At 61.8% G+C, this 44525-nt stretch carries 36 protein-coding genes and 3 pseudogenes (1 of these 39 only partly in view); 15 read left to right on the top strand and 24 right to left on the bottom strand.

Translation table 11 applies throughout. The annotated features are described in order from the left end of the window. From D2V04_RS02570 to D2V04_RS02550, 5 genes and pseudogenes are all read left to right on the top strand, one after another. Positions 1–222, top strand: a pseudogene (locus D2V04_RS02570) (toprim domain-containing protein); the annotation flags it as partial. 75 nt (positions 223–297) lie between these two features. Further along, complete coding sequence (locus tag D2V04_RS02565) at positions 298–4551, top strand: strawberry notch family protein (RefSeq protein ID WP_119511792.1); 4254 nt, start codon at positions 298–300, stop codon at positions 4549–4551. Between the two features lie 59 nt (positions 4552–4610). Next, on the top strand, positions 4611–4880 hold the full coding sequence (locus D2V04_RS02560; protein WP_010240558.1) for a type II toxin-antitoxin system Phd/YefM family antitoxin: 270 nt from the start codon (positions 4611–4613) through the stop codon (positions 4878–4880). 3 nt (positions 4881–4883) lie between these two features. After that, positions 4884–5246, top strand: a complete 363-nt coding sequence (locus D2V04_RS02555) for a type II toxin-antitoxin system RelE/ParE family toxin (protein ID WP_040379303.1) — start codon at positions 4884–4886, stop codon at positions 5244–5246. A 373-nt stretch (positions 5247–5619) separates the two neighbouring features. Then, positions 5620–7611 (top strand): ParB/RepB/Spo0J family partition protein, encoded by a 1992-nt coding sequence (locus tag D2V04_RS02550; protein ID WP_119511791.1) that lies wholly within the window; start codon positions 5620–5622, stop codon positions 7609–7611. 69 nt (positions 7612–7680) lie between these two features. Here the strand turns inward: D2V04_RS02550 and D2V04_RS02545 are convergent, their stop codons facing one another. The 7 genes from D2V04_RS02545 to D2V04_RS02515 form a co-directional block, all read right to left on the bottom strand. After that, positions 7681–9015: an MFS transporter gene (locus tag D2V04_RS02545; protein ID WP_119511790.1), complete on the bottom strand. Its 1335-nt coding sequence runs from the start codon at positions 9013–9015 to the stop codon at positions 7681–7683. Positions 9016–9045: 30 nt separating this feature from the next. Continuing rightward, complete coding sequence (locus tag D2V04_RS02540; protein WP_119511789.1) at positions 9046–9648, bottom strand: transmembrane anchor protein; 603 nt, start codon at positions 9646–9648, stop codon at positions 9046–9048. A gap of 25 nt (positions 9649–9673) precedes the next feature. Continuing rightward, positions 9674–10387, bottom strand: coding sequence for a HupE/UreJ family protein (locus D2V04_RS02535; RefSeq protein ID WP_228766213.1), 714 nt, complete (start codon positions 10385–10387; stop codon positions 9674–9676). Positions 10388–10461: 74 nt separating this feature from the next. Next, the gene (locus D2V04_RS02530) at positions 10462–13623 is read right to left on the bottom strand and encodes an efflux RND transporter permease subunit (protein WP_119511787.1); all 3162 of its coding nucleotides are present in this window, start codon (positions 13621–13623) and stop codon (positions 10462–10464) included. A gap of 13 nt (positions 13624–13636) precedes the next feature. Next, entirely contained in the window at positions 13637–14878 is a 1242-nt protein-coding gene (locus tag D2V04_RS02525; RefSeq protein WP_119511786.1) for an efflux RND transporter periplasmic adaptor subunit, read from the bottom strand. Between the two features lie 2 nt (positions 14879–14880). Then, the gene (locus tag D2V04_RS02520; protein WP_119511785.1) at positions 14881–16104 is read right to left on the bottom strand and encodes a TolC family protein; all 1224 of its coding nucleotides are present in this window, start codon (positions 16102–16104) and stop codon (positions 14881–14883) included. 62 nt (positions 16105–16166) lie between these two features. Next, positions 16167–16520, bottom strand: a complete 354-nt coding sequence (locus D2V04_RS02515) for a hypothetical protein (protein WP_119511784.1) — start codon at positions 16518–16520, stop codon at positions 16167–16169. A gap of 194 nt (positions 16521–16714) precedes the next feature. On the opposite strand from D2V04_RS02515, the gene D2V04_RS02510 reads away from it, so the two are divergent. Continuing rightward, positions 16715–17644 (top strand): ArdC family protein, encoded by a 930-nt coding sequence (locus D2V04_RS02510; RefSeq protein WP_119511783.1) that lies wholly within the window; start codon positions 16715–16717, stop codon positions 17642–17644. Between the two features lie 11 nt (positions 17645–17655). Beyond that, positions 17656–18096 carry a hypothetical protein gene (locus tag D2V04_RS02505; protein ID WP_119511782.1) on the top strand — a complete coding sequence of 147 codons (441 nt, stop codon included), beginning with the start codon at positions 17656–17658 and terminating at the stop codon, positions 18094–18096. Positions 18097–18116: 20 nt separating this feature from the next. Here the strand turns inward: D2V04_RS02505 and D2V04_RS18100 are convergent, their stop codons facing one another. From D2V04_RS18100 to D2V04_RS02470, 8 genes and pseudogenes are all read right to left on the bottom strand, one after another. Next, entirely contained in the window at positions 18117–18293 is a 177-nt protein-coding gene (locus tag D2V04_RS18100) for a hypothetical protein (protein WP_228766214.1), read from the bottom strand. 67 nt (positions 18294–18360) lie between these two features. Beyond that, a pseudogene (locus D2V04_RS18095) lies at positions 18361–18612 on the bottom strand (class I SAM-dependent methyltransferase); the annotation flags it as partial. A 117-nt stretch (positions 18613–18729) separates the two neighbouring features. Beyond that, on the bottom strand, positions 18730–20082 hold the full coding sequence (locus D2V04_RS02495) for an MBL fold metallo-hydrolase (RefSeq protein WP_119511781.1): 1353 nt from the start codon (positions 20080–20082) through the stop codon (positions 18730–18732). Positions 20083–20324: 242 nt separating this feature from the next. After that, a complete protein-coding gene (locus tag D2V04_RS02490; protein ID WP_228766212.1) occupies positions 20325–22145 on the bottom strand; it encodes a SulP family inorganic anion transporter in 1821 nt (606 codons plus the stop codon). Positions 22146–22267: 122 nt separating this feature from the next. After that, complete coding sequence (locus D2V04_RS02485; RefSeq protein ID WP_119511780.1) at positions 22268–22681, bottom strand: TIGR01244 family sulfur transferase; 414 nt, start codon at positions 22679–22681, stop codon at positions 22268–22270. Then, positions 22678–23097 (bottom strand): DUF6691 family protein, encoded by a 420-nt coding sequence (locus tag D2V04_RS02480; protein WP_119511779.1) that lies wholly within the window; start codon positions 23095–23097, stop codon positions 22678–22680. Before D2V04_RS02480 ends, D2V04_RS02485 begins: the two co-directional genes overlap by 4 nt. Beyond that, positions 23097–23543 carry a YeeE/YedE family protein gene (locus tag D2V04_RS02475; RefSeq protein WP_119511778.1) on the bottom strand — a complete coding sequence of 149 codons (447 nt, stop codon included), beginning with the start codon at positions 23541–23543 and terminating at the stop codon, positions 23097–23099. The genes D2V04_RS02480 and D2V04_RS02475 overlap by 1 nt, the downstream gene beginning before the upstream one ends. Beyond that, complete coding sequence (locus tag D2V04_RS02470; protein WP_119511777.1) at positions 23540–24469, bottom strand: MBL fold metallo-hydrolase; 930 nt, start codon at positions 24467–24469, stop codon at positions 23540–23542. Before D2V04_RS02470 ends, D2V04_RS02475 begins: the two co-directional genes overlap by 4 nt. Before the next feature lie 83 nt (positions 24470–24552). On the opposite strand from D2V04_RS02470, the gene D2V04_RS02465 reads away from it, so the two are divergent. Together D2V04_RS02465 and D2V04_RS02460 are read left to right on the top strand one after the other, a co-directional pair. After that, positions 24553–25212: a peroxiredoxin gene (locus D2V04_RS02465; protein WP_119511796.1), complete on the top strand. Its 660-nt coding sequence runs from the start codon at positions 24553–24555 to the stop codon at positions 25210–25212. Further along, positions 25209–25547: an ArsR/SmtB family transcription factor gene (locus D2V04_RS02460; protein ID WP_119511776.1), complete on the top strand. Its 339-nt coding sequence runs from the start codon at positions 25209–25211 to the stop codon at positions 25545–25547. Before D2V04_RS02465 ends, D2V04_RS02460 begins: the two co-directional genes overlap by 4 nt. 269 nt (positions 25548–25816) lie before the next feature. Here the strand turns inward: D2V04_RS02460 and D2V04_RS02455 are convergent, their stop codons facing one another. From D2V04_RS02455 to D2V04_RS18395, 4 genes and pseudogenes are all read right to left on the bottom strand, one after another. Continuing rightward, entirely contained in the window at positions 25817–27064 is a 1248-nt protein-coding gene (locus D2V04_RS02455; protein ID WP_119511775.1) for a DUF3422 domain-containing protein, read from the bottom strand. 252 nt (positions 27065–27316) lie between these two features. Further along, positions 27317–28810, bottom strand: a complete 1494-nt coding sequence (locus D2V04_RS02450; RefSeq protein WP_182849634.1) for an alginate export family protein — start codon at positions 28808–28810, stop codon at positions 27317–27319. A 144-nt stretch (positions 28811–28954) separates the two neighbouring features. After that, positions 28955–29506 (bottom strand): DsrE family protein, encoded by a 552-nt coding sequence (locus D2V04_RS02445; protein ID WP_119511773.1) that lies wholly within the window; start codon positions 29504–29506, stop codon positions 28955–28957. 42 nt (positions 29507–29548) lie between these two features. Next, positions 29549–30778 (bottom strand): annotated as a pseudogene (locus tag D2V04_RS18395) (bifunctional metallophosphatase/5'-nucleotidase). 879 nt (positions 30779–31657) lie between these two features. Between D2V04_RS18395 and D2V04_RS02430 the strand changes: the two are divergent. Further along, positions 31658–32587 (top strand): DUF2493 domain-containing protein, encoded by a 930-nt coding sequence (locus D2V04_RS02430; protein ID WP_119511770.1) that lies wholly within the window; start codon positions 31658–31660, stop codon positions 32585–32587. 92 nt (positions 32588–32679) lie between these two features. On the opposite strand, the gene D2V04_RS02425 is transcribed toward D2V04_RS02430, so the two are convergent. Next, positions 32680–33486: a substrate-binding domain-containing protein gene (locus D2V04_RS02425; protein ID WP_196847453.1), complete on the bottom strand. Its 807-nt coding sequence runs from the start codon at positions 33484–33486 to the stop codon at positions 32680–32682. 714 nt (positions 33487–34200) lie between these two features. Between D2V04_RS02425 and D2V04_RS02420 the strand changes: the two genes are divergently transcribed. Genes D2V04_RS02420 through D2V04_RS02410 form a run of 3 tightly spaced genes read left to right on the top strand, consistent with a single transcriptional unit; the run spans position 34201 to position 37636 of the window. Further along, positions 34201–35796 (top strand): cbb3-type cytochrome c oxidase subunit I, encoded by a 1596-nt coding sequence (locus D2V04_RS02420; protein ID WP_119511769.1) that lies wholly within the window; start codon positions 34201–34203, stop codon positions 35794–35796. Next, positions 35793–36413: a cbb3-type cytochrome c oxidase subunit II gene (locus D2V04_RS02415; protein ID WP_119511768.1), complete on the top strand. Its 621-nt coding sequence runs from the start codon at positions 35793–35795 to the stop codon at positions 36411–36413. Before D2V04_RS02420 ends, D2V04_RS02415 begins: the two co-directional genes overlap by 4 nt. Further along, positions 36410–37636: a c-type cytochrome gene (locus D2V04_RS02410; RefSeq protein WP_119511767.1), complete on the top strand. Its 1227-nt coding sequence runs from the start codon at positions 36410–36412 to the stop codon at positions 37634–37636. Before D2V04_RS02415 ends, D2V04_RS02410 begins: the two co-directional genes overlap by 4 nt. On the opposite strand, the gene D2V04_RS18085 is transcribed toward D2V04_RS02410, so the two are convergent. Beyond that, positions 37573–37800 carry a hypothetical protein gene (locus tag D2V04_RS18085; protein ID WP_228766210.1) on the bottom strand — a complete coding sequence of 76 codons (228 nt, stop codon included), beginning with the start codon at positions 37798–37800 and terminating at the stop codon, positions 37573–37575. The genes D2V04_RS02410 and D2V04_RS18085 overlap by 64 nt on opposite strands. A gap of 30 nt (positions 37801–37830) precedes the next feature. Between D2V04_RS18085 and D2V04_RS02405 the strand changes: the two genes are divergently transcribed. Next, positions 37831–38655 (top strand): c-type cytochrome, encoded by an 825-nt coding sequence (locus D2V04_RS02405; protein WP_228766209.1) that lies wholly within the window; start codon positions 37831–37833, stop codon positions 38653–38655. Continuing rightward, on the top strand, positions 38606–40804 hold the full coding sequence (locus D2V04_RS02400; RefSeq protein WP_182849632.1) for a heavy metal translocating P-type ATPase: 2199 nt from the start codon (positions 38606–38608) through the stop codon (positions 40802–40804). Before D2V04_RS02405 ends, D2V04_RS02400 begins: the two co-directional genes overlap by 50 nt. Positions 40805–40859: 55 nt before the next feature. Here D2V04_RS02400 and D2V04_RS02395 read toward each other — a convergent pair whose 3' ends face one another. From D2V04_RS02395 to D2V04_RS02385, 3 genes are all read right to left on the bottom strand, one after another. Further along, on the bottom strand, positions 40860–42419 hold the full coding sequence (locus tag D2V04_RS02395; RefSeq protein WP_182849631.1) for a bifunctional metallophosphatase/5'-nucleotidase: 1560 nt from the start codon (positions 42417–42419) through the stop codon (positions 40860–40862). A gap of 150 nt (positions 42420–42569) precedes the next feature. Further along, positions 42570–43883: a sensor histidine kinase gene (locus D2V04_RS02390; protein WP_182849630.1), complete on the bottom strand. Its 1314-nt coding sequence runs from the start codon at positions 43881–43883 to the stop codon at positions 42570–42572. 50 nt (positions 43884–43933) lie between these two features. Then, positions 43934–44525, bottom strand: partial view of a response regulator gene (locus D2V04_RS02385; RefSeq protein WP_119511762.1) — the 3' portion only. 68 nt of this gene lie beyond the right edge of the window; 592 of the gene's 660 nt are visible here — the last part of the coding sequence; its start codon lies beyond the right edge, outside the window — the gene reads right to left on this strand; it ends in the stop codon at positions 43934–43936.

The following is a 44525-nucleotide window of genomic DNA, read 5'->3' as shown; positions in this document are numbered from 1 at the left end:
ACCCTGGGCAATGAGCGCTTCGGTCTCGTCAGCGTGCCTGAGAGCGTGACCGAGCTTCACCTCTTCGTCGATCACGATGCTGGTGGCGAGCTGGCAGCGTCGCGTGGCCTGGCCGCTTATGCCCGCGATGGGCGGACGATCCACGTTCGGAAACCATCCTCACGCGACACCGACTGGAACGATGAACTTACAGCATGGCTGCGCCGCAAAGCGGCGCGGTAGAGGAGAGAGAGCTTCTCGAATTCCTGATCCGGCAGAGGGCGTGTCCCGATGCCTTCATCAGGAGGACGAATTGCCATGTTTCAATCAGACCTGTTTCCCGCTGGCGAGCAGTTGCCGTCCATGCCCTTGGCCTATGCCATCGGCACCCGAGTTGCCGCGCTTCTTGCTTCGGGACGTCATCTTACCCGTACCGACATTTCCGGGCTGTTCGCCGAAGAGACCGGTGTTCTGGACTGGGGAGGTGCCTGGACGATCGACGATTACAACAGCGCGGTCGAGATCGGCGCGCTGCTCTGGCTTCGAGACTCCTCACGCATCGATCTGGCGACGAATGTACACGAAGCCGAAGCGCGGTTCGACTGGCTCGAAGCAGCCTTGCCGCCGCGGCATGTTCGCAGCGAAGCGCAGGTTGATCTCCAGCAGTTCTCGACCCCGCCGATGCTGGCCTGGCTTATGGCGAAGGCCGCAGCTGTCTCTTCGCGAGATACGCTCCTCGAACCGTCCGCAGGCAATGGTGCCCTTGCTCTCTGGGGTTCCCTCCAGAACGCTTCGCTACTTCTCAACGAGATCGATCCGGCAAGACGAGACGGTCTGGCCCACGTCTTCCCCACGGCCACCATCACTGCGCATGACGGGGAACTCATCGCCGACTTGCTTCGCGGCCCTGTTCCGTCTGCCGTGCTGATGAACCCGCCGTTCGCTCACAGCCTGGAACGCGGCAAGGACGGTGAGACCGCTATGCGTCACCTACGCGGTGCAATTCGGGCCGCTGCTAATCGGGCGAGGATCGTCGCTATTATGCCTGAAGGCTTCGACGCCTCCACCTTCGCCAAGGAACAGGACGAAGTGTCGCTGCTCCTCGATGTCCGGCTACAGAAGATGTTTCGCCGGACAGGGACGGGGATCGCTGTTCGCCTGGTTGTGTTCGACAAGACGCCGACTGCGTCCTCGCCTGCGATCACCGGAGATACTGCCGACCTCATCTCGCTCCACGAGCTTATCACTGCGCTTCCGCCACGCGTACAGACCTCCGCCAACATCCATCGCCTGCCTCTCGGCAAGCCAGTGCGCCTCGTTGGCAAGACTTCGGCCCAAAGCGGGCCGGTGCGGCCGGTGGCGCCGTTCGCCGCGACACCAGCAGCGACGGCGAATGCGATCGACCTTGCCTATTCGGTCCTCGCCGACCCCGCGCCTGTGCCCGAACAGGCAGGCATCTACCTGCCTTACCGGCCCAGCCGCATCGCCTTCGAAGATGCTCCGGTCCATCCCACCCCGCTCGTGGAATCGGTCGCCATGGGTTCGGTCGCGGCACCGCAGCCCGATGTTTGCCCGCGCCTTCCCGCAGGTTGGCAGGCCGATGGCCTGCTGTCCGAAGCGCAATGCGAGACACTGGTCTACGCTGCCCAGGCATTTGCGCGCGATCTTCCGGGTCAGTTCAAGGTGAGCCAGGAAGGCACCTCGCTGGAACTCTCCGAGGACGGACACTCCTACCGCCAAGGCTTCTTCCTCGGCGACGGAACCGGAGCGGGCAAAGGACGGCAGATCGCCGCGGTCATCATGGATCGCTGGCTCGCAATCGAGCGCCGACATGTCTGGATCACCAAGAACGAGGCGCTGCTCGAAGATGCACGCCGCGACTGGGAAGCGCTTGGCGGGCTGCCGCTCGATCTCCAGCCGCTCTCGCGCTGGAAACTCGGCCAGCCCGTAACGATGTCCGAAGGCATTCTCTTCGTCACCTATCCGACGCTGCGCTCGGGCCGCGCCGAGGATACGCGGCTCGACCAGATCCTTGCCTGGGCGGGCGAGGATTTCGACGGCGTGATAGCTTTCGACGAAGCCCACGCCATGGCCAATGCGCTTGGGGGCTCTTCAACCCGCGGTAAGGTCAAGGGCTCCGAACAGGGCATGGCTGGCCTAAGGCTGCAGAACCATCTCCCGCGCGCCCGCGTGCTCTACGCGTCCGCCACTGGCGCCTCGGATATAGCCAACCTCGGTTACACCTCACGGCTTGGCCTCTGGGGACCGGAGACCGCCTTTCCGACCCACGAAGCGTTCATGACCGAAATTCGCGCCGGCGGCGTCGCGGCGATGGAGCTTGTCGCCCGCGACCTCAAGGCCCAGGGCCTCTATCTCGCCCGTGCGTTGTCCTTCGCCGGGGTCGAGCACGAAATCCTCGAACACAGCCTGACCGAAGCACAGGTGCGGATCTACGATGCCTATGCCGATGCTTGGGCAATCATTCACCGCAACCTCGAAGCTGCGCTCGAAGCAACCCGCGTGGTCGACGAGGACAGCGGCGATACGCTCAATCGGAACGCCAAGGCTGCGGCGCTGTCGATTTTCGAAGGCACCAAGCAGCGCTTCTTTGCCCAGCTCCTGCTCTCGATGAAACTGCCGAGCCTCATCCCCGCGATGGACGCGGCGCTTGGCGAAGATCATTCGGTTGTCGTGCAGCTGGTCTCGACCGCCGAGGCCATGCTCGACCGGCGCCTTGCCGACCTTAGCGTGGAAGAACGCGAAGCGCTCGATATCGATCTGTCCCCGCGCGAGTATGTCATCGACTACCTCGCCAAGAGCTTTCCGGTGCGATTGATGCAGGTCTTCGCCGACGACGATGGCAATCTTCGCTCCGAGGCGATGAGTGACGAGGAGGGCAATCCCGTTTTCTGCCCGCGCGCCATCGCCGCGCGCGACGCGCTGATCGAGCAGCTCTGTGCGCTGCCGCCCATCGCCACTGCGCTAGACGCGATCATCGAGCATTTCGGGACCGAGGCCGTCGCCGAGGTTACGGGCCGGACCCGCAGGCTGGTATCGGGCCGCGATGGTCAACAACGTCTCGAACGGCGTAGTCCCAGTGCCAATGTCGCCGAAGCGCAGAGCTTCATGGAAGGGACCAAACGTATCCTGGTCTTCTCGGATGCGGGCGGCACGGGGCGATCCTACCATGCCGACCTTGGCTGCCGGAACCAGCAGCGCCGGGTCCATTTTCTGCTCGAGCCGGGCTGGCGCGCCGACAACGCCATCCAGGGTCTCGGCCGTACCAACCGCACCAACCAGGCCTCGGCCCCGCTGTTCCGGCCGGTAACCACCGACGTGAAGGGCGAGCGCCGGTTCATCTCGACCATTGCGCGAAGGCTCGACGCATTGGGCGCGCTGACGCGCGGCCAGCGCCAGACCGGCGGACAGAACCTGTTCGACCCGGCCGACAATCTCGAAAGCGACTACGCGCGCGAAGCGCTCAGCCGCTGGTTCCAGCTGCTCTATGACGGCAAGCTCGAGGCCACGAGCTTCGGCAATTTCGTCGAGCGGACCGGCCTCCGACTTGAAAGCCCCGATGGCGGATTGACCGATAATCTCCCCACGATCCAACGCTGGCTCAACCGCATTCTCGCGCTGCCGATCGCGCTCCAGAACGCCATATTCGACGAATACCTTGGTCTCGTCGAAGCGCGGATCGAAGCTGCGCGTGAAGCCGGAACGCTTGATCAGGGACTGGAAACCGTGAGGGTCGATCGCTTCACGGTGCTCGCCGATGAACTCCTGCGCACAGACCCTGTGATCGGTGCCGAGACCCGTCTCGTCTCGCTCGAAGTGACGAGGCACCTTCGGCCTCTGCGATTGAAGCGCCTAGTGCGGATGCACGAGATTGGCAGTTCGCACGCGATCCCGATGCGCAATGCGCGCTCGGGCAAGGTCGCGCTGTCGGTTCCGACCCGCCGTCTCATCACCGACGACGGGGCCGTGATCGAACGCCGACGCCTTCTGCGCCCGCTCAACTCCGCGAACTGGACAATCGAGGCACTCGCTGAAAGCCACTGGGAAGAAATTGGCGTCACCGCATTCACGAGGGCCTGGCGTGCCGAGGAAGAGCGAGCGGCCAAGTCACCGGTGACCGAGCGCGTGCATCTCGCCACCGGGCTGCTGCTCCCGGTGTGGAAACGTCTGCCGGGCGATCATGTCCGCGTCACCCGGCTCGTTGCCGAGGACGGTCAGTCGATCATCGGCCGCGAAGTGCTCGATATCGATCTCGCTGCGATCGCTGAGACCTTTGGCCTCTCCGGAGTTACCGGTCCGGCGCCGGACCAGATCGGCGATCTCGTCCTCGCCAGCGGCAAACCGTTGGGCCTCGCAAGCCACGATCCACTCACAGTGAAGCGTTCGCTGGTTGGCGGCGAACAGCGCCTTGAACTGACCGGATTCTCGCCGGATCGCCTCGACTGGTACAAGAACAAGGGCTGCTTCACCGAGATCATTCGCTACCGCACGCGGCTGTTTGTCCCGACGCCGAGAGCAAGCGAGACCCTCCAAAGCATCGCAATCAAGTCTTGAACTTCTCATTTGCCCAAATCGGGTCTATATGGAGACCAAATTCAGTCCTAAGGTGTTCTATGAAACTGGACCAGCGCATCAAACCGATCAGCTATCTGAAGGCCCACAGTGCAGAAATTATCCGGGAGATTGGAGATGGCGCCGGGCCAATGGTCATCACGCAGAATGGCGAAGCCAAGGCAGTTCTGCAGGATGTCGCCAGCTACGAGCGCGCACAAGAAACGCTCGCTCTGCTTAAACTTCTGGCGCTCGGACAGGCCGATGTTGCCGCCGGTCGGACCCGCCCGGTGGCAGGCCTCGCGGATCGCGTACGAGGTAAGTCAAACTGAATGATGGCGGCCGCTGTAGCGATCGAGATCACCTCCGGTGCGGAGCGCGATCTGGTGGGTATCTGGCAGCGCCGCCTGACGCAGCGCGGGCCGGATGGCGACGATGGTGCGGACGCACTGCTCGATGACCTTGTCGCGTCTATCGGCTCCCTTGTGAACAATCCTGAGAAAGGACCGGTTCCACCGGAACTTGAGGCTCTCGGGATCACCGACTTTCGGCAATTGTCGCGCTTTCCGTTCCGCATCATCTACGGGTATCAGCCTGAGCCAGCACCCGGTCAGGTGACCGTGTTCGTAATTGCTGATGCGCGTCGGGATTTTCGGACGCTTCTCGAAGAGCGCTTGCTCAGCAGCGGACAGGCATAGGCTCCGCCAAAGAGGTCAGGGTCCGAATGAATCTGAGCGCTGCCTCCGATTGCGCCCTAGTTTCCCTTCCTCTCCTCCCCTCCGTGTGACTGAATGAATCGACAAGTTCCCGTGTCGCGTAGCGTCAGAGCCTGATCACGTCCTTCCTTAAGTCCGGGCGACTAATCTGCCTGTGCCCGGTGCTGACTGGCCTGCGGATGAGTTCGCGCATCGAGAACAACTGCTCTCATGGACGGATCTCAGCCGATCCCTGATCGCCCCATCCCGGTCGTATAGATGGTCGCCACAGCCATTGAAGAGAGTGGAGGGAGCCCTTTGGGCTTGTGGGCCTCGTGATCCTCACCTGCGCCTTCATTCCATCAGGAGAACACCCATGATCCAGTCGATTCCCTTGAAGAAGCTCGTCCCGAGCCCGCGCAACGTTCGCAAGTCGAGCGATGTGCTGGCTGACCTCCAGCTGCGGGCAGACATTGGTGCGCGCGGTCTGCTGCAGAACCTCGTCGTGCGCAAAGGAAAGCGCGGCAAGTTCGAGGTCGAGGCCGGCGGCCGGCGTCTCGCCGCGCTGCAGGCACTGGCCGAAGAGGGCCCCTTGTCCGAAAGCCATGAGGTCACCTGCCTCGTCATCGAAGGCGAGGAAAGCGAAGTTCGCGAGGCCAGCCTTGCCGAGAACTTCCAGCGTCTCGCGATGAACCCGGCCGACGAAGCGCAGGCTTTCGCGGCGATCATCGAGGCAGGCGCTACCACCGAAGACGTGGCGCGCCGCTTCGGCCTCACCGTCCGATTCGTCGAAGGGCGTCTGCGCTTAGCAAGTCTCGCACCCTGCGTCTTCGAAGCGCTCGCCGAAGGCACGATTACGCTCGACATGGCCAAAGCCTACGGCGCGATCTCCGACGTGGAGCGCCAAGCGCATGTCTATGCCGAGCTGCAGGACGCCTGGTACCAGATCACGCCTGACACGATCCGCCGCATGGTGCTCGACGCAACTGTTCGTGGCTCCGATCCGCGAGCGGTTCTCGTCGGACGCGATGCCTACCTCACTGCGGGTGGCCGGATCGAACGCGAACTGTTCGACGACGATGCCAGCGAAAGCTGGATCGATGTCGCGCTGCTCGAGGACCTCGCACACAAGGCCATGGAAGAAGCCGCAGAAAAGGTCGCGATCGAATATGGCCTTGCCTGGGTTCGGCCGACGCTTGGCACCTATGTCAGTCATGACCTTGTCGACGGCCTCAATCGCTTGCCCTGCGAGCCTGCGCCAATGACCGACCGGGAAGTGCAGGAGCTCGGCGAGCTCGAGGCCGACTACGACCGCGTCGCCGCCGTGCTCGAAGACGAGGACAGCGATGAGGACCAGGTCGCCAAGGCAGAACAGGAACTCGTCGTCATCGACCGCGCCATGCGCGCGATCAATGATCGTCCCCCTGTGCTTGCCGACGAACTGAAACAGGAGGCCGGTGCCTTCCTCGTCCTCTCGCGCAATGGCGAGCCGACACTGGTCCCGCAGTTTTACACCGAGACCGAAGTCGTCGCCGACGAAGGTGTGGTCGAGGCCATCGAGGAAAGCGGAGCGGTGAAGACCAAGGGGAGCGCGCTGTCGCAGCGTCTTCTCGACGAGCTCGCAATGCAGCGCCGCGACATCCTGGCAATCCATCTCGCGAACGATCCCGCACTGGCGCTTGACTTCATGGTCTTCACGCTCGCCGATGCTGATGGGCATGATTGGCGCGCCAAGAAAGCGTCGACGCTGGTCGGCTCGGTTGCTTCCGGCCCGGTTGCCGGGTTCGAAGCCAAGGATGCGCCGGCGAGCGCTGCTCTGGCGGAGTTTACCGGGTCCCTCGATGAAAGCTGGCGTGCTGGCGAAAACGACGTCGAGCGGTTTGCGAGGTTCCGGGCACTGTCTGACGAGGCGCGCTCGGCTTGGCTTGGCCATGTGGTCTCTCGCACGCTTGTCGCGAGCCTTGCCTGCGAAGGCGAACGCTCGGTGCCACTGCACGAGGCGCTCGGCTCGCTCCTCGAAATCGAGACCGCGCATTGGTGGCGTCCCACGGCGGCGAATTACTTCGACAGGGTGGCCAAGGCCCGCACGCTCGAAGCGCTCGATGCCGCCGGTGGTCCCGAACTGGTCAGTCGCTACGCTGCCTCGAAGAAAGCAGAGCTGGCGAGCGCTGCCGAACGTATCTTCTCCGGCAACTTCATCGGCGAAGCTGAGGTCAAGGAACGGGCACAGGCCTGGGTTCCTTCGATAATGCGGTTCACCGATGCTGACGTTCCAGCCGATCTCGAGGAAGATGTGTTGATTGATGACGAAGCCGACGAAACGGTCAGGGACGACGCAACTGACGAGATTGCCGAGCAGGCTGCCTGACCCCTCCTGACAGGTCCAGGTCACTCGGCGGGCGGCCCGTCCCAATCGGGACGGGCCGCCTTTCTTGCTTCACACCTTGCCCGGCCACCCAGTGTGCAGATCGTCGATGACAAAATGATGCTGGTGACTGCTGCCTCCGTGCTCTTCCAAATGCGGATGATCGGATGGCAGGTCGGGATGCGAATGAAACAGCATCGAGGGGTCGTTGCGGGGCCAAAGCCACAGGGCAAGTCCAACACCCGTGGCGGCCAGGCCAGCGAGAACCAGAAAGGCTGGCATCATGCCAAGCTGTGCGCCGATTTGTCCGGCCATCGGATATGCCACGAGCCAGCAAACATGGCTGAGCGCGAATTGGGCAGCGAACAGTGCCGGGCGGTCCTCTTCCGCCGACGAGCGTTTGAGTAACCTTCCGCTCGGCGTGACGCAAAGCGAATACCCGATACCCATCGCCAGCCAGCCGACGAGCAGAAACGGCCAGAGCGTTTGGGTGCCCAGCTGTCCGAACCCTAGCCCTATCGTTTCCAGCGTGACCAGCAAGAGGCCGCCGCCAGCGATCATGACCGTGCGATCATCAGTTCGCGCCAAAATGCGCGGGAGGGCGAGCGCGGCCAGCATCGAGCCCGCTCCGTAAGCCGCCAGCGCCAGCGCAACGTCGCCTTCCGTCCGCCCCATGTTTTTCACGATAACTACCGTATTGACGATGACCATGGCGCTGCCGGCTGCCGCTGCCAGGGTTACCGCCAGCAAGCCGACAAGCCTGGGTGTTTTGAGATATACCCGCATGCCCCGCGTGGTCTTGCGCCATACGCTCTCGACACGCTTTACGACCGACTTCCTGTACGGCAAAGCCGCGCTCATTACCAGCAAGGCAGAGACCACAAAACCGATCGTCGTCCCCGCGAACAGCCAATGGAAATTTATGACAACCAGTAGCGCGGCGGCCAGGACCGGGCTGATGAGGCTTTCGAGATCATAGGCCAGTCGGGACAGGGAAAGAGCCTTCGTGTACTCCTCTTCGTCCGGGAGGATGTCGGGAATGGTGGCCTGGAAGGTAGGCGTGAAGACAGCCGATGCCGACTGCAGCACGAAAATGAGCAGATAGATTTGCCAGATCGCATCGACGAAGGGGAGTAGAAGCGCCACGCAGGCACGGATGATGTCCATTCCTACAAGCAGGCGCTTGCGGGGTAATCTGTCGGCATAAGCGCCCGCCAGGGGAGCGATGCCGACATAAGCGACCATCTTGATAGCCAGTGCCGTACCCAGGACCGCGCCGGCGTCAGCACCGGCGAGATCATATGCCAGCAAGCCAAGAGCAACCGTCGCCAGCCCCGTCCCGACAAGCGCGATGACCTGCGCAAGAAACAGGTGACGATATGTGCGATTGGTCAGAACTGAGAGCATAGCGATGTCTTCCTTCAGCCAGCGCGTGATCTAAACTACGCGCTTGATTTCGGAGTAGCTGCCGTCGGTCGTGAGGGTCACGGTGACGGTTGCGCTTGAACGATTGCGCCAGAACCACCCATGGCTGCCATCGAAGGCGGCGACGAGCGTGCCCGCTTCTCCCGTTGATGCGCGGCCCTTGCCGTACCCGTGATAAGAGATGCCCGGCGCATCGGCATGCGTATCGAAGTTGACGTGGCCGTCCTGCACCGACCATTCGTATTGGAGGCTGGCGCCTTCGACCATGACCGCCTTGACTTCCGCACCCTCGCCAGGCGCGAGCGTCAATTCGGTCACATCGGTGCGCGTTGCCGCTTCGGAACCGCTGCCGCTGTTATCGGCGAGCGAGCGAACCTCCTCGACGTCCGCATTCTGTTCGTCGGCGGCTGCTTCCGCGGCAAGCTGCTCCTTGATCTCGCCCATCTCGGAATATCCCAGAAGACGGCCCGCTCCGGTCGGATCGATCGCATATTCTGCGGGTAGAACCACGGTGACCAGAAGGACAGTCGCGGTCACCAAGGCGAACGCGGTCGCCTTGACGAGCTGGCGGTTGGTAGGAAGGTCGCTGATGGACGGGCGCTGTGAATTGAACATGTCTATTGCTCCTGGAAAAATGTGCTCAGGCTACGGCGAAGCCGACGAGTTGGTAGCCAACGAGCATGAAGCCCGCGGTCATGAGAAGAGTGTTGGCGGCGAAGGCGTGACGCATGAAGCTCTCGGTTCTGCGCCAGAAGCCCATGACGATCAGAATTGCGCCAAGCGCGAGCAATTGTCCGATTTCCACCCCAACATTGAAGGCGAGAAGGTTCGGCACGAGGCCATCGTCGGCGATCTCGAATTCAATGATCTTCGTGGCAAGGCCGAAGCCGTGAAAGAAGCCGAAAATGAGGGTTGCTGCCTTGGTGCTGGGCTGGAATCCGAACCACCGCTGGAAGGCACCGAGATTGTCCAAGGCCTTGTAAACCACCGACAGACCGATGATCGCATCGATGAGATAGGCGTTGGCGGTGATACCGGTCAGGACTCCGAAAAGCAGCGTGGTCGAATGGCCGATCGCGAACAGCGTCACGTAGATTCCGACGTCCTTCAACCGGTAGAGGAAGAAGATGACGCCGAAGAGGAAGAGCAGGTGATCGTATCCCGTCACCATGTGTTTCGCGCCGAGATAGATGAAGGGCAGGATCAGCATTCCGCTGCTCTCCTGGATGTAGCCCTTGTCCCCCTCGGCGACGTTGTGCGCCCAGGCTTCCGCACCCGAGGCGAGGAAGATCAGCAAAACTGCAATGAGCGCGAAGATGCGCACGAATGCTGTTTTGGATCGAGATTGCGTCATGGATATCATTTCGTTCTCCGGTCCCGGATGTCGACCACCTGCGGGATTACATCCTGCGGACGGCCGCTCCGGCTTCAGCTTGCGAGTTGAGGGTTGGGATTTTCGTCGGATGCCCCTGTCTGTCGAACTTCCGTGCGTTCGCCGCGAACCACCCGGTAGAGCGCTGGCAACACCAGCAGCGTCAGCGCAGTAGCCGAGACGATCCCGCCGATGACGACCGTTGCGAGCGGGCGCTGCACCTCGGAACCGAGCCCGACGTTCAGAGCCATCGGGACGAAGCCGAGGCTTGCAACGAGTGCGGTCATGAGGACGGGCCGCAGACGAGCCATGGCTCCTTCCTTGATGGCGTCCTCAAGTGGTTTGCCTTCATCCATCAGCTGCCGGATGAACGTCAGCATGACGACGCCGTTCAGCACTGCGATGCCCGACAGGGCGATGAAGCCAACCCCCGCCGAGATCGAGAAGGGAATGCCGCGCAGCATGAGCGCCGCCACGCCTCCGGTAAGCGCCAAAGGCACACCGGAAAACACGACCAGCGCATCCTTCACCGAGCGAAACAGCGCCACCAGCAGGCCGAAGATCAGCAGCAAGGCAAGGGGAACGACGATCTGAAGCCGCGCACTCGCGGATTCGAGCTGCTCGAATGTGCCGCCATAGTCGACCCAGTAACCCTCGGGCAGTTCGACCTCTGTGGCGATCCTCTCTTGCGCCTCGGAGATGAAGGAACCCAGGTCCCGTCCGCGCACATTGCTGGTGACCACTGCACGCCGCTTGCCGTCCTCGCGGCTGATCTGGTTCGGCCCCTGAACGTTCTCGATCGTCGCGACCTCCGACAGCGGGACAGACCCTCCACCTGGCAGCGCGATAGGAAGACGCTCAAGTACCTGGCGATCCTCGCGCATCTCTTCGGGCAGCCGAACAACGATATCGAAGCGGCGATCACCTTCGAAGATCTGGCCGGCCTCGGTCCCGCCGATTGCCGTCGACACCACCGTCTGAACATCGTCCACGTTCAACCCGAGCTGGGTCAGGCGGATGCGATCAGGGATGACCTGAATGAACGGCAAGCCGGTCACCTGTTCGGTCTGCGCGTCCTGCGATCCCTCGATTGAAGAGACGACGCCCTCGACCTCGGCTGCAACGGCAGCGAGCTGGTCGAGATCGTCCCCGAAGATCTTGATTGCGACGTCGGAGCGCACACCCGCGATGAGCTCGTTGAAGCGCATCTGGATCGGCTGGAGAAACTCGTAGCGCGAACCCGGCACCTGCTGGACTGCCTCGTTCATCTCGGCGACGAGTTGCTCCTTTGGTTTGCGGGGGTCCGGCCAATCCTCTCTCGGCTTCATGATCACGAAGGTGTCGGCGACCGAAGGCGGCACTGGGTCAGTGGCTACATCGGCGGTACCGATCTTCGCGAACACCTGGTCAACTTCGGGAAAGGTCCGGATCCGGTCTTCCAGGGCAGTCTGCATGGCGACCGCCTGGCTAAGGCTGGTACCCGGAATGCGCAGTGCGTGGAGCGCGATATCGCCTTCATCGAGATTGGGAATGAATTCCGATCCCATCCGGCTTGCGCCTAATCCGCTCAGGACCACCAGAGCGACAGCGCCGGCCAGCACCGCCTTTCGCGAACGCAAGGCGAAGTCGAGCATCGGACGATAACCCGATTTGGCTGCGCGCATGACGCGCGTCTCCTTCTCCTCGACCTTGCCCGTCACGAATGTCGCGACCGCTGCCGGAACGAACGTGAGGGCGAGCACCATGGCGGCGGTTAGCGCCATGACGACCGTGATCGCCATGGGATGGAACGTCTTGCCCTCCACGCCTTCGAGAGCGAAGATCGGCACGTAGACGATGGTGATGATCAGAATGCCGAAGAGGCTCGGCTTGATTACCTCGGCAGATGCGCGGGCCGCCAGCTTGAAGCGTTCCTCGCGATCAAGCAGTCTTCCGAGCGAATGCTGCGCCTCGCCGAACCGACGTAGGCAGTTTTCGACGATGATGACCGCACCGTCGACGATCAGGCCGAAGTCCAATGCCCCTAGGCTCATCAGGTTGCCGGACACGTTGTTCTCGACCATCCCCGTGATCATCAGGAGGAAAGAAAGCGGGATCACGGCAGCGGTAATGAGTGCAGCCCTGAAGTTGCCGAGCAGGACGAACAGGACAACGATCACCAGCAGCGCCCCTTCGGCGAGGTTTTTCTCGACTGTGGAGACCGTTGCCTCGACCAATTCGGAGCGATCGTAGACCGTATTGGCGACAACGCCGCCGGGCAGCGAGCGGTTCACCTCCTCCAGCCTTTCGGCCACCGCGACACTGACATCGCGGGCATTCTCGCCAACGAGCATGTAGATCGTGCCGAGCACAACTTCGCGGCCATCCTTGGTCGCCGCGCCATTGCGGATCTCCGATCCGATCTCGACATCCGCCACATCGGCGATGCGAATGGGAACCCCATCGCGGTAATCGACGATAATCCCGGACAGATCGCGTTCGTCCTCGGCCTGTCCGGGTACGCGGATAAGATATTGCGAACCCGACCTCTCGACGTAGCCGGCACCGACATTGGCATTGTTGTTTTCAAGCGCCTCGATCACGTCCTCGACCGTCAGACCGAAACCGGCAAGACGTTCGGGAAGCGGCGCTACGACATACTCCTTACGGTAGCCGCCGATTGAGTTGACCTCGGTGACCCCTGGAACCGTGCGAAGCTGTGGTCGAACGACCCAGTCATGCAACGTCCGCAGATCCTGCGCGGTATAGCGCGACCCATCGGGTTTGATCGCTCCCTGCTCGGCCTCGACCGTGTACATGAAGATCTCGCCAAGGCCCGTGGCGATAGGCCCAAGCTCGGGTTCGACCGTCTCCGGCAGGTTCGAACGTACCGCCTGCAGGCGCTCGTTGACGAGTTGCCTGGCGAAGTAGATGTCGGTGCCGTCCTCGAAAACGACGGTGACCTGGCTCAGACCGTAGCGCGATACCGAGCGCGTATAGGACAGCCCCGGCAACCCCGCGATGGCGGTTTCGACCGGATAGGTAATGCGCTGCTCCGCCTCGAGAGGAGAAAAGCCCGGCGCCGAAGTGTTGATCTGCACCTGCACATTGGTGATGTCCGGCACGGCATCGATCTTGAGCCGGCCGAAACTGTAAATGCCCACGGCGGCGAAAATGAACACCGCTGCCAGCACTGCGAAACGCTGCCTGATCGACAGCTCGACTATTTTCGTTAACATGGAATCGCGCTCCTCAGTGATCGTGGCTCGCGCCCGACTTCTCGATGTCGGCCTTGATCACGTAGCTGTTCTCGGATGCGTAGACGGTGCCTGCATCGATCCCGCTCAGCACCTCGGTCCACTCGGGACCTTCCTGACCAAGCTCGAGCATCCGCACCTCGTAGGTCTCGCCGATCTTGGCGAAGACGACGCGAAAATCGCGGAATTGCTGGATGGCGTCCGTTCTGACGGCGAGAGGCACCCGTCGCTGGTCGACCGAGACCAGACCCCGGACCGCCATTCCCGGTCGCCAGAAGCCATCGCGATTGGGGAGCGGCGCACGCGCGGTCACCGCCTGGCTGCTGACTTCCGCCAGAGGCAGGAAGTCCCGGATGCGGGAGCCCTGCGCACGCTGGCCTTCGAGGCCCCGGATGAGCACCGATTGTCCCGGGCGAACCCGCTCGATGTCGCGCGGGAAGATCGGGAAGGTCGCAACCGTGCGCGACGGATCGGAGATGACGAACATCGGGCCGCTGTCCGCGATGTCACCGATGTTCGTATTGCGCTGGGTGATCACTCCGGAAATCGGCGCGTAGATCGGATAGGTCTGCAACGATGAGCTGCTTTCCACCCGCGCCAGCAACGCCCCCCGGGCTACACGATCGCCAAGATTGGCATGCAGCGACATGACGGTGCCCGGGAATTTGGCTCCCACCTCGGCGCTGCCGGAGGGATCGAGCTCCACCCGTCCGATGATTTCCACGGTTTCACCGACCTGCTGCGGTCCGACCGTTTCGGTCCGAATGCCGGCCGCACGTGCCGCCTCGTCCGATATGGTAACCCGACCCTCGTAGGATTCGAACGCCCATCGATGGGTGTTGTCGCCTTCGCTTGCCACCACCACCACGTCGAAACTGTGCGGTTCGACGAGAACCCCCTGGCCCCGGAGGTAATCCTGTTCCGGTTCGAATTCGAACGTGGTCTTTTCGCCGTCCAGACGCGTGATCATGACCCGGGCACGGACCGTTTCGGGATCGACGGGCTCGTTGTCACGGTAGGCGTAGAGACGGTATTCGGGCGGAACACCGTCTTCGAAGACGGTAACCTCGATAGCGAAGTCGCCGTCACGAAGCATGCGACCGTTGTGTGGACCGCGCTCGTATTCGCCCTCTGCGGCTGCCTGTTCTTCGGAAGTTTCCGGCGAATCCGCCGACTGGCCGCAGGCGGTAAGTGTCGCTGCAAAGCACGCAGCAAGGAATAAATGCGTCTTGCGCATGATCAGTAACCCCCAACAAGTTCGATGAAGCGGCCAGTCAGTCGGTCGTAGTCGACCTTGGCCTGATGATATTCGGCGAGCGCATCGACGAAGCGGACTCTGGCTTCGTGCAATGCGGTCTGGGCAATGGAGACATCGAGAAAGGTGAACCCTCCGCGATTGTAGCCGGCACGGACCTCCCGAAGGGTCTGTTCGGCACCAGGCACCACCTGCTCCTGGATCGCCTCGGCCTCGTGGCGCGCCTCTTCGACGCGTTCGGCAGCCAGAGCGATCTGCCGGCGACGCTGGAACCGTTCGACCGCGAGGTCCGCCTCGACCTGCCGCTGCTCGGCCGCGGCGCGGTCGATGTTGGCCCGATTGAGCGCGCGGTTGGGCAAAGGCAGCGAGAAGCCCGTAATGACGGCGACGTCGCCATTGCCGAACAACCTGGGCCCCGCGAAGACAGTTGGATCGGTCCGCGAATTGGCTTCCTGGAGCCGATAGTTCGCGTCCGCCCTCTCGCGCCGGGCCTGGAAGACGGCAAGATCGACTGGTGTAAGGTCGGTACTGGTGGTGGCAATCTCTTCGGCTTCAAGGAAGCCCGAGGTCACGACCCCGATGCTGCCTGGATCCCCGCCGGTAAGAAGCGCCAGGCGCGCCAGAGCGGCTTCGAAGGCGTGTTCCGCCAGCCCAAGATCCACTCGGGCTTCGGCCAGTTGCGTGCGGGCCCGAGTACCGGCGAAGAGAGGGTCGCGCGCCTCATCGACCCTGCGCTGCACCTCATTGGCGAGGGTCTCGGCGATCTCGACCCTGCTCCTGGCAAGTTCGAGCGACAGGGCCGCAGCCTGCGCTTCCACGTACAACGCCTGGACTTCGCTTGCGAGATCGAGACGCCGAACGAGTGCCTCGGCCTCGGCAACGGCGATATCGCCTTGCGCGAGGCCCACACGCGCCGCGCGCTTGCCGCCTCGCTCCAGTCGCTGGTTGTAGGTCCCGTCGATCTGCCATTGCGAAAAGCCCGGGGTGCCGATGTTCTCGACGGTCCCATCGATCGTGGGTGCAGGGTTGGTATCGGCAGCGCTTCGCACTGCGGTGAGGCCGTCGAGGCGCGCGGCGGTCGCCTCGCCCTGCGGTGAACTGGCGACCGCAGTTCGAACGGCCTCCTCGAGTGTGTACGTCTGGGCGGATGCCGAGGTCGCCCACACCAACGTGGCCGCCAGAAGGGCGGCACGCGTGGACACGTGCATGATAGATTGCTCCTGATTGTCTGAACGGAAAGTGGCCCGGAATGCGGGCCGGATTCAGAAAATCAGGCTGATGGGGGCTGGGTTAACGGAGCTGGCGAAAAGCCGATGAGAGGCGATGTCTCGCCCGGCCGCAGAAGTGTTCGAGGCGCTGGGGCGTTGCCCGCGAACTCGGTCTGGTCCGGCATCGCAATCGAACTGTGCGAATGCGAAGCGGGGTGCGGCACGATATCTTCGGACGCGACCGAATCGGCGTCTGTCTCGACCTCGATGACATCGGCGGAATTGTGCTCATGCGCATGATGCGCGCTTGCCGCCTCGTGTGCATGCGCCGCTTCCAGATGCGGAATCGATCCCGGAAGCCCGCCATGCGAGACCAGGAGCAATGCCAACAAAAACAGGAAATGGAGCTGGCGCATTGGCGGGCGGTTAGCCGATCGCAAGCGAATGGGCAAGCCGCGGGGATCGGTCTTTGTGCGATTGCTTGCCGTGCAACCCCGTGTCCGACGGAAGATCCGGCGCGTGCAACGTGAAACGCAGCAAGGAGAGAGGAGAGGGAGCTTTGCTCTTCCTGAACCGGGACATGCCCGTCCCGGCGATCAGGAGAACTCCCATGACCAAGTCCCGCAGCACCGCTTCAGCTTCGCCGGCCCAGCGCATCACCGCCGCCATCATCGAAAAGCTTGAGCAAGGCACCAAGCCATGGGTCAAACCGTGGCGCGGTGTGCCGGTTTCGCGGCCCTTGCGCGCCTGCGGAACGCCCTATCGCGGCATGAACACCTTCTGGCTGTGGATGGTGGCCGATGGCTGCGGCTACGCCTCGCCTTACTGGATGACCTACCGCCAGTGCCAGAAACTCGGCGGACAGGTCCGCAAGGGCGAGAAATCGACCATCGCGATCTTCTACAAGAGCTATACCAAGGAGGTCGAGAACGCCGAAGGCGAGGCCGACAGCGAAAACCGGCGCGTGCTCAAGGCCTATGCCGTGTTCAACGCTGACCAATGCGACGGTCTCCCCGAGTTCTATCACCCCAAGCCACTCGTTGCCGCGCTTGAGCCCGAAGGACGCGAAGACCGCCTTGATGCCTTCTTTGCCCATATCGGCGCCGACTTGCGGCATCATGGTGCGCAGGCCTATTACGAGCCGCTGCGCGACCGCGTCACAATGCCGCCAGCCGAACTCTTCGAAGCCTATGACCACTACTACGCAACGCTCGCACACGAGCTGTCGCACTGGACGGGGCATTCTTCGCGGCTCGACCGCGATCTCAAGAATCGCTTTGGCAGCGATGCCTATGCTGCCGAGGAATTGATCGCCGAGCTGTCCTCGGCCATCCTCGGGGCCGAACTGGGTCTTCCGGTCACCCACCTCGACCATCACGCCAGCTACATCGCGTCCTGGCTCAAGATCCTCAAATCGGACGAGCGCGCGATCCTCACCGCCGCGGCCAAGGCCGAGGAAGCGGCCAGCCTGTTGCTTGACCTTGGGGGTCACCAATCCTGCGAAAGCGAGACCGATGTCGATCTCGCTGATGCAGCCTGAGGAGCGGTGAGATGGGACGTTCCGTCAGCTATCCAACTGGCTCCGTGGTTGCCTTTCGCCTGCTTGATGAAGGCGAAGACCAAGATGTCGACTGGGCCTATGAGTGCCTAGTCGACGAGATCATCGATACCGCGAAGGCGGCCTTTCCTTCCTTTAAGCGCTTCGATGGATGGCGCGGCCGCGAGGACCGTATCCTCCTGCGAAACGCCTTCGCCGATTCCGGCATATCGACCTATTGCGGCCTTGCCGCGATCTGGCTCGCCGAACGCGACGATGCCAGGTACTGGGAGGCCGACTTCTACAACCCACGAACGGCGAGGGCGCGGCACTGGCTCGGCCAGGTGTCGGGACGGTTCATCGACCTGTTCGGTGAGCTGCGCCTGATCGGACGGTTATCGAACGGCGAAGCGATCTTCGAGCGAGACGTCGCGGCTTTGCAACAACCCAAATAACAGGCCCGAATGCCCCCTGCTCAGAGAGGTTTCCGTGCAACGAGATCGATAAGTGCCGATTTGCCGGAGTTCCCGGTGCCCTCTTCCATCTCGGCATCGTAGGAGGCCAAACCTTCGATGTGCCAATCGGCGAATGCCGCATCCAGAAGCTGTTCGGAATATAGATTCTCGAATAGTCTGCGGCCCTCCCGTGCCATAGCCCAGTTGTTCCTCACGATAGCCTTCGAGAAGCAGGATCCCACCCGGTTTGAGGGTGCGGCGCAGATCGTCGAACATCCTGTTTCGCAAACGGGGTCTGGCAAACTGGATGAAGATCGCGATTACCGCATCGAAGCCCTCCTCTGGCCAGTCCCAATCGGTCAGGTCTGCCCGTATGAAGTCTACATCGACGCCGCGTTCCTTGGCCAGGCGGCGCGCCTTGTCGATTGCTACTCGCGATATGTCGGTTGCGACAACGCTATGTCCGTTCTGCGCGAGGAAAACGCTGTTGCGCCCCTCGCCATCGGCGATCGCCAAAACCTTCGATCCGGGCGCGAGCCGATTGGCTTCTCGGGCGAGAAACGCGTTGGGCCTCGTTCCGAAAAGGTAATCGTCCGGTGCGTAGCCTCATTCCAGAAGGCCGCCTGGTCCGGTTCAGCCATTGGCCGCCTTCCACGCACCCATGGAGCCGAGATAGACGTCCAGCTTGTCGAAGCCGCGGCTCGCTAACCACCCGGCAGCAACCGTGGCACGCATCCCGCTGGCACACATCAACGTGTAATGCTGCGCCGGATCGAGTTTGCGATAGCGCTCGTTAAGTTCGCCCACATAAATATGCTCGGAACCTTCGATCGCATCTGACGCACGTTCGTCCGCATCCCTGACATCAAGCAACGTCCACCCATCTTCGCCGCCTTCCAGGCGACGCTCGATTTCCTCGGTTCCGATCATCGGGATAGTCCGCATCGCCTTGCCCTGCGCAGCGGCAGGCACGACGCCGATATAACCGCCTTCGATATTGTCGAGTGCGATCCGCACGAGATGCGTCATGGCAGCTTCGAGCTGGTCTTCATCGGAAGCAATGAGAGCGACACTCTCGCCTTCGCGGATGAACCATCCGGCGAATGCCGAGATCATGCCGACCGGCAGATTCATCGAACCGGGAAGATGGCCTGACGCAAAGGCAAGCGGTTCGCGCACATCCACCCGGTGATCGACGTCGATGTCGCCCAATTCGGACAGCGACAGGCGTTTGGGCCGCATCACGCGAGGCGCAGGATCGCCGCCCTCCAGATTAAGGCGCTCCATCAACCGGAAATAGGGCGGCTGGTAATGGTTTTCCTCCACCTTGAAGTCGATGAAGGCATCCCGGCTTTCGAACTGCAGGCGCGGATTGTTCGCGCGCTCGTGGCCGAGGGTCGAGAACTCGCGTTCGGCCATTCCCGATCCGCAGACAGATCCCGCTCCATGTGCCGGGTAGAGAATGACTTGGTCCCCAAGCGCCATAATCTTCTGCAGCGAGTCGTAAAGGAGGCCAGCGACCTCGCGCTTGCGATCGGGATAGAAATCGGTGCGACCGACGTCGCCGACGAACAGCGCGTCTCCAGTGAACACGCCGACTGGCCCATCGGGATAGGCAGTGTCGTGGAGCACAAAAGCAAGATGATCGTCCGTATGTCCGGGCGTTTCCAGCACTCGAATTTTGAGCTGGCCGATTTCAAACTCATCACCCTCGTGCGCCGTGTCGGCATATTCGACCGTTTCCGCAGGATTGGGACCGTGCAGGACACGCGCGCCGGTTAGTTCTTTCAGGATGGGCGCCCCGGACACCAGATCCTCGTTGCGATGTGTTTCGAAGATATGGCAAATCTCCAGCCCCTCGGCGCGTGCCATTTCCACATAGCATTCGCAGTCGCGGCGCGGATCGATGACGGCTGCCTTGCCGCCCGAACCAATCAGGTAGGACAGGTGGGACAGGCCGGGTGTCTTGATTTTCTCGAGCAGCATGATGCCTCCTTTGACGATAAAAAGCTGGACCGGCGTGAACCGATCCTGCTTTCAAAAGATCCGATGACGCGTCACGCTCAATCCTTTTTCACCGGGCGCAAGTAAGAGCGAAGTGCGGTCAAGCCCTCTAGGAAGGAAGCTTTCGCATCCTCGTCGGAAACCCAAGGAGGAATGACCGCATCCTTGTGCGATCACAGCTTCAATCTCGCGGCGACGCGCATCCTTGTCAGTAATGACAGGCATCAAATCATCCCTCGTGCGGCATCCCCGATTGGTTCGGCAGGTGGCCCGCCATTGGCGGAGAGTTCTCTGAAAGCACGGTTCTGCGACAGAAACACCTGCCCGTTGAGATCGTCGATAAAATGGGTCCGCTTCAGCCGGTCCATCACCGGACCCTTCACTTCGGAAAGGTGGAGGCCGATCCCAGCGTCGATCATGCGATGGTTGATCGCTTCGAGGCTTTCGAGACCGGAGGCATCGATTTCATTGACCGCGCTGCACATCAGGATCAGGTGCCGCACGTCGGGCCGGTCGGCGATCTCCTCCAGCACGTATTCCTCCAGCCAGCGCGCGTTGAGATAGGTCAGGCTCTCGTCGATCCGGATCGACAGCACGTGCGGAACCGTGAAGACCTTGTGCCGATCCATATTGCGAAAGTGTTCGGTCTCGGGGACGCGTCCGACGATGGCCGCATGCGGGCGACTGGCGCGCCAGAGATAGAGAAGCAGGCCGACGCCAACGCCCGCGATCACACCCAGCTCGACGCCCGCAAGCAGCGTGATGGCGATCGTCGCAATGTGCGCCGCGAAGTCCGCCTTGGAATAGTTCCACAGCTGCCCAGGCGTCTTGAGATCGACGAGGCTGAGAACCGCGACGATTATCGTTGCGGCCAGTGTGGCGATAGGCAGGCTGTAGAGCAGCGGGGTCAGGAACAATCCCGCGAGCGCGATACCGACAGCCGTATAAGCCCCGGCTGCGGGCGTTTCCGCCCCGGCATCGAAATTGACGACCGAGCGGGCAAATCCACCGGTGACGGGATAGCCGCCGGAAAAGGCACTGGCGATGTTGGTTGCGCCGAGGCCGATCAGTTCCTGGTTGGGCGCGATCCGCTGACGGCGCTTCGCGGCCAGCGTTTGCGCGACTGATACGCTCTCGACGAAACCGATGATCGAGATGAGCAGAGCCGGAACCCACAATTGCCCGATGAGACCGAGATCGGTCGAGGGCAGGGCGAAAGGCGGCAGGCCCTGCGGGATAGCGCCGACGAGATTGACGCCGCGATCCTCAAGATCGAGGCCGATGGTGACGAGGATTGTCGCGACGACCGCTATCACCGGACCTGCCTTGGCGGCGATGTCGGCGGCGCGCGGGGTCAGGCTCAGTCTGACCAGTGCCGGTCTCAAGCCCTTGCGAACCCAAAACAGGAACAGGGTCGCCGGGATGCCGATCGCGAGGGTCCAAGGGTTGATCATGTTGATCGCGGCGGCGAGCCCGCCGAGCATTTCAGGCCAGTTGTCGCCGCCCGCCGATACGCCTAAAATGTGCTTCACCTGGCTCGTCGCGATCAGGATGCCGCTGGCGGTGATGAAGCCGCTAATGACGGGGTGCGAGAGAAGATTGGCGAGGAAGCCCATCCGCAGGAACCCGAGAACGGCCAGCATCACGCCGGACAAGGCAGCGAGGGTGATTGCCGCCTCGAGATAAAGTTCAGTCCCCTGCGCCGCGACTGCCCCGGCAGCACTCGCCGTCATCAGCGAAATGACCGCTACGGGCCCCACCGCAAGCGTACGGCTGGTGCCGAAGATCGCGTAGGCGACCAGCGGCAGGATCGATGCATAGAGGCCGACAACCGGTGGCAACCCCGCCAGCAGCGCGTAAGCGAGACTCTGCGGAATCAGCATTATCGTGACGATGATCGCCGCGACGAGATCGTTCGTCAGGACCGATCCGTTGTAGGTCCGGCCCCACTCGAGAATCGGGAAATATTGCGCCAGCGGTGCCGGCTTGTGCCGGCGCGGCAAGCCGGACGCCCCGCCTTCCGCCCCTGGATTGCTGTCGCTCACGATCAGGCAGTCTTCTTCATGTGCGGCTTGGATGCGGTCGCAATTTCTGCCGACCCGCCGCCGATGATGACGACTTCGTGTTTCAGGCTGCTGGCCATGACAAACTCTCCGGCATTTTCTCGTTATTCGCCAAGCCGGTCGCGCAAGCTCGACAGATCGTAGCCTGCTCGCCTGGCGCGCTCGATACGGACCTCGGCGGGTTCGCTCTCAACATTGGCGAGTGCATCGAGCGTGATGGAGCGCGTCCCGGTCCGGCAGAAGGCAAGCACCTTGCCGTCCGCCTCCGCGCGGACCCTGGCGAACGCCTCGATCGCAAGCGGCGGAAACTCGCCCCCAGAGACCGGGATGTGATGGAAGGCCAACCCTGCAGCTTCGGCAGCTTCTCGTATCGATGCCACGGTCGGCTGACTCGGCTCTTCGCCATCCGGCCGGTTGCAGATCACCGTGCTGAAACCGGCATCGGCAAGCCCGCGCATGTCGCCAGCCTGCAGCTGAGGGGAGACAGCGAAGGAGTCGCTTACGTGGGCAAGCTTCATGACGATGCCCCTTCCAAAAGCCAGACTACGGCCATCCCGGCGAGCATGGCGACGACGAATATCGCGGCCGCTACAGGTTCGATGACAAGAGCGGCGATACCCGGCCCCGGACACAGCCCTGCAATCCCCCAGCCGATACCGAAAAGAGCTGCCCCGCCGATAAGACGGGGGGTGAGATCGGATTTTGTCGGCAGGTGAAACTCGCCAGCGAAGACCGGTTCGGCCAGGCGCGGGACGATCCGCCATGCAACGGCCATTACGATGACGGCTCCGCCCATCACGAAGGCAAGCGTCGGATCCCAGTCACCGAAGATGTCGAGAAAGCCGCGCACACGCGCAGGGTCGGTCATGCCACCGAGAGCAAGGCCAGCGCCGAAGAGAACGCCGGATGCGATCGAGGTGAGAGCGGTCCGCATTACAACACCTCCAGCCCGAGCGCGTTCATGATGGCGACTGTCGCAACGCCGGTTGCCATGAACGTAAGCGTGGCGACAATCGAGCGGCCCGATAGACGGCTAACACCGCAAACCCCGTGCCCACTGGTGCATCCACTTCCAAGACGCGTGCCGATACCGACCGCCAGTCCAGCTATCGCAAGCGTAACGGGGTTGGCGAAGTTGGCTTCGATCCCGCCCGATGCCAGCATCACGATCAGCGCTCCCAGCGGCAATCCGATCATGAACATCCATGCGCCGCTCCTGGCGATACCGCTACCGCCGAGCCCGACGGCCTTCGCGGCAAGGCCGGAAACGCCGGCGATCCGCCCAAGGCCAAGCAGCATGAGTGCGGCTGCCAGGCCGATCAGGATGCCGCCCGCCAAGCCGGCAAGTGGCGCCGCTTCAGGGAAACCGGGGAGCGTCATACGGCATTCACCGGTATCTTGATGTAGCTGACGCCATTGTCTTCGGGGTCGGGCAAGCGACCGCCGCGGATATTGACCTGCACCGAGGGCATGATCAGTTTCGGCATGGCGAGCGTCTTGTCGCGGGTCGTTCGCATCTCGACAAAGTCTTCCTCGCTCACCCCGTCCTTCACATGCACGTTTTCTTCGCGCTGCTGCTTGACGGTGGTTTCCCAGGCATATTCGTCGCGGCCCGGCGCCTTGTAATCGTGGCACAGGAACAGGCGGGTTTCGTCCGGAAGCGATAGCAGCCGGCGAATGGACCGATAGAGCTGGTGCGCGTCGCCGCCGGGGAAGTCAGCCCGGGCAGTCCCGAAATCGGGCATGAAAATAGTGTCGCCCACGAACGCTGCATCGCCGATGATGAAAGCCATATCGGCGGGTGTGTGACCGGGAACATGGAGGGCAATGCCTTCCAACTCGCCGACCTTGAAGGTCTCGCCGTCCTCGAACAGCTTGTCGAACTGCGATCCGTCGCGTTCGAAGTCGGTGCCCGCATTGAAGAGCTTGCCGAATACCTCCTGCACGCGAATGATGCCGCGTCCTATAGCAAGCTTACCGCCGAGCCGTTCCTGCAGATAAGGAGCTGCTGAGATGTGATCCGCATGCGCGTGTGTCTCAATCAGCCATGTCACTTTCAGATTATTATAAGTGACATACTCGATTATGCGATCGGCTGATCCGTTCGAGGTGCGGCCAGAGGCCACCTCGAAGTCCAAAACCGAGTCGATAATGGCCGCTTCATCCGTCGTCGGATCGTGCACGACATACGAAACCGTATTCGTTGCCTCGTCGAAAAATCCCGCAATAGAGGGGCGGAGACACTTGTCGACTTGGGCACGCTCGATCTGGGCGGCGGCGCCGTTGAGGTTATGATCGTCAGCCATCGCTTGACCTCCATACACTTACATAAACCGTTTATATGTCTTGCTATTCGGATGTCAAGTGGTATGAGGGCTCGATGACCGAGATGATCAATGCCGATGCCGAACGACAGGCGCCGTGTGCCGGACTACGTATCGGAGATGTCGCCCCGGACTTTTCCGCACGCACCACGGCAGGAGATGTTCGCCTTTCGGATTACCGGGGGCAGTGGTTGATCCTTTTCTCGCACCCTGCGGACTTCACGCCTGTGTGCACGACCGAGTTTGTCGCACTTGCCCAAGCGGCCAGCGACTTCGAACAGCGCGACTGTGCGCTGGTGGCGCTTTCCGTCGATAGCCTGTTCTCGCATTTCGCCTGGCTGCGGCTGATCCGCGATCGCTACGACATCGAGGTGCGCTTTCCGATCGTGGAGGATCCGACCCTCGTGATCGGCCGGGCATACGGCATGGTGGCGCCGAACGATAACGATAGCGCAACGGTTCGGACGACGTTCTTCATCGATCCAACCGGCGTTATCCGCGCGATGACCTGCTATCCTGCGAATGTGGGCCGTTCGACGCCCGAAATGCTAAGGACACTCGATGCTCTTCAGGCAGTCGATGACGGGCCTGTTCTCGCCCCTGCGAACTGGGCTCCGGGGGAAGCCATGTTGGCGCAGCCCGACGCGTCGCTCGACACTGTTTTCTCTGCCAAGAGCCAGACCGATTGGTTCATGAAGGAAACCAAGCGAGGGACTCGCAAATGACGGACGAGGAGTTGGTCGATGCCCTGAAGGCCCTCGCTCATCCCGTGCGTCTGCGCATCCTGCAGGCACTGTCGGGCACGGAGCGCAATGTTGGCGAGGTCGACGACATAGCCGCAATTGGCCAGCCAACGCTTTCGCAGCAGCTGGCGGTCCTTCGCAACGCGGGCCTTGTGAAGACCCGCAAGGACGCCAAGCTTGTCTACTATCGCATTGATGATGGCAGGCTTGCGAAGGTTGTTGATGCGGTGGGGAAGCTTGGTGGGCTGTCTGCGAAACCTATGCGCCACTTGCGCCAGCCTGCACCCGGGGTGGCCAATTTTGCGAAGTTGGGTTGAACATCCGCACATTAACTTTGAATCGTTTTGAACGAAGTTCCTCGCACCCACGAGCGCCAGCTCTCCCGAAGTCAGCAAAACGCACAACTCGCCTATCATTTGCTGTCGATAGCGGATGAACACTTCCAGCCTCTCCCGAAGGAGCGAGGAATGACTGAGATCGCGGGGCAGGATTGTCATAATAAAACGTGAAAGCTGGAAGTCTTGCGCTTCTTGAACGGGGTCAATTCACTCCCAATTGCATCCATGCACGTTTGGGGGTGTCTACTTCACACATCCGGTTCCCTATCTATCGGATCTTTACGGCGTTGGCGGCGAAGAAATAGTCCAATCATGATCAAGATCGGGATGACAAGATAGGCTTGGAAGGTCTTGTGCGGCCCGATCCAGGCTATCGGAACAGCCGCCAGGAGATACCCCAGCAGTCCGAGCGCGTAGTAACCCACCGCAAATACCGACAGTCCCTCGACGAGATGTTGCAGCCGCAGCTGGTTGCTGGCGGTTTCACCGAGCGAGCGAAGGAGTTCGCCACTCTGAACATTCAGCCGCGTTTCTATCCGCGCTCGCAACAAGCCGGTGGCTTGTTCGATCCGCAGCGCGAGATCGCCTATCCGAGCGGCAAAGTTCTCGCATGTCCGCAAGGCAGGCAACAGGCGTCGATTGGTAAATTCGGTCAGGGATTGGAAATCGTTGAGCGTGCGCGCGCCGAGACTCTCGAGGCGGTCGCTGGCTATCTGGCCATAGGCCCTCGTGGCGCTTAGCCTGAAGGAGACTCCATCGCGCAGATGCGCGACTTCTCCTGCCGCGATGATCAATTCGTCGAGGATCTCCAGATCATCGGTCGGGCCCGCCAGCTGGTTGATTATCGCGCTCGCGCGTTCTTCCAATCTCGCGAGCTCGCTTTCGCGTTCGCGCACCAACGGAAGCGAGAGCAGTGCGAGGTTGCGGTAGTTACCCAGCTCCTGAAGCTGCTGGATCGCGCGACCGGTCTCGTTGGGTCCCATCGATCCGGGCTTGATCAGAAGCTGCCCGAACCCGTCTTCTTCGTTCAGCCGGAAATTTGACCAGAATTGCAGTTCGCCGATTTGCCCTGCCACAGTTTCCGACCGGTTGAGCTGCCATTCCTGTTGCAGATTGCGAATGCGTACAGGGTCATTCTCGACGGCAATCTTGATGGCTCGCAGGACCTGGCCCGGAATAGGGTCGAGCAGCGGCAGGAGTTGCCGGCATAGTTCACCGACCCCGCTGACGCGTGCAACCACCGTGAACGTGCATGCTTCGCTGTGCCGTTCCCAAAGAAAGTCCATCCCGTCGCAGGAAAAGTGACCATGGCGCGTGGCCCTGCGGTCTTGCGCATCGCCCTCCAGCCGCCGAATGAGCCTCTGGGTGTCCGCCTGCGTCTGGAGGAGAAGGAATTGAACCATCGCGGTCGGGGCATCGACCGACGGGCTGGGGCGCAGATGCATCTCTTCGACCACTTGCCACCGAACAGGATCAACCTCGATCATCTGCTGCATCCGCGTTGTCTCCGCTGTGCCGCCTGTGTTCGATGACCGAGCGAGTTGGAGGATCGCATGCGCAGCAAGTGCGGCGAACTCTGGAAGATAGACACCGAACGTCGCGCCCAGGGCGGACAGGCGGGGCTACGAGTGTTGGCGGTAGATGCGCTGATCGAAAAGCGGTTTCGATCCGGCCCGATGCAAGCCCGATGATTACCGCACTTCGCGGCAGGTCGTTCGAGAACCCGTATGCTTTGATGCCGCCACATGTCAGAATGTGAAGGTCAAATCGGAATAGATGTAGCGCGTGTCATCCCCATTGATCACGCTTGGCGCCTCTTTCAGGAAATCACCCTTGAGCAACAAGGCGCCGCCGATTTCGAAACGGACTTTCGGGGATAGGGGATAACGCGCGCGAAGGAAAAACTGGTCTCCCACCTCGCCATTGGGACCGTTCCTAATTCCTGTACGCCCGAACACATCGTTTGGCTCGGGCGCGCGCAGGCGGCGGAAAGTGTTCCAGATGGTCCACTTTCCCGGTGTCCAGATCACGTCTACGCCAAGCGAAGAGACGTTGGACAGGGTGGTCGGGCCATAAAGGCCGGGCGGGGCGTAGTCGGGGAAGATGGCCCCGAAGAGTTGGTCGAACCGCGTAATTTTGTCGCTCTCGTCCTGTCCCGAGCCGTATGTGGCGGACACCGCGAAACGCGGGCCGACCGCATTGTCGAGCCGGTAACCGAGTTCGCCATAAAGATAAAAGGCGCGAACATCGCGATCGACGAGGTCGGTGGCCGCTGCCGTACGCCGCGCCTTTCCGCGCTGGAGAATTCCTTCAAGCTCAAAGTCCAGCTTTCCGCGCTTCGGCTCGCGGTAGATACGCATGCCGGGTGTCCAGAGCCTTCGGTTGCGCGTCTGGAAATCGGGACTGTCTCCTTCGCCGAGGTAATAAGCGTAGAGTTCGAGATTCAGATCCGCGACCTTGCGATGATAGAATGCGCCAGCGAGTTGGAGGTCGAAACCATTGCGATCGATTTCGATCCGGTTGTCGTAATACCCTTCGATGTCGTCTGGGAGGATCCTGGTCGGCAACATGTAGAAGGCTGTCAGGCCGTCCGTGTTGCCGCGCTTTATATCGCCGCGCAGACCGAGATACGTGTTTGCCGTGTTGCGAAACAACGGATTGTTGATCAAACGGGCAGAGCCGAGCAACATGCGTTGCTGCCCAAGTTTCAGCGTGGTGTTCGTGCCCTCGCCAAGCCCATCGCCAAGATCGTACTGCGCCCAATACTGCAAGGGCTCAAGCGCGTTGACCTCCGCTTGCCGCAGTGTGCTGTTGTCGGCGGTGCTGTAGGCCCTCGCGTCCATTATCTCTCCGCCCAAGACAAGATCGCCCATCTTGTATTGCGCGTCGACACGCGTCTGCAGGAGTACGAGTTCTTCGCTATCAGGGCCGAACGATCTGAACTGCCCATCGATTGCCTCACCCCGAACGCGGAACTGGCCGGTGATCGAGAACCCGTCCTCGCTCTGCTCCGGACCGGATGCGGCGCGCGCGCGCGCACGCGCGGCCGGAGGCAAATCCTGTTCGACCGCTGCGGACCTTCCGAGCGTATCGACCGGTCCAGCCGGGACGGTCACTTCCACTGTCCGCGACGGGCTTTCCTGGGCTGTTGCCGGAAGCGCCGAGAAGAGCGCTGAAGCACTTAACAGGAAAGAACTGGTTCGGGCCTCGCGGCCAAGAGCAAACCGGCACGTGATCGCCATAAGCGAAGATATCCTTCGGGAGCGTTGAAGCGAAAAAGCGGGCAGCGGCTCCAAAGACGGCCGACAGGAGGGCCAGACACGACGATGTGTGCCTGGCATGCCGCTGGCAATGGAGGCCGGATCGCTCTGGCCCCCGGCATCAGGTCAGCCATCCGGCATTGTGACGTAACCCTGCAGCGCATAGTTGGTCAGGACGATCTGGGCCGAGAGGCTCATCTCGGTGAATTCGTTGAGATCGCTCTCGGCAATGTCGCTGCCCGCCATTGTCTGTCCGCAGGCGTAAAACTTCACCCCGAAATCGTGCAACGCCTTCATCAGCTCGAGATTGGGATTCTGGGCACCGTCATGAGCAGCCGCATAGGCCTCGTTGGTCAGCGCGGCATCGATTGCCGGACCGTAGAGCACGATCGCGATATCGATATCGTCCTGCGGGACACCGCCGGCTGTCAGGAGGTTCACGACGCGGGCGGCCGACCACAGGGTCCGGTTCACGCCTTCGCGCTGGGCATCCGAATCGATCGCCCACACCAGCTTGTATTCCATACCCGGAATGGGCCGTTCGGCGGCGTTGGGATAGTTCTTGATCTTCCCGTAGCCCTGGATCGTCGGCGTGGTCCATTCGGGCGACTGTGCTGCGGCGGGACCGGCTATCGCAAGCGACACGCCCGCCATGCTCACCATGATTGATTTCATCATATCGTTGTCTTTCCTTGTGAAATGTTGGGTTTGTTGATCGGTCTAGCGAAATTCGTAATCCGCGCCTGGAATGGTGGAGAAGCTGTATTCGCCAAGCTCATTCGAAACGGCCCTGCCGTCGAGTTTCGGTGAAATGGTGCCCTGTTCGTCCAAATAGCCGGCGATGGCTTCGTGCACGGTGAAGGGCTGTTCCTCGACGTCCGTAACATTGGGTAGCCGGTTGAAATTGCTTTCGGGCGCGCCTGTACGGATGACGGAAGTCACGGTGTAGGTTGCGTCGGCCCGGTAGGGCTGTCCATCGACCAGCAGCTCGGTAATGCGCTGCCCCTTCGGGAGCGATGGCTCGAAGCGCATTCTGATACCGGAAAAGCGGACCAGATAGCCTCCGAAGCGCTAGGCCGGCTTGGGCGAGAAGGCGTTGTTGACCTCGTTTTCCAGCCACTGGTGCAACACCTCACCCTTGACCTTTCCTGTCTTGAGCTTGGTATTGAGCGGCATCCAGTTCCACAGGTTCGCCATGGTGATCGGCGCCGGTCGACCGTTTTGCGGTACGACGGGATTGCCGTAACGGAAGCCATTGGAAAGCGCGATCTGCGTGCCTGTTTTCCAGCGAAACGCGTCGGTTATCATGTTGTCCATCGGCGTCTCGACGGTGAGATAACGATAGATGGGGGTCGAGGTGTACCCCATCACCCGCTCTAGTTCCTCGCGGTGCGGAGCCTTTGCCTGCTCTATGAGAGCGGCCATTTGGGGATCGGCTGGATACTTATCCGGGTCGACGTCGAGCAGTTCATAGCTGTCGCCGACAACCTCGCCATCACTGATCGTCAGCGTGAGCTTGCCGACGAAAGTGCCAAAGGCACCCGGTTCGGTCACTTTCGCATGGCGCCGTTGCAAAGGCTGCCTGATGCGTTCGTGCGTGTCGCTGCCGAGCACGTAATCGACGTGCTCGCTGACCGGACTGTCGGCAATGGCAATCTGCTTGAAGACCCCAAGATGAGTGATGAGAAACATCACATCGATATCGTTGGCTGCCACGAACTCATCGATCTTGTTCTTGAGGCGACCGTCGACCTCGCTGAACACCAAGCCATCGCTCATCGCAGGGTTCTGCCGCCGCGGGACATCAGGATCATCGAGACCCAGGAAACCGAGCCTCACACCCTCGATCTCGCGGATCATGGTCTGCTCGTAGATCGGCTCGAAGGTGTCGGCATGATAGATGTTCTCGACGATCGGTGTCGTCCCGAGGTTGTTCTCGAGCCTGATCATCTGGTCCTTGCCATAGACCACCGCCCAGTTGCCCGGCACGATCACGTCATATTTGAGATGGCGCAGCGGGCCGATCAGGGCCTCGCCTTTGGACATGGCCGAATAGCCGTCGCCCTGGTAAAGATCGCCCGCGTCGATCAGAAGCGTTCGTCCCGGGTTGGCCGCGCGTTCCTGTTCGACCAGCGTCTTGATATGGGCAAGACCGCCACGCTCGCGGAAGACGATTTCGCCGTCTTCGAGAAACAGATCCTGGTGGGGGTCCATCTGTCCATGCAGGTCGGCAAGCTGGAGGATCGTAACCTCCACAGAATCCTCTGATTGGGCGCCAGTCGGTTCCGCATCCGATGCGGAAGCGGCGTTGGCCACGCCGCCTAGAGCCAAGGCGGCGGCGGACATGAATACGGTGGAACGCTTGAAGTTCAGTACCACGCAATCTCTCCCCTCACGATTTTGAGAGCGAATTGCAGGGCAAGCTTAAGGCAAACTTAGGTCGGCTTTTCGCCGATTAGCGCGCACGGGAAACACGGTGGGACCCGATGACCATGCAAGACAGGAAAGCGGCGGGCACTTGCGTCCGGAAGACGACATCGGCGAGCCGCCATCCAGTTGCTTTCCTCGAACCGCTCCAGGCTCTTCATCGGCGCGACAGGTCGATGTTTCCCGTCCCTGGACCGCTCGGAGAGGCCCTGGGCCGGGCGGGGGCTGGCGCAACCTGCGGCCCGTCGGCCCGTGTGGCCCGCGCCAGCCTAGGGCCGCAGGTTTCCCGCTCTCGCGGTGCGCCCGCCCCCTTGTCCCGGCCCTGATCGGGCTCCGGCGGACCGGTGACGAGGTGAGCAAATCGAGTCTTCGCTCCGCCGCTAAAAATCAGGAGACCAGATCATGTATAACAGCTTCATCGAACAACTGGCAGGGCTCGATCTGTCAGGTTTCAGTATCAAACCGGCACCTTTCGATCAGACCGACTTTCCGTGCGACGATGCCATCGATCAAACGCTCACAGGCGTCTGGTCGGATCTCTTTTCGATGTTCGCCGGTACGGCGCTCGAGGCCGATGCCGAGGACATCGCCTGGGGGTTCGTCAATCTCTTTCACCGCGCAGCTACGCGCAAATCATCCCAGCTCGACCGCGCGAGCAACGAAATACGAGCCTTGCTTGCGTGCGCCGACGGCTCCGAAGTGCATTCGAGCAACCTTGAGGAACAGATCGGACGCGCGCAGGCGGCCGAGGCCAGCATGGTTGCGTTTGAACAGATGCGAGAAATGGCGGCCACCTTGTACCGAGAAGAAATGGGCTCGTCCTGGCGGCCCATGTCCGGTTCCCGTTCGCGCCATTCCGGGACCTTCACATCGGCCGTCATCGACGCCCGGGACTTCCTGCGGGCACGCGCCGAGCGACGTCGCAATGCCCACTCACCCGAAGGGACACCGGTCGTCTTTGCAGGGGGCCGTTCGTCCTTCCCAAGCACCGATGGAGCCAAGATGTTCGCAAATGCGGTTTGGGCGACCCTCGACAAGGTCCGTGACCGGGTTCCCGACATGTTTCTGGTCCATGGCGGTGACAGCAAGGGTGCCGACCGGCTCGCAGCGAGCTGGGCCGAACGCCATAATGTGCAGCAGCTCGTTTTCTCGCTCGACAGGCGGCTTGGCGCACGTGCAGGGTTCAAGCGCAACGAGCAGATGCTCGACCTGAAGCCCCGCTATGTCGTCGCCTTTGCGGGGAATGGCGTACTCGAGCGACTGGTCATCGAGGCAAAACTTCGGCGCGTAACCATCGTCGATCGGCGCATTCTCCCCTCAGCCACACGCTGAGGGGCCACCCCTGCGGCTGGACGGTTGTCATGGAACCACGAAGCCATCCCCTTTCATGTGCCCGGTATCCGCGAATCCTACCGGAGAGCGGCCTATCGCTTCCAGCCTTGCGATTCAAAGATCGCCCTCGCTTCGCTTGATGTCAGGAATCGGGCGAACGCGCGCGTATCCGCATCTCCCTTGCCCTTATAGGTAAATGCAATATCCATCGGCCGCCAGATGGTCAGATCGGATTCAACCGGGACCTGGTCCGCGATCTCCGGATTGGCGATTTGCCAATGATTCCAGATTAGCCAAGCATCGATGGTCGGATCGCTCTTCCAGCGCTCGAGCGCCGCACCGCTGTTGTCGGCGAAAGCCACGATATTGGCACGGAAACCGGCGAGCAATTCGCGCTCGCCGCTACGCGCCGCGACATCTTCCCACATTCCGATCTGGCCAGCTCCGGCAACAACCATCACGCGCCTGCCGCCCGAGGCAAGACCGCGAATGCCGGTGATGGCCTTGGGATTGCCCGGCCTGACCAGGATAGTCGAAGGCCTGATGTAGAGCGGCTCGACCGTCGATGTGTCGATCTGTCCTTCGAACACGGTCGACAACTCGGTCATCATGTTCTCGCTGCCCGAGAAAATGAGGTCTGCATTGAGCCGCGCCGCATCCTTCCATTTCGGCAGGGGGCCGGACATGATCGTGACGCGGGTACCGGTGCGCTGCTCGAAGAGTTCCGCCGCGGCTTTCATGGCCGGGGCAGGTCCACCGGGGCCATAAACATGTATCGAATCCGCGGTCGGCTCGGCAGCTAGCGTCGTACATGCACCCGTGAAGGTGATCATGCCAACCGCACCGCAAAGTGCGAGGAGGGTACGCCGGGTCAATATCTCGATATTCTTCTCGCTCATCGATCCTGTACCCCGTGCTTGCATCGTCGATCGGAATGCGCAGGTGGACGCCCGCGCGGCTTGATCCTCTAACGGTAGAATTCCCCCCAGTTCCCGAACAAAAAAGAGCTCCCTGCCAAGAGACTGTCTTGGCAGGGAGCCCGACCGAACGCCCCGTTCGGGGGGAGAGGATGGGTGGAGCGATCGAGATTGCGAGTTCTGGAAATAGTCGACCTTTCAAAAAACAAATCAGCGACCCACCTTGCTGGCGGTCGAAGCCGGAACCACACAATTTAAGCAGGCTCGCCTGCCAATCTTAAGGCAAGCTTAGGTGGCTGGAAAAGTATACGCCCACCACCAATGACTCCGTTTGGACTGTGTACGAGGTACTTTCGTCACGAGGGAGATTGGGAGCGGTAACACAGCGGCGGAGGCGCGCGCCTTTCTCTTAAGACTGCCTTAAGGTTCGCGGAACATGCGCGCCAGTTCACCGGAGGAGTACACTCCGGACTGCGTGTGCGGGAGAGAGGCGAGAATGATCGAGATTGGCGCTGGATGGCGAGGGCCCTCGAAATCCAGATCGGTTCGGCGGGTGTGTCCAGCAACAGCGCGAGGCTGGGGGACGCCCTCTTTTTCCCGGATTATGGATTGAACCGTGCCGCATCCAACTAGCGCTCGCCCGATCGCAAGTTTTTCCCGGGCAAATAATTCGATATTTTTGGCAGCGAGGCTCGCATGCCGCTGACTGTCGGGCTTCTATTGGCGCTCAGCTTTGCCGTGTCACTGCTTGCGCTCGCGGGACTTATCTGGGCGATCAGCAATCATCAGCTGAAGGTCGAGCAGGAAGACGCGTACACGATCTTCGCTGAAGGCGAGGCCGGGACGCCTGACGTCGACACGCCGAAGCATGCCCCCGAAATCGACCGTAACCAGTACGATGTGCGCAGGGCCGGTCTCGACGTTGTTTCCCGCCCCGCCGTCCTGCTGCTCGTCGGGAGCGGGGTCTTCTGGCTGGTGATCGGATCGGCCTTCGGGCTGCTGGCCTCTCTCAAGCTTCATCTGCCGGATCTTTTGACGGAGCAGGCGTTTTTCACCTTCGGCCGGGCACGCACCGTACATCTCAATCTTGTCGCTTATGGCTGGCTTTCGATGACCGGCATCGCGGTTGCGATGTGGGTGGCACCGAGGATTTTCCACACTCCACTGCGCTTCGCGCGCCTTCCCGTTGTCGGCGCGATACTCTGGAATATCGGTGTGGCTTCAGGCGCTGTTGCGATCGCCAATGGCTGGACCGACGGTGAGGAGTGGCTGGAGATACCCTGGCAGATCGACATCCTGCTCGCCGTAGCGGGGGCCTTCTTCGTCGTCCCGCTCCTGGCGACGGCGGCCCGGCGCGACGTCGATCATATCTATGTCACGGGCTGGTATTACCTCGCCGCGCTCTGCTGGTTTCCGATCCTGTTCGCCATCGCCAATATACCCTACATCCATTCCGGCGCGCAGGAGGCAACCGTAAACTGGTGGTTCGCCCATAATGTCCTGGGCCTGTGGCTGACGCCCCTGGGGGTCGGGGCTGCCTATTACTTCATCCCCAAGATCATCGGCAAACCGATCTATTCCTATAGTCTGTCCCTGCTGGGGTTTTGGGGGCTCGCTCTGTTCTACAGCCAGGTGGGCATGCATCATCTTATCGGCGGACCGGTTCCGACGTGGGTCGTCACGCTGTCGATCGTGCATTCGGTCATGATGTTCATCCCGGTTATTGCCGTGGCCATCAACCAGCACGTCCTGGTCGCCCGCAATCTGTGGGCGGTAAAGGAATCGCTGCCCTTGCGGTTCATCGCCTTCGGCGCGCTGATGTATACGCTCGCCTCGTTTCAGGGCTCGATCGAAGCCTTGCGCAGCGTGAACTCGGTTACGCACTTTACGCATTATACCGTGGGTCATGCGCACTTGGGAGCCTATGGTTTCGTGTCGCTGATCATGTTCGGCGCTATCTACTACATGTTGCCGCGCACCACCGGGCGCGCCTGGCCATGGCCGCGCGCCATCGCCTGGCATTTCTGGCTCGTCGTGGTCGGCTTCACGATCTATTTTGTTTCGCTCACGGCGGGCGGATTGCTGCAGGGCTTCGCCATGCTCGATGCCACCCGTCCGTTCGCCGACAGCGTACGCGTCACGCTTGTCTATCTCGAATGGCGCTCGGTCGGCGGGGCGCTGATGACCGCCGGTCACCTTCTTCTCGGTATTCATGTCCTTGCCCTGCTGGCTCGCGGTCCCGCCTGGGTTCCGCAAACCGGGTACCATCCTGAACCGGCCGTAGAATCATGAACCGCATTGTTCCTCTGGCCGCCGTTGCTCTCGGTATTCTGGCCTTCGCGACCGTGCTTCTGGTCATTGCGCCAGCCGCGCAGATCAGGCCGCTCGAAGGAACGCCGGGCCTGCAACCCTATACGCAGCAGGAGCTGCGCGGTCGCGAGGTCTATGTCGAGCAGGGGTGCGTGTATTGCCACAGCCAGCAGCCGCGTGGCCCCGAGCAGGCACCCGATGCCCAGCGCGGCTGGGGGCGGGCCGCGGTCGCCTCCGATTATGTCTACGATCGTCCCCACCAGCTTGGCACCATGCGCACCGGACCCGACCTGCTGAACGTCGGCGCTCGCCTTCCGAGCAGGGACTGGCACCTCACGCATCTCTATCAACCGCGCGCCATCTTCGACTGGAGCATCATGCCCGCCTATCCCTACCTGTTCGAGGTGAAACCGGAGGCAGAACCGGGGGATGTCGTCGTCGCGCTCCCGAAGGATGATGCGCCCGACCAGGGTGTCGTTGTAGCCACGCAGGATGCCGAGGATCTCGTGGCCTACCTGCTGGCGCTCGACCGCACGATGCCCGCGGGTGAGGATTCGGTTCGCGACTACGGGTATGAAAGCCGGGAGCCTCGCGAGTGACGCGCCCCGAGGAACCTTCGCGTCCGGGCGAGAACTTCGAACCCTACGAGGAGATGCGCCAGATACCGATCGGCGTCATCATGTTCGCGGTCGCGCTGGCACTCTGGGGCGGAGTTCTGCTTTATCAGAGTTCCTATGCGGTCGCTGTCGGGCGGGCTGACGAAACGGTGCTCTCGCCGCAAAGCGAACAGGGTCTCGGCCTGACCGGTGCCAAGCTGTTCGAAGCCAATTGCACGACGTGCCACCAGCCTGGCGGCGAGGGCGTCGAGTTTGCCATTCCGCCGCTGGACAAATCGCCTTTCCTCGCCGGGGGACCGGAAATCGCCGCCAGCATACTTCTGCGCGGCATCGACGGACCAATCAGAGTGGGCGATGAAACCTTTGACGGTCATATGCCGAGCTTTGCCTCTGCGCTCGACAACGCGGAAATCGCCCGGCTCGCAACCTATTTGCAGGCGCGCTTCGCGGGTCGGAAACAGGCAATCTCCGGTGAAAGGGTAGCGGCTCTCAGGCGCGAGATTGCCGATGCCGGTCCGTTTGCAGGAGGCCAAGAGATCGCCGCGAGGTTCGATTCCTCGCTTTCCCCGCAGCCGGAAGTGAAACCCCTGGCAGGCGGCATGGGCATATCGTCCGGCATTCTCGAACTGGTGAATCAAGGCCGCGGCGAGGTCTGGTCCTGCTCGTCGTGCCATGGGGACCGGGGGCAGGGTGCCGATACCGTTCCGCGCCTCGCGGGACTTCCCGCTGACTATATTGCCAAGCAGCTGCTCGATTACACCGAGGGGCGACGCCGCAATGAGAATATGGAGCTTGTCGCCCGCTCGCTTTCTGAGACTGAGCGTGAGGGACTCGGTCGATACTACGCTTCGATGCGCGCGGCGTCGACCGCTCGACCTTCTCTTGGCGGTAACCTCGAACGGGGGCGCGAGCTCGTCCTCTCAGGTGACTGGTCGATCGGAGTTCCCTCCTGTACATCGTGCCACGGTCCATCGGCTTTCGGTGTCACTCCGGGCTTTCCCGGTCTAGCGGCGCAGCATCCGTCTTACACCGCTTCGCAGCTTGCGGCATGGGTATCGGGCGAGCGCGACAATTCTCGCCAGAAGATGATGAATGTGATCGCGAACGCTTTGAACGATCGCGATCGCGCGGCGGTAGCCGACTATCTCGCAACACTGCCACCCGTGCCCGCTCCTGCCACCACAGCCGACGAGGTGAAGAGATGAAACAGAATGAGCGCCGGATCGTCGAGGGCGGCGATAGTCCGCAGCAGCGCAAGGCAGGTGACGGAGCCAAGCGCGCCATTCTCGCCCTTGCGGGCGGTGCTGGCCTCTTTGTTCTTGGCTCGATTGCCTTCGATCTCGGCATTCTCGGCGACGATGGCAGTCACCCCACGAACAGCTCGGAGCGCGAAAGCGACATGGCTGCCGCCTATTTCAGCCCTCCCGCCGAAACGTCCATTCCCGACGGGCCCGATGGCGATGCAATCCGCCGGGGTATGGCGCTGTTCGTAAACACCAAGACCAATGCCGCCGACTTCGTGGGTAATGAATTGTCCTGCGCCAGCTGTCATCTCGACAAGGGCCGTGAACCCAATTCGGCGCCGATGTGGGCCGCCTACGTCATATATCCGAAATACCGCTCGAAGAACAAACAGATCAACACGATGGAGGACCGGCTGCGGGGCTGCTTCACCTACTCCATGAACGGTCAGGATTCGCCCTCGGGCGGCCCTCCACCCGCCGGCCATCCGATTTACAAGGATCTCCAGATGTATTTTCACTGGCTCGCGAGCGGGGCGCCGGTGGGTGAAAGCCTCCCCGGCCAAGGCTATCCGGAACTCGAAAAAACCGCGCTTGGCTATGATCCGCAGCGCGGCGCACAGGTTTACGAGCAGAATTGTGCGGCCTGCCATGGCAGTAACGGGCAAGGGCAGCGTGATCTGAACGGCAAGCTGGTGTTCCCCCCTCTCTGGGGGCCGAACAGTTACAACTGGGGCGCGGGCATGGCGCGGGTCAATACCGCTGCATCCTTTATCAAAGCCAATATGCCGATGGGGCAGGGCGGCACGCTGACGGACCAGGAAGCTTGGGATGCCGCAGCCTTCATCGATAGCCAAGAGCGACCCAGAGATCCGCGACAGACGGGCAGCGTGGCGGACAATGCGGCGGCGAACCACGGTCAGGACACCTACTATGGAAAGATCGTCGAAGGCAGATTGCTGGGGACCGGCACGGGACGCTGAAACCGGAAAAGGTTCGCGGCAGCTTCTGGCCGTCGACGGACTGTTTTGCGGGGGATGCGCGCGGGGTCTCGAACACCGCCTGCGCAAGCTCGAAGGTGTTCTCGACGCCGGGGTTCACTACCTGACGGCTTCGGCCTTTGTGCACTGGAATCCTCGCCTCTGCTCGCTTCGCGAGATCGAGGCCTGCATCGCTTCGGCCGGCTACCGCATGGTCGAGCGCTTTCATTTGCCGGTGGTGCTGGCCCGGCTCAGTGCAGCCACCGAGGTTCTGACCTACAGACTGGCCATCGGCGTATTTTTTGCGATGTGGTCGATGGGGGCTGCATTCGTGCTTTACTTCGGCAGCGGCGTCCCTCCCTCGGCCGCCTGGTGGCTCGCTCTGGCGTCAGGTGCCTGTCTGGTTCCGGTGATTGTCGCCGGCCGCGCGATCCTCACGATGGGCTGGCGCTCGCTCGGCTTGCGCAGCTACACTATCGATACCTTGATCTCCGGAGGGGTCCTCGGCGCGATCCTGATTTCCGGCTTGCAGCTCATGCGCGGCAGCTCCAGTGTGTATTTCGACGCAGCGGCGATGCTTATCGTCCTGCGCCTGACCGGACAGTGGATCGAGACCCGCGTGCGGGCAGGCTCGATCGCGGCGCTTATCGAACTGGAAGCTGCAGCACCGGAAACGGCCTGGCCCGCATCCGGCGGTCCCGCGGTCTCGATTTCAGAGCTGGGCCTGGGAGACAGGGTGCGGGTGCCTGCAGGCGCGCAAGTAACTATCGATGGACGAATTGTTGCGGGCCGCAGCCGCCTGAATACCGCGTATCTGACCGGGGAATCCGCACCTCTGCGCGTCGGGGAAGGCGATTTGGTCGAGGCCGGTTGCCTCAATCTCGATCGCCAGCTCGTCCTTGAAGTTGCACGCCCCTTCGATGATCGGTTGATCGACCGCATGGGCGGGCGGGTTGCTCTCGAGTTGGCCGCAAAGGGAGAGCAGACCTCGATTGACGACAGCGTGCTGGCCGTGCTCGCGCGCGCAACGCCCTTACTGGCGGCGCTTGCCCTGGGACTCGGCCTGCTTCAAGGCGTCGGCATCGAGGGCGCCCTTGCACGGGCGCTGACCACGCTCATCGTAATCTGCCCCTGCGCGCTCGCCATCGCACGCCCGCTTGCGTCGCTGGCCGTGGTAGGCGCGGGGCGCAAATGCGGTCTGCGTATTGCCAATCCTTCCTCTCTCGACGCGCTGGCCCGGCCAGGAACAGTCGTCTTCGACAAGACCGGGACGCTGACGTCCGGAACGCTTCAAGTGACGCGGATCGTCAGTCTCTCGCATTTGTCGACACGGGAGTTGCTCTCGCTTGCAGCGCGCGCCGAAACCGGCATCGATCACCCGATCGCGCGCGCCATTGTCGCCGCAGCAGGTGCAAACGGTCCAGGGGGCTTGCGCCTTGCGCGCAAGGCCATCGGGACGGACTTGGATGGGAAATCCGTCGAGGTGGCCGGCATCGCTCCGGACGGTGACTGCCAGACGCGCGCAGCAACGCTCGAGGTCAGGCTTGAGGGCGTTGCCGTCGGCCAGATATACCTCGACGACCAGGTCGATCCTGGCGTCGCGCCGCTGATCGGTCATCTGCGTCGCCATGGTGCCCGTTTGCAAATGGCGACTGGAGACGCCTTGCCATCGGCGCTCAACGTTGGACGGGCGGTAGGATTGGAACCGGAGGAGATTGCCGCAAGCCTCTCTCCGCTGGAGAAGGCGGATCTGGTACGCGCGCTGGCCCGTCCGGTTGTCTTCGTGGGCGACGGGGTCAACGATGCGCCGGCCATGGCGGCGTCGGACTGCTCGATTTCGGTACAGCGCGCTCACGCCGCCGCGACCGCCAGTGCCTCGGTGGCAATCCTTGAAGGGGGGCTAGAACGAGTACGTGAGGCCATGGTCATTGCACGCCAATATCGGTCTACGGGCCGGCGCAATGCCGCATTGGCGCTGGGCTACAACGCGATTGTGATCCCGCTTGCCGTTATGGGCACGATGAGCCCCCTGCTGGCGGCGCTCACAATGACTGCAAGTTCCTTGCTCGCGATCGCCAATTCCCTGCGCGTTGGAAAAGCGCGGCCTCTTGGAGCACCGATACGTCACGAACATCTCACATCTGACGCTTGATTCAAGCAATGGCCCGGCGCGTCGGTACGGCACGCCGAGCCTCGCATTGTCTGCCTTACTCGTAGACCTTGACCAGGCGGGTCGATCCGCTCGCCGGACGGGAAATTACGCGCTTGCGCTTCATGACGTCTTCGACAAGCTGTGTGACGCTGCGCTCGTGGACCTCTTTGCCGCGAATGCCGGAGAAATCGTAGCGGTGAAGTCCGTTCGCCATCCCGGAATTGGTCGCGACCCTGTACCAGCGCTCACGGTCGATAGGTGTGTTGCCGACCGTCACCTCGCTTACGCGCTCGCCCAGAGGCCGGTTAAGATCCACTGTCCAGCCGATGTTGGCCGCTTGCACCAGCCCGCCGACCACCTTCATGGGATCTCCCGGATTCTGGTTTGTCGCGCTTTGTTCCAGGACAGCAAGAAGATCGCTGCCTTTCATTTCGAAAGTCACCAGTTTCGCAGGGTGGGGCAGGAGCGTGTAAAGACGGTCGCGCGTCACGTTGCCGGGGTAGATCGAAATGCCGTATCCAACGCCCGGCATCAGGGCCACATCGGCACCGGTTTCCTCGATCATGTATTCGCCGACCATCTTGTCGAATGGACTTTCCGAGCGGTAATCGCGGGGAATTCGGTCGGCCGAATAAGCCAGCACTTCATTCATGGCCTCGGCAAAGGGCTCGTCGATCCGGGATATGAGTTCGGCGATACCTGCATCAGGCTCGATCTGGTAGTTCCACAATTGGTGTGCTGCGCCGGTCACCTTTCGAAGCTTCTTGTCCGCGCCGACTTCCAGGCGCAGTTCGCCGAGGACTGCCGCGTCGGCCATGGCCTGGACAATCCATGTTCCGTCAACGAGTTCGGGCTGGCGAAAAATATCGTGCGAGTGCCCGCCGACGATGATGTCCACGCCATCGAGCTCACGCGCAAGCTTGCGGTCGGTTGCCGTGCCCTGGTGTGACAGCAGCATCACGATATCCGCCGATCGCTGCATTTCAGGCAGATAGCGGCGTGTCGCCTCGATGCCGCTCGAATAGGTCAGTCCGGCAATGCTCTGCGCGCTCGCCGTCTTGTCGGTCGAATGATAGGTGAGGGCCAGGATCGCTATCCTGACCCCGTTGACAGTGAAAACTTTCCAGGGTTGGCCGAACACAGGTTCGCCGTTTTCGGTAACGTTGGCGCCCCTGATCGGGAAGTCCGCAAAATCCTGCAGTTCCCTTGTGCGCTCGACTCCGTAGTCGAAATCGTGGTTGCCCAGCGCCATCATGTCGTAACCCAGCGCGTTCATCAGCGATATGATCGCCTCTCCGCGTGTCTGATTGCCGACATAATCGTCGCTGAATGTATCGCCGGCATCGAGAAGGAGAACCTTGTCCTCACCCTCGCGCTTGCGAATCTCACCCACTTTCCCCGCCAGATACTGGAATCCGCCAACCATACCTGCCTGGTCGAACTGCGCGGGACTGCGCCCGGGATCGCCTGTTTGCGAGGTAGCGTCCCCCGGGGCGGCCTCGAACGGAGCATGGCGACCGTGGATGTCGTTCGTGTGCAGAATGGTAATCGTCGTCGGCGATGAGTGACGCGACGTCCTGTCGTCCTCCGCGATCGCGGGAGTGGCCGCAGCCATGGCTATTACGCATGTGCGCAGAATGTTCATTGGCAAATACCTTCTTTAGATTTCGTGCGCGCGTGCAGACAAAACCTGCCTTAAGGCATCCTTACGGAGGGTGCGGCGAGACGGCGGTTCGAGGCCCTCTCGCGCATCGTGGATGGACCCTCAAGCGAACTCGCTGGCGTCGATCGCGACCTCTTCCGACGGCGCTTGTGTTTCTGCCGGCAGGACGCACACCCGGTATCCGCTGGCGATGCGCTCGAAATGCAGACGCATGGCGGGCGCGAGCGCAGAACTGACGATGGAAAGACCAAGTCCGCTTCCCGGAGCCTTCGAACCCGGGTCCCTCGTGAAAGGCTCGAGCATCGCCCGGCTCGCGCTGTCCGATAGGCCGGGCCCTGCGTCTCGCACGCAAAACCCTGTACCATCCGAATCTACCCGCACCTCGCTGTTCGCTGGACCGTGAAGGAGGGCGTTCTCGATCAGATTGCGCAGGGCAATGACCAGTGAATTACGCGGCAAGGGTGCCACGAAATCCCGGGCCGCCTGGCTTATCTGGACGCTGGCGTTACGCTCGGCAACCAGATGCTCCAGCTCCTCGATGACCTCGTCGAAGGCGTCACCGAGCGATGCGGAGGCTTCAGTGGCCGGCACTCTGGCAGACCGCTCCTTTGCAAGATCCAGCAACTGACGAACCAGGCGTGTGGTGCGGTCGACGGATTGCCTGATGCGCTCCAGCGATTTGCGGCGCGCATTCTCGTCCTCGGTACGCAGAGCAATTTCCGCATGCGTCTTGAGACCGGCCAGCGGGGTCTGCATTTCATGCGCAGCGCTGGCCAGGAACCGCCTTTCACCATCCCGCAGGAGCGCTATCCTCGCGAACAGCTCATCGATTTCCCGAGTCAGCGGGGATAGCTCATCGGGCACGCGGTCGACCACGAGCGGAGACTGGTCCTCGGGGCTACGATCACCGATCTCCGCAGCTATTCGCCGGATCGGCGAAAGGCCCTGTCCGATCCCGATCCAGAGCAGCAGGGCGAGCGCGAGCAGGCCGATCGTGGCCGGAACGATCAATCCGCGCATAAGATCGGTGATAAGCCGGCTGCGCATCGCAATCGTATCTCCGACCATTACTCGCAAGCCGTTTTCGGGGGAGACATGCGTATAGACCCGCCAGGCATTGCCAGCGATCATCCGCTCGCTGAATCCCGCCTCGCCGTCCGACATCGCAGCCCCGGGCGCACCCTGCGAGGCGCCAAGCAATTGCCCGCCAACGGACCAGATCTGGCACGACAGCTGCCGATCATAGGACGGCAGCGCGACGGAGGCGGCACCGCTTTGCGCCGCATCCGATGTCTGCTGCGTATCGTAGCCGAGCGAGGCCACCATCATGGCGGCCTCCTGCAATCTTCGGTCGAGCACCCGTTCGACATCGGCGCGCGCGCTCAGCACGGTCCAGGCAGCAGCCAGGGCCCACACGATAGCGGTGGCCGCTGCCACAAGAAGGAAAAGACGTATCCTTAGCGATGTCATTGTTCGCGTACCCTGTATCCGACCCCGCGCACGGTTTCGATGAAATTGGCCCCAAGCTTGCCGCGAAGCTTGTGGATGTGCACCTCGACGGCGTTCGAGCCAACTTCCTCCTGCCAGCCGTAGATTGCCTCTTCGATCTGGGAACGCGAGATCACGTGACCGGGGTGGCGGACGAGCACTTCGAGCACTGCGAATTCGCGGCGTGACAGCTCGATCTCTCGGCCCTTCAGCATCACCTGGCGGGTTGCCAGAGTGATCGCGAGCGGTCCTATCGTGACGCTTGGCTCGGTGCGACCGTTAGCGCGGCGAACCAGAGCCCGGAGCCGTGCGGCGAGTTCGCCCAGATCGAACGGCTTGCCAAGATAATCGTCCGCGCCGCGGTCGAGGCCTTCGATGCGGTCCTCTGCCATCGTTCGGGCCGTCAGGACAAGTATCGGGGTGGTGTTGCCGGAAAGCCTCAAGTCGTGAACGAGATCGAGCCCCGACCCGTCCGGAAGACCGATATCGACAACCAGGGCGTCATACGAATAGCTCGCGGCAGCCTCCCGCGCATCCATGCAGGTCTCGACAAGATCTACCGTATGCCCT

The organism is Pelagerythrobacter aerophilus, from assembly GCF_003581645.1.
Lineage (GTDB): Bacteria > Pseudomonadota > Alphaproteobacteria > Sphingomonadales > Sphingomonadaceae > Pelagerythrobacter > Pelagerythrobacter aerophilus.
Note: the sequence above shows the minus strand (reverse complement) of the source record. Positions and strands in the feature narration are given on the sequence as shown.

What these genes read in the sequence shown, in the direction of transcription:
- D2V04_RS02565 (WP_119511792.1), top strand. Translation starts at nt 298, where the DNA reads ATGTTTCAATCAGACCTGTTTCCCGCTGGCGAGCAGTTGCCGTCCATG.
- D2V04_RS02560 (WP_010240558.1), top strand. Translation starts at nt 4,611, where the DNA reads ATGAAACTGGACCAGCGCATCAAACCGATCAGCTATCTGAAGGCCCAC.
- D2V04_RS02555 (WP_040379303.1), top strand. Translation starts at nt 4,884, where the DNA reads ATGGCGGCCGCTGTAGCGATCGAGATCACCTCCGGTGCGGAGCGCGAT.
- D2V04_RS02550 (WP_119511791.1), top strand. Translation starts at nt 5,620, where the DNA reads ATGATCCAGTCGATTCCCTTGAAGAAGCTCGTCCCGAGCCCGCGCAAC.
- D2V04_RS02545 (WP_119511790.1), bottom strand. Translation starts at nt 9,015, where the DNA reads ATGCTCTCAGTTCTGACCAATCGCACATATCGTCACCTGTTTCTTGCG.
- D2V04_RS02540 (WP_119511789.1), bottom strand. Translation starts at nt 9,648, where the DNA reads ATGTTCAATTCACAGCGCCCGTCCATCAGCGACCTTCCTACCAACCGC.
- D2V04_RS02535 (WP_228766213.1), bottom strand. Translation starts at nt 10,387, where the DNA reads ATGACGCAATCTCGATCCAAAACAGCATTCGTGCGCATCTTCGCGCTC.
- D2V04_RS02530 (WP_119511787.1), bottom strand. Translation starts at nt 13,623, where the DNA reads ATGTTAACGAAAATAGTCGAGCTGTCGATCAGGCAGCGTTTCGCAGTG.
- D2V04_RS02525 (WP_119511786.1), bottom strand. Translation starts at nt 14,878, where the DNA reads ATGCGCAAGACGCATTTATTCCTTGCTGCGTGCTTTGCAGCGACACTT.
- D2V04_RS02520 (WP_119511785.1), bottom strand. Translation starts at nt 16,104, where the DNA reads ATGCACGTGTCCACGCGTGCCGCCCTTCTGGCGGCCACGTTGGTGTGG.
- D2V04_RS02515 (WP_119511784.1), bottom strand. Translation starts at nt 16,520, where the DNA reads ATGCGCCAGCTCCATTTCCTGTTTTTGTTGGCATTGCTCCTGGTCTCG.
- D2V04_RS02510 (WP_119511783.1), top strand. Translation starts at nt 16,715, where the DNA reads ATGACCAAGTCCCGCAGCACCGCTTCAGCTTCGCCGGCCCAGCGCATC.
- D2V04_RS02505 (WP_119511782.1), top strand. Translation starts at nt 17,656, where the DNA reads ATGGGACGTTCCGTCAGCTATCCAACTGGCTCCGTGGTTGCCTTTCGC.
- D2V04_RS18100 (WP_228766214.1), bottom strand. Translation starts at nt 18,293, where the DNA reads ATGGCACGGGAGGGCCGCAGACTATTCGAGAATCTATATTCCGAACAG.
- D2V04_RS02495 (WP_119511781.1), bottom strand. Translation starts at nt 20,082, where the DNA reads ATGCTGCTCGAGAAAATCAAGACACCCGGCCTGTCCCACCTGTCCTAC.
- D2V04_RS02485 (WP_119511780.1), bottom strand. Translation starts at nt 22,681, where the DNA reads ATGAAGCTTGCCCACGTAAGCGACTCCTTCGCTGTCTCCCCTCAGCTG.
- D2V04_RS02480 (WP_119511779.1), bottom strand. Translation starts at nt 23,097, where the DNA reads ATGCGGACCGCTCTCACCTCGATCGCATCCGGCGTTCTCTTCGGCGCT.
- D2V04_RS02475 (WP_119511778.1), bottom strand. Translation starts at nt 23,543, where the DNA reads ATGACGCTCCCCGGTTTCCCTGAAGCGGCGCCACTTGCCGGCTTGGCG.
- D2V04_RS02470 (WP_119511777.1), bottom strand. Translation starts at nt 24,469, where the DNA reads ATGGCTGACGATCATAACCTCAACGGCGCCGCCGCCCAGATCGAGCGT.
- D2V04_RS02465 (WP_119511796.1), top strand. Translation starts at nt 24,553, where the DNA reads ATGATCAATGCCGATGCCGAACGACAGGCGCCGTGTGCCGGACTACGT.
- D2V04_RS02460 (WP_119511776.1), top strand. Translation starts at nt 25,209, where the DNA reads ATGACGGACGAGGAGTTGGTCGATGCCCTGAAGGCCCTCGCTCATCCC.
- D2V04_RS02455 (WP_119511775.1), bottom strand. Translation starts at nt 27,064, where the DNA reads ATGCAGCAGATGATCGAGGTTGATCCTGTTCGGTGGCAAGTGGTCGAA.
- D2V04_RS02450 (WP_182849634.1), bottom strand. Translation starts at nt 28,810, where the DNA reads ATGGCGATCACGTGCCGGTTTGCTCTTGGCCGCGAGGCCCGAACCAGT.
- D2V04_RS02445 (WP_119511773.1), bottom strand. Translation starts at nt 29,506, where the DNA reads ATGATGAAATCAATCATGGTGAGCATGGCGGGCGTGTCGCTTGCGATA.
- D2V04_RS02430 (WP_119511770.1), top strand. Translation starts at nt 31,658, where the DNA reads ATGTATAACAGCTTCATCGAACAACTGGCAGGGCTCGATCTGTCAGGT.
- D2V04_RS02425 (WP_196847453.1), bottom strand. Translation starts at nt 33,486, where the DNA reads ATGAGCGAGAAGAATATCGAGATATTGACCCGGCGTACCCTCCTCGCA.
- D2V04_RS02420 (WP_119511769.1), top strand. Translation starts at nt 34,201, where the DNA reads ATGCCGCTGACTGTCGGGCTTCTATTGGCGCTCAGCTTTGCCGTGTCA.
- D2V04_RS02415 (WP_119511768.1), top strand. Translation starts at nt 35,793, where the DNA reads ATGAACCGCATTGTTCCTCTGGCCGCCGTTGCTCTCGGTATTCTGGCC.
- D2V04_RS02405 (WP_228766209.1), top strand. Translation starts at nt 37,831, where the DNA reads ATGGCTGCCGCCTATTTCAGCCCTCCCGCCGAAACGTCCATTCCCGAC.
- D2V04_RS02400 (WP_182849632.1), top strand. Translation starts at nt 38,606, where the DNA reads ATGGAAAGATCGTCGAAGGCAGATTGCTGGGGACCGGCACGGGACGCT.
- D2V04_RS02395 (WP_182849631.1), bottom strand. Translation starts at nt 42,419, where the DNA reads ATGGCTGCGGCCACTCCCGCGATCGCGGAGGACGACAGGACGTCGCGT.